At 71.9% G+C, this 57,671-nt stretch carries 49 protein-coding genes and 1 pseudogene (1 of these 50 running past the window's edge); 23 read left to right on the forward strand and 27 right to left on the reverse strand.

Translation table 11 applies throughout. The annotated features are described in order from the left end of the window. The first annotated feature begins 127 nt into the window (after window positions 1-127). Window positions 128-964, forward strand: coding sequence for an alpha/beta fold hydrolase (locus tag AB0O01_RS34505; protein ID WP_365319783.1), 837 nt, complete (start codon window positions 128-130; stop codon window positions 962-964). A 296-nt stretch (window positions 965-1,260) separates the two neighbouring features. Here the strand turns inward: AB0O01_RS34505 and AB0O01_RS34510 are convergent, their stop codons facing one another. Both AB0O01_RS34510 and AB0O01_RS34515 read right to left on the reverse strand, forming a co-directional pair. Then, window positions 1,261-2,019 carry an aldolase/citrate lyase family protein gene (locus AB0O01_RS34510; RefSeq protein WP_365319785.1) on the reverse strand — a complete coding sequence of 253 codons (759 nt, stop codon included), beginning with the start codon at window positions 2,017-2,019 and terminating at the stop codon, window positions 1,261-1,263. A 66-nt stretch (window positions 2,020-2,085) separates the two neighbouring features. Beyond that, complete coding sequence (locus AB0O01_RS34515) at window positions 2,086-2,718, reverse strand: GntR family transcriptional regulator (protein WP_365319787.1); 633 nt, start codon at window positions 2,716-2,718, stop codon at window positions 2,086-2,088. A gap of 104 nt (window positions 2,719-2,822) precedes the next feature. Here AB0O01_RS34515 and AB0O01_RS34520 point away from each other — a divergent pair, with 104 nt between their 5' ends. The 6 genes from AB0O01_RS34520 to AB0O01_RS34545 are packed head-to-tail and all read left to right on the forward strand — an operon-like array spanning window position 2,823 to window position 7,811. Continuing rightward, window positions 2,823-3,629, forward strand: coding sequence for a carbon-nitrogen hydrolase family protein (locus tag AB0O01_RS34520; RefSeq protein ID WP_365319789.1), 807 nt, complete (start codon window positions 2,823-2,825; stop codon window positions 3,627-3,629). 13 nt (window positions 3,630-3,642) lie between these two features. Continuing rightward, window positions 3,643-4,311 carry an RraA family protein gene (locus AB0O01_RS34525; protein WP_365319791.1) on the forward strand — a complete coding sequence of 223 codons (669 nt, stop codon included), beginning with the start codon at window positions 3,643-3,645 and terminating at the stop codon, window positions 4,309-4,311. Window positions 4,312-4,350: 39 nt separating this feature from the next. After that, on the forward strand, window positions 4,351-5,400 hold the full coding sequence (locus AB0O01_RS34530) for an ABC transporter substrate-binding protein (RefSeq protein WP_365319792.1): 1,050 nt from the start codon (window positions 4,351-4,353) through the stop codon (window positions 5,398-5,400). A gap of 16 nt (window positions 5,401-5,416) precedes the next feature. Then, window positions 5,417-6,190, forward strand: coding sequence for an ABC transporter permease subunit (locus AB0O01_RS34535; RefSeq protein ID WP_365319794.1), 774 nt, complete (start codon window positions 5,417-5,419; stop codon window positions 6,188-6,190). Beyond that, window positions 6,187-6,960, forward strand: a complete 774-nt coding sequence (locus tag AB0O01_RS34540) for an ABC transporter permease (protein ID WP_365319796.1) — start codon at window positions 6,187-6,189, stop codon at window positions 6,958-6,960. The genes AB0O01_RS34535 and AB0O01_RS34540 overlap by 4 nt, the downstream gene beginning before the upstream one ends. Window positions 6,961-6,995: 35 nt before the next feature. Beyond that, window positions 6,996-7,811 (forward strand): ABC transporter ATP-binding protein, encoded by an 816-nt coding sequence (locus tag AB0O01_RS34545; protein WP_365319798.1) that lies wholly within the window; start codon window positions 6,996-6,998, stop codon window positions 7,809-7,811. 1,767 nt (window positions 7,812-9,578) lie between these two features. Here the strand turns inward: AB0O01_RS34545 and AB0O01_RS34550 are convergent. Further along, window positions 9,579-10,538, reverse strand: coding sequence for a pirin family protein (locus AB0O01_RS34550; RefSeq protein WP_365319800.1), 960 nt, complete (start codon window positions 10,536-10,538; stop codon window positions 9,579-9,581). 118 nt (window positions 10,539-10,656) lie between these two features. Here AB0O01_RS34550 and AB0O01_RS34555 point away from each other — a divergent pair, with 118 nt between their 5' ends. Then, complete coding sequence (locus tag AB0O01_RS34555; RefSeq protein ID WP_365319802.1) at window positions 10,657-10,983, forward strand: hypothetical protein; 327 nt, start codon at window positions 10,657-10,659, stop codon at window positions 10,981-10,983. 266 nt (window positions 10,984-11,249) lie between these two features. On the opposite strand, the gene AB0O01_RS34560 is transcribed toward AB0O01_RS34555, so the two are convergent. The 5 genes from AB0O01_RS34560 to AB0O01_RS34580 all read right to left on the reverse strand — a co-directional run bounded on the left by AB0O01_RS34560 (window position 11,250) and on the right by AB0O01_RS34580 (window position 15,204). After that, window positions 11,250-11,885: a methyltransferase domain-containing protein gene (locus tag AB0O01_RS34560; RefSeq protein WP_365319804.1), complete on the reverse strand. Its 636-nt coding sequence runs from the start codon at window positions 11,883-11,885 to the stop codon at window positions 11,250-11,252. A gap of 375 nt (window positions 11,886-12,260) precedes the next feature. Next, window positions 12,261-12,671: a VOC family protein gene (locus AB0O01_RS34565; protein ID WP_365319805.1), complete on the reverse strand. Its 411-nt coding sequence runs from the start codon at window positions 12,669-12,671 to the stop codon at window positions 12,261-12,263. Between the two features lie 129 nt (window positions 12,672-12,800). Next, window positions 12,801-13,160, reverse strand: a complete 360-nt coding sequence (locus tag AB0O01_RS34570) for a helix-turn-helix transcriptional regulator (RefSeq protein WP_365319927.1) — start codon at window positions 13,158-13,160, stop codon at window positions 12,801-12,803. A 137-nt stretch (window positions 13,161-13,297) separates the two neighbouring features. Next, window positions 13,298-14,089, reverse strand: a complete 792-nt coding sequence (locus AB0O01_RS34575; protein WP_365319806.1) for a carbon-nitrogen hydrolase family protein — start codon at window positions 14,087-14,089, stop codon at window positions 13,298-13,300. A 281-nt stretch (window positions 14,090-14,370) separates the two neighbouring features. Beyond that, the gene (locus AB0O01_RS34580; RefSeq protein ID WP_365319807.1) at window positions 14,371-15,204 is read right to left on the reverse strand and encodes an aldo/keto reductase; all 834 of its coding nucleotides are present in this window, start codon (window positions 15,202-15,204) and stop codon (window positions 14,371-14,373) included. Window positions 15,205-15,534: 330 nt separating this feature from the next. On the opposite strand from AB0O01_RS34580, the gene AB0O01_RS34585 reads away from it, so the two are divergent. From AB0O01_RS34585 to AB0O01_RS34595, 3 genes are all read left to right on the forward strand, one after another. Further along, window positions 15,535-17,607, forward strand: coding sequence for a hypothetical protein (locus AB0O01_RS34585; RefSeq protein ID WP_365319809.1), 2,073 nt, complete (start codon window positions 15,535-15,537; stop codon window positions 17,605-17,607). A gap of 178 nt (window positions 17,608-17,785) precedes the next feature. Further along, window positions 17,786-18,829, forward strand: coding sequence for an L-glyceraldehyde 3-phosphate reductase (mgrA, locus tag AB0O01_RS34590; RefSeq protein WP_365319810.1), 1,044 nt, complete (start codon window positions 17,786-17,788; stop codon window positions 18,827-18,829). 244 nt (window positions 18,830-19,073) lie between these two features. Then, window positions 19,074-20,405 carry an alginate lyase family protein gene (locus AB0O01_RS34595; RefSeq protein WP_365319811.1) on the forward strand — a complete coding sequence of 444 codons (1,332 nt, stop codon included), beginning with the start codon at window positions 19,074-19,076 and terminating at the stop codon, window positions 20,403-20,405. 431 nt (window positions 20,406-20,836) lie between these two features. Here the strand turns inward: AB0O01_RS34595 and AB0O01_RS34600 are convergent, their stop codons facing one another. From AB0O01_RS34600 to AB0O01_RS34620, 5 genes and pseudogenes are all read right to left on the reverse strand, one after another. Further along, the gene (locus AB0O01_RS34600) at window positions 20,837-23,686 is read right to left on the reverse strand and encodes a hypothetical protein (protein WP_365319813.1); all 2,850 of its coding nucleotides are present in this window, start codon (window positions 23,684-23,686) and stop codon (window positions 20,837-20,839) included. Then, window positions 23,683-24,849, reverse strand: a complete 1,167-nt coding sequence (locus AB0O01_RS34605; RefSeq protein ID WP_365319814.1) for an AAA family ATPase — start codon at window positions 24,847-24,849, stop codon at window positions 23,683-23,685. Before AB0O01_RS34605 ends, AB0O01_RS34600 begins: the two co-directional genes overlap by 4 nt. Before the next feature lie 163 nt (window positions 24,850-25,012). Further along, a complete protein-coding gene (locus AB0O01_RS34610; RefSeq protein WP_365319816.1) occupies window positions 25,013-26,548 on the reverse strand; it encodes a VWA domain-containing protein in 1,536 nt (511 codons plus the stop codon). Next, entirely contained in the window at window positions 26,545-27,945 is a 1,401-nt protein-coding gene (locus tag AB0O01_RS34615) for a hypothetical protein (RefSeq protein ID WP_365319928.1), read from the reverse strand. Before AB0O01_RS34615 ends, AB0O01_RS34610 begins: the two co-directional genes overlap by 4 nt. A gap of 63 nt (window positions 27,946-28,008) precedes the next feature. Next, window positions 28,009-28,512: pseudogene (locus AB0O01_RS34620) on the reverse strand (hypothetical protein); the annotation flags it as partial. Window positions 28,513-28,757: 245 nt separating this feature from the next. Between AB0O01_RS34620 and AB0O01_RS34625 the strand changes: the two are divergent. Continuing rightward, the gene (locus AB0O01_RS34625; RefSeq protein WP_365319818.1) at window positions 28,758-29,435 is read left to right on the forward strand and encodes a hypothetical protein; all 678 of its coding nucleotides are present in this window, start codon (window positions 28,758-28,760) and stop codon (window positions 29,433-29,435) included. 143 nt (window positions 29,436-29,578) lie between these two features. Here AB0O01_RS34625 and AB0O01_RS34630 read toward each other — a convergent pair whose 3' ends face one another. From AB0O01_RS34630 to AB0O01_RS34650, 5 genes are all read right to left on the reverse strand, one after another. Further along, the gene (locus AB0O01_RS34630; RefSeq protein WP_365319819.1) at window positions 29,579-30,802 is read right to left on the reverse strand and encodes a serine hydrolase domain-containing protein; all 1,224 of its coding nucleotides are present in this window, start codon (window positions 30,800-30,802) and stop codon (window positions 29,579-29,581) included. A gap of 293 nt (window positions 30,803-31,095) precedes the next feature. Then, window positions 31,096-32,016 (reverse strand): DUF4232 domain-containing protein, encoded by a 921-nt coding sequence (locus AB0O01_RS34635; protein ID WP_365319821.1) that lies wholly within the window; start codon window positions 32,014-32,016, stop codon window positions 31,096-31,098. A gap of 407 nt (window positions 32,017-32,423) precedes the next feature. Next, entirely contained in the window at window positions 32,424-33,923 is a 1,500-nt protein-coding gene (locus AB0O01_RS34640; protein WP_365319823.1) for a tripartite tricarboxylate transporter permease, read from the reverse strand. A gap of 1 nt (window position 33,924) precedes the next feature. After that, on the reverse strand, window positions 33,925-34,527 hold the full coding sequence (locus AB0O01_RS34645; RefSeq protein WP_365319824.1) for a tripartite tricarboxylate transporter TctB family protein: 603 nt from the start codon (window positions 34,525-34,527) through the stop codon (window positions 33,925-33,927). After that, window positions 34,524-35,507 (reverse strand): tripartite tricarboxylate transporter substrate binding protein, encoded by a 984-nt coding sequence (locus AB0O01_RS34650; RefSeq protein ID WP_365319930.1) that lies wholly within the window; start codon window positions 35,505-35,507, stop codon window positions 34,524-34,526. Before AB0O01_RS34650 ends, AB0O01_RS34645 begins: the two co-directional genes overlap by 4 nt. A 472-nt stretch (window positions 35,508-35,979) precedes the next feature. Between AB0O01_RS34650 and AB0O01_RS34655 the strand changes: the two genes are divergently transcribed. Further along, entirely contained in the window at window positions 35,980-37,770 is a 1,791-nt protein-coding gene (locus AB0O01_RS34655) for an ATP-binding protein (RefSeq protein ID WP_365319826.1), read from the forward strand. Further along, a complete protein-coding gene (locus AB0O01_RS34660; RefSeq protein WP_365319828.1) occupies window positions 37,767-38,474 on the forward strand; it encodes a response regulator in 708 nt (235 codons plus the stop codon). The genes AB0O01_RS34655 and AB0O01_RS34660 overlap by 4 nt, the downstream gene beginning before the upstream one ends. A gap of 29 nt (window positions 38,475-38,503) precedes the next feature. On the opposite strand, the gene AB0O01_RS34665 is transcribed toward AB0O01_RS34660, so the two are convergent. After that, entirely contained in the window at window positions 38,504-38,959 is a 456-nt protein-coding gene (locus AB0O01_RS34665) for a flavodoxin family protein (RefSeq protein ID WP_365319830.1), read from the reverse strand. 188 nt (window positions 38,960-39,147) lie between these two features. Here AB0O01_RS34665 and AB0O01_RS34670 point away from each other — a divergent pair, with 188 nt between their 5' ends. Further along, a complete protein-coding gene (locus AB0O01_RS34670) occupies window positions 39,148-39,801 on the forward strand; it encodes a class I SAM-dependent methyltransferase (protein ID WP_365319832.1) in 654 nt (217 codons plus the stop codon). An 84-nt stretch (window positions 39,802-39,885) separates the two neighbouring features. On the opposite strand, the gene AB0O01_RS34675 is transcribed toward AB0O01_RS34670, so the two are convergent. Then, a complete protein-coding gene (locus AB0O01_RS34675; RefSeq protein WP_365319833.1) occupies window positions 39,886-40,410 on the reverse strand; it encodes a GNAT family protein in 525 nt (174 codons plus the stop codon). A 279-nt stretch (window positions 40,411-40,689) separates the two neighbouring features. Continuing rightward, window positions 40,690-41,349, reverse strand: coding sequence for a lipoprotein (locus AB0O01_RS34680; protein ID WP_365319834.1), 660 nt, complete (start codon window positions 41,347-41,349; stop codon window positions 40,690-40,692). 319 nt (window positions 41,350-41,668) lie between these two features. Here AB0O01_RS34680 and AB0O01_RS34685 point away from each other — a divergent pair, with 319 nt between their 5' ends. Both AB0O01_RS34685 and AB0O01_RS34690 read left to right on the forward strand, forming a co-directional pair. Further along, window positions 41,669-43,228, forward strand: coding sequence for an APC family permease (locus AB0O01_RS34685; RefSeq protein WP_365319836.1), 1,560 nt, complete (start codon window positions 41,669-41,671; stop codon window positions 43,226-43,228). Window positions 43,229-43,299: 71 nt separating this feature from the next. Next, a complete protein-coding gene (locus AB0O01_RS34690) occupies window positions 43,300-44,241 on the forward strand; it encodes a GNAT family N-acetyltransferase (RefSeq protein WP_365319837.1) in 942 nt (313 codons plus the stop codon). A gap of 364 nt (window positions 44,242-44,605) precedes the next feature. Here AB0O01_RS34690 and AB0O01_RS34695 read toward each other — a convergent pair whose 3' ends face one another. The 4 genes from AB0O01_RS34695 to AB0O01_RS34710 form a co-directional block, all read right to left on the reverse strand. Next, window positions 44,606-45,844, reverse strand: a complete 1,239-nt coding sequence (locus AB0O01_RS34695; protein WP_365319839.1) for an MFS transporter — start codon at window positions 45,842-45,844, stop codon at window positions 44,606-44,608. Between the two features lie 175 nt (window positions 45,845-46,019). Continuing rightward, window positions 46,020-46,781, reverse strand: coding sequence for a hypothetical protein (locus AB0O01_RS34700; RefSeq protein ID WP_365319841.1), 762 nt, complete (start codon window positions 46,779-46,781; stop codon window positions 46,020-46,022). Between the two features lie 49 nt (window positions 46,782-46,830). Next, window positions 46,831-47,382, reverse strand: coding sequence for a hypothetical protein (locus AB0O01_RS34705; RefSeq protein WP_365319843.1), 552 nt, complete (start codon window positions 47,380-47,382; stop codon window positions 46,831-46,833). A 327-nt stretch (window positions 47,383-47,709) separates the two neighbouring features. Then, window positions 47,710-49,839, reverse strand: coding sequence for a LamG domain-containing protein (locus AB0O01_RS34710; RefSeq protein ID WP_365319845.1), 2,130 nt, complete (start codon window positions 49,837-49,839; stop codon window positions 47,710-47,712). 290 nt (window positions 49,840-50,129) lie between these two features. On the opposite strand from AB0O01_RS34710, the gene AB0O01_RS34715 reads away from it, so the two are divergent. From AB0O01_RS34715 to AB0O01_RS34740, 6 genes are all read left to right on the forward strand, one after another. Continuing rightward, window positions 50,130-51,494, forward strand: a complete 1,365-nt coding sequence (locus AB0O01_RS34715; protein WP_365319846.1) for an FAD/NAD(P)-binding protein — start codon at window positions 50,130-50,132, stop codon at window positions 51,492-51,494. Window positions 51,495-51,978: 484 nt separating this feature from the next. After that, a complete protein-coding gene (locus AB0O01_RS34720; RefSeq protein ID WP_365319848.1) occupies window positions 51,979-53,130 on the forward strand; it encodes a hypothetical protein in 1,152 nt (383 codons plus the stop codon). Between the two features lie 257 nt (window positions 53,131-53,387). Continuing rightward, a complete protein-coding gene (locus tag AB0O01_RS34725) occupies window positions 53,388-53,678 on the forward strand; it encodes a YkvA family protein (protein ID WP_365319850.1) in 291 nt (96 codons plus the stop codon). A gap of 254 nt (window positions 53,679-53,932) precedes the next feature. Continuing rightward, complete coding sequence (gene tgmA, locus AB0O01_RS34730) at window positions 53,933-54,124, forward strand: putative ATP-grasp-modified RiPP (RefSeq protein ID WP_355738335.1); 192 nt, start codon at window positions 53,933-53,935, stop codon at window positions 54,122-54,124. Window positions 54,125-54,142: 18 nt separating this feature from the next. Next, a complete protein-coding gene (gene tgmB / locus AB0O01_RS34735) occupies window positions 54,143-55,123 on the forward strand; it encodes an ATP-grasp ribosomal peptide maturase (RefSeq protein WP_365319852.1) in 981 nt (326 codons plus the stop codon). Window positions 55,124-55,886: 763 nt separating this feature from the next. Continuing rightward, the gene (locus tag AB0O01_RS34740) at window positions 55,887-56,777 is read left to right on the forward strand and encodes a Gfo/Idh/MocA family oxidoreductase (protein WP_365319853.1); all 891 of its coding nucleotides are present in this window, start codon (window positions 55,887-55,889) and stop codon (window positions 56,775-56,777) included. Window positions 56,778-56,816: 39 nt separating this feature from the next. On the opposite strand, the gene AB0O01_RS34745 is transcribed toward AB0O01_RS34740, so the two are convergent. Together AB0O01_RS34745 and AB0O01_RS34750 are read right to left on the reverse strand one after the other, a co-directional pair. Beyond that, entirely contained in the window at window positions 56,817-57,149 is a 333-nt protein-coding gene (locus AB0O01_RS34745; RefSeq protein ID WP_365319932.1) for a hypothetical protein, read from the reverse strand. 95 nt (window positions 57,150-57,244) lie between these two features. After that, window positions 57,245-57,671, reverse strand: the final stretch of a protein-coding gene (locus tag AB0O01_RS34750) for a GNAT family N-acetyltransferase (protein WP_365319854.1). 485 nt of this gene lie beyond the right edge of the window; 427 of the gene's 912 nt are visible here — the last part of the coding sequence; the start codon falls outside the window, past its right edge; the stop codon is at window positions 57,245-57,247.

A 57,671-nucleotide genomic window follows, 5' to 3' on the forward strand; every position in this document is an offset into this window, starting at 1 on the left:
GGACCGTCGCCCACCAACTCGCCCGCCACGGCACCGGCACCGGCATCGCCACCCTCTGCATCGGCGTCGGCCAGGGCCTCGCCCTCGTCCTGGAATGTCCTTGACCGCCCGGCCCGCTGGAGCTGCCGTGTCACCGCCTGTCCTCCACCACCGCCTCGACGGCCCGGCCGGTGCGCCCGCGCTGATCCTCGGCCCGTCTCTGGGCACCTCGATGGCGCTCTGGGAGGCCCAGTTGCCCACTCTGGCCCGCTTCTTCCGGGTACTGCGTTTCGACCTCCCCGGGCACGGCGGATCCGGCGCCGGACTCCTCCGCGATCCGAATGCGGGCCGTACGACGGTCGAGGACCTCGCCTCGCTGGTCCTGAGCCTTGCCGACCGTCATGACTGGGACCGCTTCCACTACGCGGGCATCTCCCTGGGCGGGGCCATCGGGGCCTGTCTGGCCGCCCGACACCCACGTCGCGTCGTGTCACTGGCCCTGGTTTGTTCCTCCGCGAGTTTCGGAGCGCCTGGTTCCTGGCACGAGCGCGCCGAGCTGGTGCGGCTCAAGGGGACCGCTCCCTTGCTGGCGACCAGCCCTGGCCGCTGGTTCGCCGCGGCCTCTTTCGCCGAGAGCGCGCTGGGCAGCCGCCTTCTCCGCAACCTGGCCGAGGCTGATCCGGTCGGCTACGCGGCCTGCTGCGATGCTCTCGCCGCCCTTGACCTGGGACCGTGTCTGGCCGACATCATCGCCCCCACCCTCGTCGTGGGAGGCTCACGGGACAGGGCCACACCGCTGGAGCACACATACGAGCTCAGAGACGGGATTCCCTGCGCCGATCTGGACATCATCCCCTGCGGGCACCTCGCCGCCGAGCAGCCCGAGGCTCTCGGGACAGCGCTGATGAGACACCTGGTGGCCAGCCGTGCGGGACCCCACCGGATCACTCGCACACCGCCCGTGCAAGGCCGGGCTCTCCCTTGACCGTGGACGGCGGTCACTGTGCGGTGTCGGCCTCCGTAGCCGATCGCTGTTCACAAGGGATCCGACCGGCCTGGCCGAGGCGCGAGTGCCGTCGTCGGGCGCGGATGAGGCAGCGGGTCATCCGCCAGAAGCCCTCAGCCGGTCCTCAGCGCCCGCGATTCATGGCCGCGTTGCGTGGACTGCCGCAAACCGCACGACAACCGGACCGCCGGCCGGTCGTGCCCGGTCGGTCGTGTGGGTGCGCTCCCTCAGGAGAATGCCGTGCGGTGCACGGTCCCTGCTGCGGTGAACGGACCTCACTGAGCCGGCTCAGCGGCCCGTTTCGCCGTCTTGATTGCCGAGCTGGTCCGGCTCCGGACGAGGTCCGCCGCCTGTCGGAAGGCGGCGTACTGGGCGCTGACGATGATGTAGGGGGCGTTCCGGCTGAGGGCCCAGTTGAGTTCCGTCTCGGTCCAGGCGGGGTACATCCAGGGCTTCCCCCGCTGCTGCATCGCGTCGACGCACCGTTCGATGTCGGCCCAATCGGCGTCGGTCTGGCTGAATGCGCCACGACCGCTCAGGAGCGACAGGTCACCCGGTCCCATCTGGAATCCATCGACGTTCTCCAGGCCGGCGATCAGGTCGATGTCCCGGACGGCGAGCGGGTGCTCGACCAGCGGGAAGAACAGTGTCTCGGAGTCGAGTTCCGACATGCGCTCGTCGGTCCACGGGCCGTAGCGGAACGGGCGCCCGCCGGCCATGGAGCGTTCGCCACGGGGCGGGTACTTCGCGAAGCGTGCGAGTTCCTCGGCGTGCTGGACGGTCGTGACGTGTGGAACGATCACGCCGGTCGCTCCGAAGTCGAGCGGCTGCTGAATGGCGGCGGCAGAGGGTTCGCGCACCTTCGCGAACACCTTCAGGCCGAGGTTCCTGAGGAGCGGGATGAAGCGGTCCAGCGTCTCCAGGTCGAACATGCCGTGCTCAATGTCCAGGACTACGAAGTCGTAGCCCGTCTCGGCCACGATCTCAGCAGCGGGTGTGCTGCCATCGGTGAGCCAGAATCCCACTTGGGTCACGTCAAACTCCTCATGTGAACTGACATGTCGAACCGGATGAGGCCCCTGGGCCGCTCGGCCCCCTGCTCACTGGGCGAAGGGGCGCAGGTGCTGCCTCAGCGTGTGCAGCGCCGCCTTCTCGTCTCCGGCGTTCACGGCGTCCAGGATCGCCTTGTGCTGTGCGTGGATCTGCTCGGCGTGGGCCGCCGGGCTCGTCTGCACGGACATCCAGGTGTGCAGGGGCCAGAGACGGTCGTAGAAGTCGGTCAGCAGAGTGTTCCCGTAGGCGCTGACATAGGTGCGGTGGAAGGCCTGGTCCGCCGCGCTGTACGCGGCCCGAGCCGCAGGGGAGCCGTCGTGGATCGCCTCGCCCACCACGGCGGCCATCTCGGCGAGGTGCTGTTCCATGCGGCCCCCGAGGTCGGTTCCCTGCGAGATCACCGACTTCACCGCCGTGCTCTCGATCAGCCACCGAGCGTCGTATGCCTCCAGCACCTCGCGGGCGCTGATGCCGCGGACCTGAGCGCCCCTGCGGGGAACCAGTTGCAGGATGCGCTCGCCCGCGAGCCGGTGCATGGCTTCTCTCACAGGTGTCCGGGAGACACCGGCCGCGTCGCAGACCGTGGCCTCCTCGACGAACGACCCCACGGGCAGATCACCCATCACGATCCTGTTCCGCAGCCACTCATACGCCCTGTCCGTGGCCGAACCGCCACTCATTTCCCCTCCGGCTGGTCGAGAGTCTGTCGTGTAAAACCCGGCTCACACCTCTGGGCACAAGCCGTGTGGATATGGTACACACTCCATGTATACACGACGTATGCATGGGAGGGTTGCGAATCTCAGTCGGACAGATCGCCACGAGCCTCGACTTGATGGCGAACCTGGACAAGATGGCGAAGATGGCTGAGGATGCCAGCCGTGCCGGCTCCGCCCTGATCGTGTTTCCAGAGGCGTCCATGGCAGCGGGCACCGATCTGGCGGAGGTGATCACCGTCGCCGAGCCGATCGACGGTGACTTCGTCTCGGCGCTGCGAGGGATCGCGGCCCGGAACACGATTCAGCTCGTGGCCGGTGTGTGGGAGATCGAGAGCGGGCAGATCTACAACACCTGCGTGGCGATCGACTCCGACGGTGAAGTCGGTGCGAGTTATCGCAAGGTGCATCTCTACGACGCGTTCGGGTTCCGCGAGTCGGACCACATCACGCCATCGGACAACTACAACGGCGTCACGTTCGAGGCGGCGGAGACAACCGCTGGCCTCAATGTCTGCTACGACCTGCGCTTTCCCGAGAGCGCCAGGAAGGCGGTCGACGCGGGGGCGCGCATGCTGCTGCTGTCCGCCGCATGGCTCCCCGGACCGGAGAAAGTCGAACACTGGCTGGTGCTCGCCAGGGCGCGGGCCATCGAGAACACCTGCTTCGTGGTGGCGGCGAACCAGGCACGACCGCTCTGCACCGGTCACAGTGTCATCGTCGGCCCGAGCGGCGAAGTGCTGGCCGAACTGGGTGAGTCCGAGGAACTGGTGACCGCGGACCTCGATCTCGCACGCATCGACAGCCTGCGGGCCCTGAACCCGTCTCTCGCCAACCGCCGCTTCCGGGTCGTGCCGGACCTGCGGGACAACTGACATCAGGAGAGCCATGTTTCGGATCGGGACTGTTCCCCCCGCGCTCGACGACGCCGCCGATGAGGCGGCGTCGAAGATCGAACCGTCGACCCTCGGCCACTGGCAGGACACGGGCTTCGCACACGGCATCCATCCGCTCACCGCTAGCCAGCACTGTGTCGGGTCCGCCTTCACTGTCCGCCTCGCCGGAATGGACGCGACGGCCCTTCATGTCGCCGTCGACGAGATCGGTCCCGGCCACGTTCTCGTGGTCGACATGGGCGGGGACGGGCGGCGCGCGTGCGTGGGCGCGATCATCGGCTGGCTGGCCCAGGAACGCGGCGCCCGCGGCATCGTCATCGACGGCATGGCCACCGACCTGGAGGATCTCGAACGGCTCACGATCCCGGTGTTCGCCAGGGGGACCTCGGCGGTGACGACCCGGGCGCTGGGAATCGAAGGGGACATCAATGTCCCGGTGGTCATAGACCATTCGACGGTCAACCCCGGTGATGTCGTCATCGCCGATCCGAACGGGGTGCTCTTCATCGCCCCGGAGGACCTCGCCGCCCTTGCCGGGCGGGCCGTGGCCGCCCAGGAGGCGGAGGCCAGGATGCGCGCGGATCTCAGGGCCGGTGCACGCCTGTCGGACTTCTCGGATGCAAGTGAACGAATGAAGGACCGGGTCGTGACGGTCAGGTGACCGAGCCCGCTGCGGACCACAGAGGAAGGTAGAAAGTCCATGCACTCGAACATTCACAGAAGACCGGCGCTGGCTCTCGCGCTCGGAGCGGCACTGTTCGCCTCCGCGTGCGGCGGATCGAGCGGGGCGTCCGCCTCGGCGGAGACCGACTACGACTGTGCGCATCCGAACGCGGACACCACCACGTCGATATCGGTGGCGATGATGCCGATCCTCAGCACGGGCGCCCTGTATCTCGGAAACGAGCAGGGCTACTTCGCCAAGAACGGCATCAAGCTCGAAGTCGAGGAGGTCTCGGCGATCCCGGCGGGGATCGCAGCGGTCCAGGGCGGATCCGCGGACTTCGGCTTCACCGGCACGATCCCGCTGCTGCAGGCCCTGCAGGGCGGCATCCCCGTGAAGATCATCGCACCGTACGCCGGAATCGCACCGGACTACTACGACAAGATGAAGGCTGGCGAAGAGGGTTACACGACCGAGGTGACAGCCCTCCTCACGATGAAGGACAGCGGCCTCAGCAGCCCTGGCGACCTCAGCAACAAGACGGTCGCGGTCAACGACGTCCAGGGGCAGTCCGAGCTGACCGCCCGCTACGTGATCGATGACAACGGTGGCGACTCCAGCACCGTCAAGTTCGTCGTCATGCCCCCCGCCGACGCGTACAACGCCCTGCTCGCCGGCCAGGTCGATGCCGCCCAGTCCGGAGTCCCGATGATTCTGGACGCCGACCAGAAGGGTGCGCAGATCGTCTCCTGGAGCGGAGTGGAGACGTTGCACGAGGGCCCGACCTCCGTACTGATCGCGAGCGACAGCTACATCACATCGAACGCCGAGACGGTCGCCCGGTTCAACTGCGCCGTACGGGAGTCGACGAGCTACGCGTCCGGCCACCCCGACGAGGTGCGTGCCGCCTACGCGAGGGCCGCGGACATCGCCCCGGAGACAGTGGCGTCGAGTGTCGTGCCCTACTTCTACGACACGGTCGACATCGCCGGCATCAAGCGGTTCGAGGACCTGATGCTCGACTACGGATTTCTCCGCGGACCGATCGACCTGAACGGGGCGATCGACCCTGTTGCGACGAAGTAGCGGTCGGGAGAGGGTCATGCATCCGAAAGCCAGAGGCATCGTTCTCGGCGGCGTCGGCATCGGACTGTGGCTGGTGATCTGGGGTTGGGCAACCACAGCCGGACCGTTCGGGGACACGCCCGGCCTGTCGACCGTTCATGACACCTTCAGCACTGCGGTGGATCTGGCGACCCGGCCGAGTTTCTGGAGTGCGGTGGTGGTGACCGTGTGGATCTCCCTGCTGTCGCTCGCCATCGCCCTCCTCATCGGCACCGCGGTGGGCGCCTCGACCGGCTACTCGCAGAGCGTGTTCGCGGTGCTCGATCCGACGCTGCAGTTCTTGCGCCCGCTCCCCCCGGTCGTACTCATTCCGCTCCTGGTGCTCACTGTGGGCCCGTCGGCACAGCTCGCCGTCATTCTCGCCACGCTCGGAGCGACGTGGCCGATACTCATCCAGGTGCGCGCCGGTGTGCAGGCAACCGACCCGGTGGCTCTGGAGACCGCCAGGGCCCTGAAACTCTCGTGGTGGCGAACCCAGTTCAATGTCGTCCTTCCCAGCGCGTTCCCGTTCGCAGCGACGGGCGTCCGGATCGGCGCCGCGACGTCGCTGATGCTCACGATCGGCGCCGGCATCCTCGTCGGCACTCCCGGCATCGGCCGTCTGGTCGCCACAGCACAGGAAACGGGGCAAGTGTCCACGGTGTTCGCCGTCATCCTGTGGACCGGCTTCCTGGGGATGGCCTATGCGACCGCTCTCGGGGCCATCGAGCGGATCGCCACAGTGAATCACCGATCTGGAGGCCGAGCATGAGCAGACTCCGCAGGCTTCTGTTCGGAGCACCAGTCCCCATCATCACGGTCATCGGGTACCACCTGTTGACTCGCGACGCCGCCGATCCGTTCTATCCGGGCATCAGCCTCATCGTCGACAGCCTGAACGCCGTGTGGCTTTTCGAAGCCGCCGGTTCCGACGTGGTGCCCAGCCTGCGCAATCTGTTCACCGGCTACGGCATCGCCACCGTCGCCGGCGTCGGTCTCGGCCTCGGGGTCGGTCTGGTCCGATGGGCATCGGAACTGGTGATGCCGATGATGAACTTCGCCCGCTCGGTCCCGCCGCTGATGCTCATCCCGCCCATGGTCCTTGTGTTCGGGGTCGGAGACCTGTCAAAGGTGACGATCGTCGCCCTCGGCTCCTTCTTCCCCATTCTGCTCGCGACGATTGACGGGGTCCGCCAGACCGAGGCGGGTCACATCGACGCCGTCAAGGCGATGAGGCTGACACCGGTCCAGCGGCTGACGCGCCTCTGGCTCCCGTCGGCGACGCCCTCCATGTTCGCCGGCCTTCAGACCGGTCTGCAGTTCGCTCTTGTGCTCATGGTCGCCAGTGAGATGGTGGCGTCGACACGAGGCATCGGCTATCAGACGGTGCAGTCCCAGTTGACGTTCGACTCCCCCGGCGTCTGGTCCGGGATCATCGTCCTGGCAGTCCTCGGGTTTCTCCTGAATGCCGTCTTCACCGGCATTCGCAATCGAGTTCTCGCGTGGCACATCGGCATGCGTGCACGCGCCCACGACGCATGACAGTCACGACGGCCGACAGAACGGATCAGAAGACCATGCACAAGCTGAGCAGTCCGGTCCGCCTGAGTCTTGCCGAGGTGACGAAGTCATACGGACGAGGCACGGAATCGAAGACGGTCCTGGACCGGATCACCCTTGATGTGCGAACCGGGGAACTCGTCTGCGTCGTCGGCCCGTCGGGGGCCGGAAAGACCACCCTGCTGCGGTGTCTCACCGGCCTCATGCCGCCGACCTCGGGAACGGTGGCTCTGGACGGTGCTCCCCTGACCGGCACCAGTGACCGCATCTCCCTTGTCTTCCAGGAGTACAGCCGGTCGCTGTTCCCCTGGCTGACGATCGAGAAAAACGTTTCTCTGCCGCTGCGGGCACGCGGCGTCGCCAAAGCCCGGACTCGCCCACTGGTCGCTGAGACGCTCAAGAGCGTCGGCCTGCACGACGTCGGCGGCCTTCACCCGTGGCAGTTGTCGGGCGGCATGCAACAGCGAGTCGCCATCGCGCGGGCACTCGTCACCGAGCCGGAGGTCCTCGTCATGGACGAGCCCTTCGCCTCCATCGACGCCCAGACCCGAATGGACCTGGAGGACCTGACACTGCGAATCCAGCGGGAGAGGAATGTCTCGGTCATCCTCGTGACCCACGACATCGACGAGGCGGTCTACCTCGCGGACCGCGTCGTGGTCCTCTCCAAGAATCCGGCGACCGTCCAGGCCACACTCGACGTTCCACTCGGCGTCGATCGCGACCAGATCCACACCCGCCAGGACCAGAGATTCGTGGACATTCGCACCAACATCCTCGAACTCATCCGCGAGACACAACTGCGCGACCAAGCCGAAAAATCCACCTCATGAGGCCGTCCGCCCCACCGCCGTACGGGGCATGACCGCCCCGCCCTCGGCCCACGGCCCATGCCCTGCACGGCCCGTCCGCCTCCCGCTCACCTCTGCGGGCGCCCACGCATGAGACCCCGCAGAACGGACCGCCCGCCGCCCGGCCGTCCTGGGTCCCCCCGTATGGGGAGACCCGGGACTTCACCCAGCCGGCGGGTGCCTGTTCCTCTCCACACGGCCAATGGCGGCGCCACAGGGAGCCGAGGACTGTGACCGGGTGGCGGTACCTGACGCCACCGGGTAGAGGCTGCACAGGTGTGCTGGCACGCCGCAGGGAACAGGCGGAGACGGCACCACCTCAGACGGCTGGAACACAGCGACCTGCGGGACCGGCGCCAGCACCCACCTGTCCGGCCGCCGCCGTCTCCCGGGGCCACGGCCGGCGCTCGCGCAGCCGGTGTCCGTCCCCGGCCGGGACCGGAGAGGTGACGGCGCTCGGCTCTCCGGGCTCAACACGCTGAACTCCGCCCGCACGCCGAAATCACACCAGACACAACAAGATCGTCTCATCCCCGACCAGCAGTTACGGGACAACCCTTAGGCGGGGGAGCATGTCCGCAGATGGCCGGTTACTGAAACCGGGAACTGCACGGGATTGTTGACAGTCCACCCCAGGCTCCTTGCCTCGCAAATTTCGGGAACCAATCCCGGAAGGAACTGTCGACAAGAATGACCGGCCAGACCGAGCAAACACTTCACCATCAGTTCAACCCCGAGCGCATCCGGGCAACTTGGAGTGGTTCGGCAAGCATCACGGACGCCGCCAGAACGTTCGGCTCGTCGAGCTCGAAGAGCCACGACCTTGCTCGCCGACCGTATACCTACCCACAGATCCTTCCCGACCACCGCGCTCTTCTCGCCCGCCGCGAACCGTTCCCCGGCCCGGAGTCGGATCCCCTCACGAAACGTCCGACGCCGAGCAGTCAGGCTCCTACCCTCCGGATACCTCATCCCACCGGGCATACTGTAGGAATCATGAACCGTCACCACCCGACGGCAATCCGAAAATCTCAACAATCGGAGCCGTTGGCAGTGCCGCGAGAATTCTGTCCGAAAGCTGACACAGTGGCGTCGGAATGCATGCCGAACACGTTCCACCACGCCTGACGCCCCCTCCCCTCTCCAGCACTAAAACGAAGCCGCACATTCCCGGGCCTGAGAGCACGGCAGGTCCAACCACACTGAACACCCCCTGTTCCTCTGCCCGAACTGCCACGCCCTCTTCGGCGCCGGATCCTTCCTTCTGACCGATAACTTCATGGCCCTCAACACCGCGGCAGGCACTCTTCACGGTGAACTCAATCGGCACCCAAGGCACTCATCAACACCCAACGCACGATCCCCAACACTCCACGATCAGCGCCGAGCAAAGCCGAGGGGAGAGGCACCCGACCCAGGCCGCCTCCAGGAAGCCCCGCCGGGCACCGCCCTCGACGCAGACATCACCGCGGCAGGCCCCCGATCCCGAGGACAGCAACCGACCCGGCCCTCGCGGACGCATCGCATACCTGACGCGACATCACATGACCACCCATCAGTAAAGTCAGCAAAAGGTCAGCAAGTGTCTGAACATGCCTGGTCACAGGTGCTAACACTTGGACGTGCCGGTCAGGCCGAACCCGACGTCCAACCCCACGCAATCGTGCCCCCTCGCCGTACTGGCGAGGGGGCACGATGCTGATCCAGCGGGGCCACGCAGCGTTCCTGCATCGCCCCAGCTCAGCGCACCTACCCCCGCGGTTTCAGCGCCACCGACGGCAGTTCGGGTGCGGGCAGTCGGTCGCCGTCGTAGCCCGTCACCTCGCCGAAGCGCGTGCCCTGCATCCAGTCTTCGCGGGCCTTCGCGATGTCCTCGTGCGAACGGCCGATGAAGTTCCACCACATGACGATCTGCTCCCGGAACGGCGGGCCGCCCAGCAGTACCAGGCGGGCCTCGTCGGGGCCGTCGTTCGTCAGGGTGAGCGTGGGGTGACCGGGGGCCGCGTACCCCATCTCGGCGGGCTTGAGCGGGGCACCGTGGGCGCTGACACCGCCCCGGTCGACAAGGACCCCGTGCTCGAAGGCAGGATCGACGTCGAGGGTGACCTCGGCTCCCGGGCCGAGGACGACCTCGGCGCCGAGGAGCGGGGTGAACGTCCGCACGGGTGAGGTGTCGCCGGCGAGGGAGCCCAGGAAGACCCGCACCTCGGCGCCGTCCAGCCGTACCGGGGCGGGGACGTGGTGCTGGAAGTCACGCGGCGCGGCGCGGTGCTCGGCGGGGAGGGCGACCCAGAGCTGGACGCCGTGCAGGACCGTGGTGCGCGGCGTCGAGACCTCCGAGTGGCAGATGCCGTGGCCCCCGGTCATCAGGTTCAGCTCACCGGGGCGGACATAGGCGTGGCTGCCCAGGCTGTCACGGTGCTCGATCTCGCCGCTGAACAGCCAGCTCACCGTCTGGAGTCCGGTGTGCGGGTGCGGGGCGACATCCATGCCGCCGCTCACCGACACGTCGTCGGGGCCGTAGTGGTCGGCGAAGCACCATGCCCCGATGAGCGTCCGGGCCCGCTGCGGCAGCGTCCGCCGTACGGTCATGGCCCGCGGCCCGCCCAGCGGCACCTCACGCGGGGTGAGGATCTCCAGTTCGGGGCGTCCGCCGTCCGGGCCCGCCGTACAGTTCACCTCGGCCGGATGCGTCTCCGTGTTGCTCACTGCGCGGTCCCTTCCCTGGTCCGACGGCGTGTCGCCGCTCAGGGTCCCGATCGTAACTCGGGGTGCGGTGTCGCGGCCGGGACCCCGCCCCGGCCCCTCCCTGTGCCACACTCGCCCCATGACCACCCTCTCCCACCTGCGCAAAGCCGCCCTCGCTCTGCCCGAGGCCGAGGAAGGGGCCCGTTCCAGGACGGTCGTCGCCGCGTTCTCCGTGCGCGGGAAAGAGTTCGTCTCCGTGAGCGAGGGCGGCGAGGTGCGGCTCCGGCTGCCGCAGGACGAGGTCCGGCGCGCCTCGGCCGCGCACCCGAGCGGCGCGCCGCTCCTGCGCGGCGGCACGCCGACCGGCTTCCGCGTGCCGTCGCCGACATCAACGGCAAGGACCTCAACGCCCTGGTCCGCGCCTCCTGGTCCCACCGCGCCCCCAAGCGCCTCGCGGCGACGCTGACAGCGGCCGAGTCGGCGGCCGGCTCACCGGGGCACACGCTTCCCCGGGCCATCGGCAGACCGGCCACCCAGGCCCTGCTCGGCGCGGGCATCGACAGCCTGGAACGGGTCGCGGAGCACAGCGAGACCGCACTCCTCGCCCTGCACGGCGTCGGCCCCAAGGCGGTGCGCGTTCTCCGGGAGACGCTGGAGCAGCGAGGGCTGCGCCTTCACTGACCCGCCCCGTCGCTCCCCCGGAGCCCCTCGGCTCCCGAGCCCTGCTCGCCCTCAACCACTCCGCCGGATCCGCCACACATGGTCGTCCCGGTGTCCCGGCTCCCCCTCCGGCGACACACTCGCCCGGCGCACCCGCTCCCGGGTCAGGACCGTCCACTCCCCCACCGGGAGCGCCAGCGCGTCCAACACGCCGTCCAGCGTGGGGAATTCGGCGTCGAAGGGCGGCTCGGTCTGCCAGTTCGGCCAGGCCGCGTGCATCACGATGAGCAGGGTTCCGCCGGGTGCCACCGCGTCGGCTGCGCTGCTCAGCACCCCGTCCTGGTCCAGCGCCACCGGCGACTGGAGGTAGTGCGCGCTGACGAGGTCGAAGGTGCCTTCGGGGAACGTCACCCCCAGTTCATGCCGCTCCAGGGTGACCCGGTCGGCGACCCCCTCGTCCCGCGCGTGCGCCGCCGCGCGGGCCAGCGCCGTCCGGGAGATGTCCGCGCCGGTGACCCGCCAGCCGCGCGAGGCCAGCCAGATGGCGTCCCCGCCCTCGCCGCAGCCGAGGTCGAGCGCGGTTCCCGGACGCAGGGCCGAGACCTCGCGCACCAGAGTCTCATTGGGCTTCCCGCTCCACACCCGCCCGCTGTCGCGGTAACGGGACTCCCAGAACTCCGCGGGTTCGGTGACGGGTGTGTCGGTCATCGTGCCTCCTGTGCGGTGGGTGAGGGTGGTGGTGAAGGTGGATGAGGTGGGGGCGGGCGGGTACGAGTCGGCAGTTGCGAGGATCCACCTCCCTCGCCCACAGCGACAACCTTCCTTGCCGTTTCAGCAAGGCCCTCCCCCGTCTCAGCCGCCTCACTCACTCCGGGCAGCGTGTCCCTCCGGGATCAGCCGGGATCAGCCGGGGTCAGTCAGGGTCAGCCGGGTGCGTTCCGTCAGTCAGGTTTTCCCTCCCGTCCGGCCGATCCTCGTCCTCGTCCTCGTCCTCGGTCAGCAGGGCGGACATCCGCCGGGCCCTGCCGTAGAGCGCCGGGCCACCCCCAGCGCCCCAGGGTCCCCCTCCCCGTCCTGCCCGCCTCAGCCCTTGAGCTGGGTGAACCTGATGCTGTTGCCGAAGGGATCCCTCAGCGCCGCGTCGATCCCGTACGGCCGCTCCGTCGGCTCCTCCGTGAACTCGACCCCCCGCGAGCGCAGCGACTCGTAGGTGGCACGGCAGTCGTCCGTGCTGAAGATCAGGGAGCCGCCGGTCGCCCCCTTGGTGACCAGTTCGCGGACCTGGCGCGCGGTCTCCTCCGACATCGCGGGGCCGCCGGGTGCCTCCAGCAGGATCTGCCGGTCGGGGTGGCCGGGGACATTGACGGTCAGCCAGCGCATGGCGCCGAAGTCGACATCGCTGTGGACCTCCAGGCCGAGCTTTCCGACGTAGAAGGCGAGTGCCTCGTCCTGGTCGAGGACGTAGATCTGTGAGTGCGTGATTCCTGTGAACATGAGTGCACGCTAGCCGCCGGGGACCGGCGGGAACTTATCCAAAACTGCTCAGTCTCACCAGGCCGTGACCGTGGCCATGGCAGTAGCTATGTCAATGGCAATGTCAATGGCAATGGTCTTAGCCGGGGGTCAGTGGCGTGGGCGCGCCCATGCCATGGTGAAGCAGGTCGGGACGTTCCGGGCGGTCGCCCGGCCCCGGTACTCACGCGGGGAGAGGCCGACGATCGCGCGGAACGTGCGGCTGAAGGTGCCGGGGCTCAGGAAACCGACCCGGAAGGCGATGTCCGTCGCGCTCAGGTCGGTCTCCCGCAGCAGATACATCGCGCGCTCGATCCTCCGGCGCTGGAGATAGCGGTGCGGGGTCTCGCCGAACACGGCCCGGAAGGTGCGGGTGAAGTGCGCCGGTGACACATGGGCGATACGCGCCAGCGCGGGGACGTCCAGGGGCTCGGCATAGGCACGGTCCATGGTGTCCCGGGCCCGGAGCATCCGGCGGTTGGTGTCCTCGGTGGGGGTGCGCACGCCGTCATCACATCATGGGTGCGGGTCGCCCGGCCCACCGGGCGGGAGATCGGCGGGCTGACCGAACCGGGCGGACCCCTGGAGTGCTGAACCCTCTCACCCGGTCAGTGCCAGAGTTCCGGGCGGCGGTTCGTCAGGACCGAGATGCGCTGGCGGGTGCGCGGGACCTCCGTGATGTCCAGGTCCGTGACCAGCAGGTCCGGGGCCGCGTCCAGACGGGCGCGGACGGTGCCGTCGGGGCCCACCACCCGGCTGTGGCCGATGCCGGTCGGGGCCGTGCTCGGGCCCCGGTCGGGGTCGGCCTGGTCCACCGCGGCCACCCAGAGTGTGGCGTCCAGGGCGCGGGCCCGCACCAGCAGCTCCCACTGGTCCAGCTTGCCGGGGCCCGCCCCCCAGGACGCGGCCAGCAGGGTCGCCGTCGCCCCGGCGTCCGCGTGCGCGCGGAAGAGTTCCGGGAAGCGGACGTCGTAGCAGGTGGCCAGGCCCAGGCGGGCGCCGTCCACCGTCATCGTCACCACCCGGTCCCCGGCGGCGACGCTGTCCGACTCACGGAATCCGAAGGCGTCGTAGAGGTGGATCTTGTCGTACGACGTGTCCACGTCCGGTCCGGTCGCGAGGAGGGTGTTGGTGACGCGGCCCTCACCGGCCGGGGTGAACATGCCGGCGACGACCACGGTGCCGGTGTCGCGGGCGATGGCGCGGACGGCGTCGGCCCAGGGGCCGTCCAGGGGTTCGGCCAGGGGGGCGAGCGGGGTGCCGAAGCAGGCCATGGACGCCTCCGGGAAGACGACCACCCGGGCTCCGGCATCGGCGGCCCGGCGGGTCCATTCCTCGATCAGGAGGAGGTTCTTCGCCGGGTCGGGGCCGGTGGTGAGCTGACTCAGGGCGATACGCACGGCGGCGGCTCCTTTGAGGAAGGAGGGAGAGAGAGCGAGAGAGGGTTAGTGAGGAAGAGGGGAAGAGGGGAAGAGGGGATCAGGGTCTCAGAGGGTTGTGACGGCCGGTATGGCGTCCGGGCGGCGCACAGGGGTGACCCGGGTCCCACCCACCCGGTCGCCCCAGGTTCCCCCTCCCCACCCGGTCCGCCCTGATCCCACCCGGTCTCCCCACGCCCCCCAATCTTCCCCGGTCCCACCCGGTCCCACCCGGTCGCCTCGGGTCCCCTACCGATCCCGCCTCAGCCCTCCGGCCGCAACCAGTCCAGCCGATCGCGCTGGTCCGGGGTGAGCCGGAGGCCGGTCGACGCCGTGTTCTCCTCCAGGTGCCGCAGGCTCGCCGTGCCCGGGATCGGGCAGATCACCGGGGAGTGCCCGAGCAGCCAGGCCAGGGCGACCTGGGTGGGTGTGGCGTCCGCCTCCGCCGCTACGGCCGCGATCTCGTCCCGCGCACCCGTCGCGCCCCACGCCACCGGGCGCCACGGCAGAAACGCGATGCCCGCCTTCTCGCACGCCGCGAGCACCGGCTCGTACTCCCGGTCGAGCAGGTTGTACCGGTTCTGGACGCTCGCGATGTCCGTGACCGAGCGTGCCTCGGCGAGTTCCTCCACGCTGACCTCGGAGAGTCCGATGTGGCCGATCTTGCCCTCGGTGCGCAGATCCCGCAGGGCGCCGATCTGGTCGGCCAGCGGGACCTGGGGGTCGACCCGGTGGAGCTGGAGCAGCCCGATCCGTTCGGTGCGGAGCCTGCCCAGGGCAGCGTCGACCTGTGCGCGCAGGGCCTCGGGGCGTCCGTCCAGCCCCCAATCGCCCTTCGGCCGGGCCACGCCGACCTTGGTGGTCACCAGCAGACCGGCGGGGTAGGGGTGCAGGGCCTCGGCGAGGAGTGCCTCGTTGGCGCCCCAGCCGTACATGTACGCGGTGTCGATGAGGGTGACGCCCAGGTCGACGGCCCGCCGGGCCACCGCGAGGGCGTTCGCCCGGTCCGCCGCCGGTTCCGTGGGCAGATGCATCGCCCCGAAGCCGAGCCGCCCCACCCGCAGGTCCCCGCCGATGCGAAACGTGGTCGCCGTCATCGCTGCTCTTCCCCTCGTCCGCCCGCACGCTAGCAGGCGGGGTGCGGGCGGACGAGGGGCTGGGAGCGGTGTCCGGGTTCCGTTCAGTAGCGGTTCAACACCGGCGAAATCCAGCCCTCTTGACGGCGGGAGGCTCCCGTACGGGTGTGCGAGGAATCGTCACCTCGGGTGATCCGGTGCGGGCGTGCGCCACTCCGCGCGCCCCTTGCGCGTTGGCCAGCCGTGGCCTGGGTGCAGTGACGGTTCTGCAACCGCGGCGCCTGCCGGGCGGGCCGGGGCCATGGGCGTGACGGGGTAACCGGGGTGATCTGCGTGATCGGGGTGATCGGCATGGTGCGTGCGAGGGGACAGGGTGAGTCGGGAAGCGGCTGGTACGGGCCCGGTGAGCTGGTCGGGCGGGAGCGGGAGGTCGCCGAACTGCACCGGCTGCTGGCCCGGCACCGGCTCGTGACGGTGGCGGGCGCGGCCGGGATCGGCAAGAGTGCGCTGGCCGCGGTCGGTGCGGGGTCGATGCCCGAGGCGCCCTGGCGGCGGACGGTCCTCCTGGAATGGGGACGGAGCGGGACGGACCCGGACCTCCCGGACGGATCGTCCGGCCGGGACGACAGCGGTGACGCAAGCCCGAGCCGGGATGGTGGCAGCCCGGACGCGGTGCCCTCGTCCGGCGATCTGACCAGGGAGACGCTGCGGCGGCTGGGCATGGGGGAGAACGGGGACGGGGAATTGGACCGGGACGGGGACCTCACCCCTGACCGGCCCCAGCCCCTCACCCGCTCCGCCCCCGCCCACATCCGCCTCCCCATCCCCCTCCCCATCTCCTCCCCCACCCTCCTCATCCTCGACGGAGTCGACCCCGTCCACGGCGAGTGTGTCGGGCTGGTGCAGCGGCTGCTCATGACCGTCCCGTCGCTGCGCATACTCGTCACCTCGCGTCGGCCGCTCGGGCTCGGGGACGAGGCGGTGCTGCGCCCCGGCCCGCTCGCCGTCGACTCCCCCGACTCCCTACCCGGCGGCGGCCCGGCCGTCGCGCTCTTCGTCCGGCACGCCCGGACCCGTACCCCGCACGCCCTGGCCACGGACGCCGAACTGCGGACCGTCGCCGCGATCTGCGCGGTGCTGGACGGCAATCCGCTGGCCGTGGAACTCGCCGCCCATCAGCTCACCCGGCATCCGCTGGGCACGCTGGCGGAGTTGCTGGTCCGCGGGCAGTGCTGGCTGGACGGGCCCGATCCGGGGCGGCCGGGGAAGCGTTCGCTGCGCGCGTCGATCGGTGCCGGGTACGCGCTGTGCACGCCGGAAGAGCGGATGGTGTGGGCGCGGGCCAGTGTCTTCGCGGGCGCCTTCGCCGAGAACACCGCCGTGTTCCTGTGCGCGGGCAGCCGGGTGGAGCCGGTACGGGTGCCGGGGTGTCTGGCCCGGTTGTCGGCGCTCGGCGTGCTGGAGCCGGTGGAGCCGCCGGGCGGGGTGCGCGGTCCGCGCTACCGGATGAACCGGGCCGCCCGCGAGTTCGGCACGGAACGACTGCGCGCCGAGGGCGAGTTCGCGGTGGTCGCCGAACGCCGCACGGCCCACTGCCGCCGGGTCGCCGCCGTCGCCGAGAGCCTCTGGAACTCCGGTGACCAGACCGGCGCGGCACGGGTCGTCCTGGACGAGGAGGCCGATGTGCGGGCGGCGATCCGGCATGCCTTCAGCCGGTCCGCGCACGCGGAGGCGGCGCTGGAGACCGTCGTCCATCTGTGGTTCTGGTGGATGGTGTACGGCCGGGCCGGGGAGGGGCGGGCGTATGTGCTGCGGCTGCTGCCGCTGTGCGACGCGGCGGGGCCGCAGGTGCCGCGGGCGCAGGTGCTGGCCGCGTGGCTGTGCGCACCGGACGATCCGCGCACCGCGCGCATGCTGCTGGGGCGGGCCTGGCCGACGGCGGTCGAGAGCGGTGACGACGCCCTGATCGGGCGGATCTCGCATGTGCAGGGTGTGCTGGCGCTGCGCGCCGGGGACACCCGGGGTGCCGCCGAGCACTTCGGGGCCGCCGCCGATCTCGTGCCCCCGTACGCGCCGGGTGGTCCGTCGGGGGCGCTGAGCCGGGCCGCGGTCGCCTTCACGCTCGCCGATGCCGATCCGCGGGCCGCGCTGCGCGCCGCGCGCCGGGCCCTGGCCACGCCCGGTGTCCGCGACGATGCCTGGGCATCGCTGGTCGCCCGCTACGCGCGGGCACTGGTGGATCACCGGCTGGGCCGCACCGCCCGTGCCTGGCGGCGGGCGCACCGCGCCCTGGCGGGGCTGGACGCGGGGCTGCCCGAGCCGTACGGGAGTGTCGCGCTGCGGCGGCTGCTGGTACAGGTCGAGCGGGGGCGGCCGGGAGCGGCGTGGACGGCGGCGATCTCGGCGGGACGCCGGAAGGGGTGATGGGGTGGTCGGGTGGTGATGAGGTGATGGGGCGTGATTCAGGACGTGATTCAGAAACTGTGTCGCTCAATACGATGAGCAGGAACGGTTGGACTTCACGATCGCGCGGAGGCAATGTGGGTCAGTCCCCTCGATCCCGGCGGGACTCCCGCACGGCACCACCCCCGGAGACTGTCCGATGAACCATGTCGCCGACCCCGAGCGCTACGACGGCACCATGCGCTACCGCCGCACCGGCCGCTCCGGTCTCGATCTTCCGCTGCTCTCGCTGGGCTACTGGCACAACTTCGGCGACGACAAGCCCTTCGAGACCCAGCGCGAGATCGCGCTGCGCGCCTTCGACCTCGGGATCACCCACCACGACCTGGCCAACAACTACGGCCCGCCCTACGGCTCCGCCGAGATCAACTTCGGGCGGCTGATGCGGGAGGACCTCAAGCCGTACCGGGACGAACTGGTCGTCTCCACCAAGGCCGGCTGGGACATGTGGCCCGGCCCCTATGGACAGGGCGGCGGCTCGCGCAAGTATGTGCTCGCCTCACTGGACCAGTCGCTGACCCGGATGGGCCTGGACTATGTCGACATCTTCTACTCCCACCGGCTGGACGCGACCACGCCGCTGGAGGAGACGATGGGCGCGCTCGACACGGCCGTCCGCCAGGGCAAGGCGCTGTACGTCGGCATCTCCTCCTACGACGCCGAGCGCACCCGCGAGGCCGTGGCGATCCTGCGCGATCTGGGCACGCCCCTGCTGATCCACCAGCCCTCGTACAACATGCTGAACCGCTGGATCGAGACCGACGGTCTGCTCGATGTGGCGCAGGAGGAGGGCTTCGGGATCATCGGGTTCACCGCGCTGGCCCAGGGGCTGCTGACCGGCCGCTATCTGGACGGGGTGCCGGGGGACTCGCGGGCGGCTCAGGACAAGTCCTTCGACACGGGCTGGCTGACCGAGGACACGCTCGGGCGGCTGCGGGCGCTCAACGACATCGCCGCGCGGCGCGGCCAGACCCTGGCCCAGCTCGCGCTCGCCTGGGCGCTGCGCGACCCCCGGGTGACCTCGCTGGTCATCGGCGCGTCCCGGGTGGAGCAGGTGGAGCAGAACGTGGCCGCACTGGAGAACCTGGACTTCACCGCCGAGGAACTCGCCGAGATCGACAAGTACGCCACCGACGGCGGGGTCGACCTGTGGCAGGACGCCCGTCTGGGCAATCTGGGCTGAGCCCTTCCCCGACCCTCCCGGCAGCCGGGCCCCGTTCCTCGGGGTCCGGCTGTCCGCGTTCGCCGGGACCGCCCGCTTCCCGTGCGGTCCGGTCCATTGCCGCCGCCGCACCCCGCCTCTATGCTCCCAACGCATTCATCCATGAATACAGTTCACATACATAGTCATCCGTATGCGGACTCTCGCATTCCGAAGAACCTCCATCGCCGTTCCCTCTCTGTCCCCACCCATCCGGAGCTGACCGATGAAGGCAACCGCACCCGCGCCCCGCCGTCTGCTCGTCGTCCTCCTCACCGTCCTCACCGTCCTCACCGTCCTCGCGTCCGTGGCCCTCACGACCGCCCCCACTCCCGCCTCCGCCGCCTCTCCCGCTTCCGCTCCCGCTCCCACTTCCGCTCCCGCCGTGCCCGACACCGCCGTCATGGACGGGAGCCGTCTGCGCGACACCAGACTCCGCCTCGACCGCGGCGACCCTCAGCTCCGCCGCGCCCTCGACAGCCTCCGCACCCGCGCCGACTCCTGGCTCGGCAAGGGCCCCTGGACAGTCGTCGACAAACCCCGGCCCGCCCCGAGCGGCGATCCGCACGACTACCTCAGTCAGGCCCCCTACTGGTGGCCCACCGCCCCGCCCACCACAGCCAACCCCTGGGGCTGCCCCTACGTACAGCGCGACGGACAGCGCAACCCCGAGGTCGACACCGGCACCGACCGGCAGGACGTCGAGCGGGTCTTCGACTCGACCTACGATCTCTCGCTGGCCTGGTACTACACCGGAGAGCGCCGCTACGCCGAGAAGGCCGGGCAGATCCTGCGCACCTGGTTCCTCGCCCCGGCGACCCGGATGAACCCGAACCTCAACCACGCCCAGTTCATCCCCTGCCGCTACGACGGCCGCGCGATCGGCATCATCGACTTCTCCCAGTCCTACACCGCCGTCCTCGACGCCCTCGCCCTTCTCGCCACCGGCGCCCCCGGCTGGACCGGCGCCGACCGCGCCGGGATGCGGCGCTGGAACTCCGCGTTCCTCACCTGGCTGCGCACCAGCGACTTCGGCAAGCAGGAGGCCGCCGCCGACAACAACCACGGCACCTTCTACGACATGCAGCTCGCCGCCCTGGCCCACGCCACCGGCGACAAGGCGCTGGCCCGCCGGACGGTGCTGGACGCCCGAGCCAAGCGCATCGACCGGCAGATCGCCCCCGACGGCACCCAGCCCCTGGAACTCGCCCGCACCCGGAGCTGGCACTACTCGACCTTCTCCCTGGTCGCCCACACCCGGCTGGCCGCGATCGGCCGGAACGTCGGCGTCGATCTGTGGCGGCACCGGGGGCCCGAGGGACAGAGCCTGGCCGCCGCGGTGCGCCATCTCCTGCCGGCCGCGACCGGGGGCGAGCCCTGGCCCCACCCCGAACTCGACTTCCGCCGCTACGCGGCCACGGATGTGGTGCATGCCGCCGCCGACGCGGGCGACCGTGCCGCCAGGTCCGCGCTGGCCCGGCTGGAGGCCCCGCCCGGGGGCGACCTGTGGGCGTTGCGCCCGGCGCCGGAACAGCTCGATTCCATCGCGGGGCAGTAGCAGGCGGGGGCGGTCCGGCGCCGGGGACGAGCGGCCCGAATTTCCCGGGCGCCGGGGGCCGAGCGGCCCGGGTTTCGCTGGCGCCGGGGGGGACGAGCGGCCCGAGTTTCGCTGGCGCCGGAGGCGAACGGCACACCTTTCCCTCGGCGCCGGGGCCACGAGGTACCCGCTCTCCCGGCGCCGGGAGCCAGCGGCACGCGTTTCCCGTTCCCTGACCTCGGGAGCCAGCAGCACCCGATTCCCTGACGCCGGGGCCGGCGGATCCCACTCCCCCAGCGCCGGGAACCACCGGCACCCACGATGAGCGCCGGGCCACCGCCGCCCCCTACACCGATGCGGACGCACCCCCGCCCCGCCCAACCGGTGCGGACGCACCCCGGCACCCCACCCCGTCACCCGGTGCCGACGCACCCACCCACCCCTCCACGGACTCACACACCCCCCAGCAACGCCCCCACCGCCTCCGTCGTCCGAGGGTGACGGGTGAGCAGGGCCGCCCCTGTGGCGGGGGCCTCCGGGGTCACGGCGACCCAGGGGTCGTCGATGCCCAGCAGGGCCGCCAGGGCGTCGCTGGTCGCCGGGTGCGCGGCGAGCAGGGCGGCTCCGCCGGGCGGGGCCGGCGCCTGGCGGATGGCCGCGCGGGCGCGGTCCGCGTGCCAGGGCGGGACCCAGGTGTCCAGGGCCGCCAGCCGTCCGGGGAAGACCCGCCCGGCCTCCTTGATGAGGAGTGGGGCGAACTCGGCCCCGTCCGAGCGCAGGGTGCTGATCAGGCTGGGCAGCCAGGGCAGCAGCACCGGGTCGGGCAGCCGGGCGAACGCGTTGGACACCGCCTCCACCACGAAGTCGGTCAGCGCCGGGACCGGCTCCAGGGCGTGCAGGAACCCGCTGAGATAGCGCGGGTAGGACGGCACGACCAGCGGGTTGGCGAGCAGGGCGTCGACCCGGGACCGCAGTTCCTCGCGGGTGAGGGTGCCGAGCTGGGTCCGCGCCGACCAGAGCAGGGCCGTCTTCGGCGGGTCCTCGGGGTGGGACTGGGCGACGGCCAGCTCCAGTTGGGTCCGGTCGCAGCCCAGCGACAGCGCGAGGCTCTCCATGCTGAACAGGAACCCGAGCATCGCCGCGACCTGCCGGACGCCCGCCTCCTCGTCGGTGAACGCGGTCGGCAGCAGGGTGCAGTAGTGCGCGTACCCGGTCCTGACGAACGACTCGATCCAGGCCGGGAGGGCGGGTTCGCCGGTGCGGTAGTACGCCAGCAGGCGCCGGACCCGGCGCAGTACCTCCGGTGCCCCGTCGACCGTGCGTTCGGTGGCCAGGACCGCGAGGGCGCGGGTGCCGAGTTCGTCGGCGAGGCGGCGGCTGCGCAGGAGGCGGGTGGCGTCCTCGACGGTCGCGAGGACGGTCGCCGCCGTGGCCCGGGGGTCGTAGGCGCGGCGGCGCAGCCGCTGCTCCAGGACCTGTTCGATGCTGACGCCCTCGTAGCCGATTTCGATGAGGGCGCGCTGGTGGGTGCCGAGGGCCAGGTCCCAGGACTCCTGGATGGGTTCGTCGCCGAGGCCCCGCGAGCCCATGATGGGGCGGGCCGCGCCCTGCGGCAGCAGTTCGCGCAGCATCCACAGGACGTCCGAGCAGGCGCGCAGCTCGGGTTGGCCGGCGATGTCCAGCAGGGCCCGCTTCACACCGCGCTGCTGGAGCGGCAGCCCGAGGGGGGCGAGCCGGTCGTGGACGTCCCGGGCGAGCGGGGGCAGGGCGTCGTAGCCGACCTGTCCGATCCGGTCGCCGCCCATCATGATCTCCACGAGCCGCCGTACATCGCGGCGGCCGGGCACGCTGTCCTTCTCGATACAGGTGACCGCGGCGTCCTGGAAGTCGTACGGGGTCGGCTTGGCGCGGTCGCGCATCCCGGCCAGCAGGATCGACGTCTCGAAGACGGCGATGGCGTCGGCGGTGGAGGCGAGGTACCCGGCGCGGCGGGCGGCGCGGACGATGTCCACCGACCAGCCGAGGAGTTCGGCCTCGTCGAGCCGGTCGAGGACGGGCGGGCGCCGGAGGAAGCCGGTGAGCCGGTCGGCGGCCGGGAGGTCCGGTGCCGGGGCGGAGGCCGGTGCCGGGGCGGGGACGGAGGCCGCCGCCCTCTTGGCCTTCGTCGGCTTCCCGGTGCCTGCCTGGCCCTCCAGGCGGAAGGGTTTCACCCGGGTCCGTTTGAGATTCTTCGCCCAGACCGTCGCGGCGATGGACACCGAGCCGCCCGCGAGGCCGAACTGTGCCTCGATGGCCGCGTGGCTGGACGGGATCAGTCCGTGCTGCCAGGTGGTGGCGGTGCGCGGGCTGATCTCGAAGCCGTCCGCTCCGTCGACGCCGAACTCCTCGACCCGGCTGGCCGCGTGGAAGGCGCCGCAGACATAGAGGCAGTCGGCGGGGTCGGTGCCGGACGCGGCGAGGTGTTCGCGCATCCTGGTCCACATGTAGCGCTCGCGGTCCTCGTCCACCCGGACGCGGTGCGGGTCGCCGGGCGCCAGCCGCCGGAAGAGGCTGCCGATGAGCAGCATGACCTGGCGGTAGGTGTCGTGGTCGCTGTCGCCGAGGGGCAGTTCGACGTACTGGTGCCACCACTCCGACCAGTGCCGGACCCGGCCGTGGCGCAGCAGGTGCTCCTCCAGTTCGGCGAAGCGGGGGCGCAGGTCGCCGATCTCCACGCCGACCGCGTCGCCGTGCAGGGCGGCGTCCTCGTCGGGCTCGGGGGCGTCCGGGTCGGCCGGTGTCCCGGCGCTCTCCTCGCGGCGGTCCCACTGGAAGACGTGGTCGGAGGACCGGTCGACCAGGACGAGTTCCACTCCGGGGGTGTCCAGGGCGTAGGCGATGGCCTGGTACTCGGCGGACGCCTCGGTGATCGGGGCGACCACCGACAGCGGCGACCAGTCGGCGGGGAAGCCGTCGACCTCGCTGGCGAACGCCTGGACGGCCACCGGGAGCTTGCAGTTGCGCAGTTCGGTCAGGAGCGGGGCCATGTCCTCGCACAGCTCCAGGTAGACCACCTTGGGCTGCTTCTCGCGCAGCCGGCGGGCCATGGCGACGGCGGAGGCGGGTGAGTGGTGGCAGACCGGGAAGATCTCCAGGGGTTCGCGGACCGCGCGGTCGACGTCGTCGACGATGCCGAGCAGGATCCCCTCCAGGGCGCCGGGCCCGTCCGCGAAGGTGGTGGCGGCGTCCTGGAGCTGACCGCGCAGGGCGGTGAAGGGGCCCTCGCTCGCGGTGGCGGGCACCGCGGTGGCGGGGGCGCTCACGACAGGGTCGCGATGGCGTCGCGCCCGCCTTCGAGGAACTCCGGCCAGGAGCCGCCCGCTTCCTTGCTGCGCGGCTCGACCACGCCGTGCAGATACTTGTTGAGGATGGCGAGGTCCTCCGGTTCGCGCCGGGCCAGCGAGCCGACGAGGGAGGAGGCCAGGGTGTGCGCGGTCAGGGCGCGCTCGCCGAAGAAGTTGCTGTGCAGGATGGCGTCCTCCAGGACACCGATCTGCTCGGCGGTAGACAGCGCGGACTCCAGTTTCTCGTCGTCGCTGCCCGCCGCGGCGGCGGAGGCCCGCAGATCGGCGAAGCTCTGGAGCAGGACGTCCAGCAGAGTGGGCGGCACGTCCAGCTCTATGTGATGGCGGCGCAGCAGTTCCTCGGTGCGGAAGCGGACGATCTCCGCCTCGGCCTTCTTGTTGGTGACGACGGGGATCCGGACGAAGTTGAAGCGGCGCTTCAGCGCGGAGGACAGGTCGTTGACGCCCCGGTCGCGGCTGTTGGCGGTGGCGATGATCGAGAAGCCGGGCTTGGCGAAGACGATGCTGTCCCCGGAGCCGCCGGAGCCACCGGAGCCCCCGGTCTCGCCGGTGGCGGGTGCGCTGCCGCCCAGTTCCGGCACCGAGATGTACTTCTCGGAGAGGATCGAGATCAGCGCGTCCTGGACATCGCTGGTGGAGCGGGTCAGTTCCTCGAAGCGGCCGATGGCGCCCGTCTCCATCGCGGTCATGATGGGCGAGGGGATCATCGACGCCCGGGACTGGCCCTTGGCGATCACCATCGACACGTTCCAGGAGTACTTGATGTGGTCCTCGGTGGTGCCCGCCGTGCCCTGCACCACCAGGGTGGAGTTGCGGGAGATCGCGGCGGAGAGCAGTTCGGCCAGCCAGCTCTTGCCGGTGCCGGGGTCGCCGATCAGCAGCAGTCCCCGGTCCGAGGCGAGGGTGACGATGGAGCGCTCGACGAAACTGCGGTCGCCGAACCACTTCTGGGGGATCTCCCGGTCGAGTCCGTCGGCGCGCTCGGAGCCGAGGATGAACAGCCGGACCATCTTGGGCGACAGCCGCCAGGAGAACGGCTTGGGGCTGTCGTCGATGGACTCCAGCCAGTCCAGTTCCTCCGCGTACTTGATCTCGGCGGGGGCGCGCAGCAGGTCGGACATGGCATGCCTTTCTAGTGAACATGTGCAGGACGTGTAAGGGCGGAGCAAGAGGACGGAGCGATGGCTCGTAGCCATGGGGCGGAGCAAGGGGACGGAGCGATGGGGCGGAAGCGATGGGGCGGAGCAACGAGGCAGAGCTGTCGGGCGGAGCGATGGGCTCCGGTCAGGTCAGGAAGTTCTTCAGCTCATGGACGAGCTTGCGGATGTGGCCGGATATCACCGGCGTCCCGAGGTCCTTGAACCGTTCGCGGAACCAGGGATTCACACTCCCCCGCCCGGAACTGGTCACCGAACCGACCGGGATGAACTTCGCCCCGGAGCGATGGACCGCCGCCATGGACTGGAACAGCTCCTCGGTGCGCCACTCGTAGAAGTCGGAGATCCACACCACGACCGTGTTGCGGGGCTCGGCGATCTTCGGCTGGGCCAGGGCCATCGCGACCGTGCCGTCGGTGCCGCCGCCCAGGTTGGTGCGCAGCAGCGTCTCGAAGGGGTCCCGCACCCAGGGGGTGAGGTCGAGTGCCTGGGTGTCGTAGGCGATGAGGTGGACGTCGACCTTGGGCAGTCCGGCGAAGATGGACGCCAGGATGGTGCAGTTGACCATGGAGTCGACCATCGAGCCCGACTGGTCGACCACCACGATCAGGCGCTGGGGTGTGGTCTTGCGGGTGGTGTGCCGGTAGTAGAGGCGGTCGACGTAGAGCCGCTCCTCCTCCGGGTCCCAGTTGGTGAGGTTCTTCCAGATGGTGCGGTCGAGGTCCAGGTTGCGGTAGACGCGCTTGGGCGGGATCGACCGGTCGAGGGTGCCGACCGTGGCCTTCTCCACCTGGGTGCGCAGGACCTCGGCGACCTCGTCCACGAAGCGCCGGATCAGTGCCTTGGCGTTGGCGAGGGCGACTCCGGACAGGTTGTTCTTGTCGCGCAGCAACTGCTCGATGAGGGACATGCTCGGGGTGAGCCGCGCGGCCAACCGCGGGTCGGCCAGGACCTCGCGGAGCTGCATCCGCTTGACCAGATCGGCTTCCAGGCCGCCCAGTTCGGGTCCGATGGCGGGCAGCAGATTGCTCAGGTCGGGGGTCGTCCCGCGGCCTCCGGTGCCCGTGGGGCTCACCCCGCTGTCCGCGGCGCCCGCTCCGGAGCGGCCGTTGCCGCCGCGCAGTCCGCCGACCTCGCAGCCGAGGGCGCGCTCCAGCCAGCCCGCGTCGGACTGCCAGCGGGAGAGCTGCTCCGCGGTGACCGTGCCACTGCCGGTGGCGAAGACGTTGAGCAGCACCTTGGAGACCAGCGCGGCCCGCCGCACCTCGGCGGCCCGGTCCCGCCCGTCGCCCGACCCCCGGGCCCCATCCGCCTCATCCGCCTCATCCGCCTGACCCGTCTGACCCGTCTGATCCGCCTCCGGCACCATCAGGCCGTCGAACTCCTCGGCCAGGCCGGGATGGCGCTGCACGATCGAGTCGACGGATGTCTGCGGGTCCAGCAGCGCGGGCGGCAGCCCGATGTCCTCGACGACGGCGAGGCTCGCGGACTCCAGGGTGAGCTGTTCGTCATGGTCGAAGAGCCGGGCCAGCAGCCGCCAGTACAGCACCTGGCGCCGGTTGTCGTGGGCCCGCCGGGCGTCCTCCGCGGCCCCGGTCCCCTCGGTCCCCCCGGTCGGCTCCGCCAGTTCCATCGGTTCCGTCGGCTCCGTCAGATCCGTCATTTCCGCAACAGCCTTCCCGCCCGCTCGCGCAGGGCCGCCACGGCATCGATCGCCGCCTTCTCCGCCTTCGCACCGGCCTTGTCCGCCGTCCCTCCGGCCCACCCCCCGGCGTGCAGGGCGACGCTCTTCCTCCGTACCGTCGCCTCCACCGCGAGGGGCTGGAGCCGGAACCGCCCGGCGTCCCACCGCAGCAGGCCGATGCAGGCGCCGGAGGCGGCGACCGTCTCCGGGGTGAGGGGACCGGCGACCGGGATCCGGTCGGTGTCCACGGCGAGGGGCCGCCCGGCGACGGTGAAGGTCAGCTCCTCGTCCCCGCCGCCCCGGACGGTGTAGCCCTCCAGGAAGACCGGGACGGCGATCCGGGCCGGGTGCCGGTCCAGGGGTGCCGTGTCCGCGAGGGCGGCGGTGGGCAGCGCGACCCGGGCGGTGGCGAAGGCGTCGGCGGGTGCCCCGGCGCGCGCGTGCGCGTCGCTCCACACCAGGTCACCCTCGGCGGTGACCGGCATGCCGGCCAGGTCCATCGAGCGGCCCTCGCCCACCGCGGTGAGCAGGGACATGTGGGGGCGCATGAGCTGCCAGACGCCCGCGCCGAGGACCGTGTCCGGCTTGGGTACGGAGACCGCGGCCCGGACCAGGCGGGGCGGTGAGCCGTCGGCGGGTTCGAGGACCGCGTGCACCTGGGCCTGGGCGACGCTCGCGTGCTCGTGGAGGTCGACGCCCAGCGGCAGCAGTCTGCCGGTGACGGTGTCCGCGGCCGGCGGGTTGGCGGTGCCGGGGACGGTGAGCAGCATCGCGCGCGACCAGAGGTCGGCCCAGCGGCGGAGCGGGACGCGCTCCAGGGTGGCGCCGGGGCAGCAGGCGGCGAGTTCGGCGGCGAAGCCGTCGAGCAGGGTGGCTGGCCTGCGCAGGGCGGGGTCGGGCAGCATCGCGGCGATGACGGGGGCCGCCCCGGAGATCAGCTCGTGGTCGATGCCGTGCCATCCGGCGCGCGCCAGGTCGCCGAGCCAGGCGCGGGCGGCGGTCAGCACGTTGGCCGTGTCGCCCGGCGCCGGGTCGGGGAGGGCGGCGGTGTCGGCGGGGGCGGGGCGGCCCGCGATCTCGTGGGCGCGGAGCAGCAGCGCGTCATGGACGGAGCCGAGCAGTGCGGTGCGGGCGGCGGCCAGGGTGAGGAAGTGGTCCTCGCTCGCCGCACCGGCCACCACCTTCTCGGCCGCCTCGCCGGTCCGGGCGGCCAGCGGTGTCCCGGTGAGGGACCGGGCGAACTCCGCGAGGGCGTCGGCCTCCTCGGCGCGGGGCCGCAGCAGCCCGGCGGAGAGGGCGCGGTCGAAGGCGTCGACGGCGACGAGCGCCTCGTCGAGCCCCGCCACGGGATCCCCATCGGCGGCACCCCCCTCCACGGAATACCCCTCCACGGAGCCCCCCTCCACGGAATACCCCACGGCGGCGCCGACCCCCGTCCCCCTCGTCGGCGGGAACCAGTGCAGTTCCGGTGACGGCCGGTGCGCCGGGGCGAGTTCGAGAGAGGCGAGCTGGCGCAGGAAGCGGCTGAAGACGGCCGCCGCCGCACTGGCGTCCGCGTTGACCGGGCGGGTGCGGAACATCAGAGCGCCGAGGTGGCTCGCGTCCAGCGCGCTCGGTTCCAGGTCCTTCGCGGGCTCGACCCGCAGATAGCGGGCGACCCGGTCGTATCCGTACTGGAGGACGGACTCGGCGATCAGGGCGTCCAGGTGCTTGCAGAAGTAGCCCCGGGCGCCGCCGCACGGCCGGTTGTTGTTGGTACTGCACGCGAAGGAGTACGTGCCCGCCGCTATGGACGAGACATAGACCCGCCCGATGTCGGAGCCGCTGGACACCACCCCCTGGAGCCGTCCGTCGGCCAGCTCGACGAACGGGACCTTCGCGAGCTTGCGGGGTCGCGCGGGTGGGACCACCCTCGCGGTGCTCGACTTCTCCCAGGCCGACAACGCACCATCTCCTTTGCGCACAGGGGGACTTCCCCGGACCGTTCGGCGGGGACATCAAAAAACGTACCGGGCCCCACTGACAACGCCCCTGACCTGCACCTTCCCGAGCCCTCCAGCGCTTCCCAGCACTCTCCAGCGCTTTCCGGCGTCCCCCCCCCCCCCCGGACACACTTTCGTCACGACGTGTGCACATTTCCCCCGCAGTGCGGGATCATGGCCCGTCACGCACCATCCCTGGGGGGACCATGAGTTACGACGCCACACCACCGCGGCCGCAGCCGCCCATGCCGGGCTTTCCGCCGCAGCAGCCGCCTCACCCGCCGAAGCAGCCCGGGCGGGGCCGCACCAACACCGTGATCATCTGCTCGGCCCTCGCCGTGATCGCCACCGTGGTGATCACCGGTGTGGCCGTGAGCCGGGGCGGCGGCGAGGCGGAGGCCAGACCGACGGTCACCGTGACCGAGACCGTCGGTGCCGAGGACGCGCCCGCGCCGGACGAGGAGCCCGCGGCGGACGAGGCCGCACCCGAGGACGGGGTCCACGCCCTCACCGACACCGTGGCCTACGAGAACGACATCGAGGTCAGCCTCGCCGCGTTCGAGCGCCAGGTGTCCAGCGACTACGCGGCGCCCGAGAACACGCCCTACGCGAAGTTCACCATCAAGATCGTGAACAACTCGGACACCAGGCTGGACGCGTCGATGATGACCGTGAGCTGCGCCTACGGCGACGAGGGCAAGGAGGGCGAGTCGATCTACGACGACGGGCTCGACGGACTCCCCGACACCAGTGTCCTCGCGGGCCGCTCACTGTCCGTGCCATGGGGCTGCGAGCTGCCGAAGGGCGAGACCTTCCTCCAGGTGGAGGTGGCGCCCGACTGGGAGTCGGACGTCGCCATCTTCACCGGGACGGTCAAGAAGTAGACCGGACGCTCCAGCCGGCCCCCTCCTCCGACCGCCTCCTCCGACCACCCCTCGAACAGCCGCGCCAGGCGGGCCGGCGTCCTCCGTGTACCGGTCTCGTTGTCAGCGACGGCCCACGGCGTCGGCCGGTCCCCACCGGCCACTCACCCCCTCCCGTCGGAGAGCAGCGCGCAGACGAAGTCCTCCTGGACCGCGCGCAGCTCGCGCAGCCGGTCCGAGTCCAGGGTCCGGTTGATCTGGGAGGTGACGGTGAAGGTCAGTGAGCGGTCGCCGTCCGGGGTGGCGGCGATGAGCTGGGTGTAGCCGGGGAAGTTCCCGGTGTGGCCGAGCACCTCGCCGCACCGGGTCGCGTACCGGAAGATCGCCAGCCCGGCCGTGTTCGCCCCCGGCCCGGCCGGTTCGGAGGCGCCCTCGATCCAGTCGCGCTGCTGGCGCAGCAGCCGCTTGCCGTAGAGCGCGCCGGACGCGTAGCCCCGGATGAAGCGGTTCATGTCGGCCGGGGTGGAGACGATCCCGCCGGACGCCCACACCCCGGACGCGCTCAGGATCTCGCTGATGTCCTCGGGCGGCGCGGACGGGGCGGTGTCGTAGCCGTGCAGATAGGGCTCCGGCATCCGGAACCCGGAGGGCAGGGAGGTGTCCCGCAGGCCGAGCGGCCGGTAGACCAGCTCCCGCAGCAGGGTCTCGTACGGTGTCCCGGTCGCGGCCTCGGCCATCAGGGCGACGGCGATGTTGTCGGAGTTGGAGTACTGGTAGCGGGTGCCGGGCGGGAAGCGCAGGGAGTCGTCGGCGACGAAGTCGAGCAGGCGGCGGGGGTCGAAGCGGTGGTGCGGGTCGGCCGTGACGATCTCCTGGAAGCGGGGGTCCTCGGTGTAGTCGGGCAGTCCGCTGGTGTGGTGGAGGAGCTGGCGCAGGGTCACCGCGCCCCAGGCGCGCGGCAGCCGGGGCAGCCGCTCGCGCAGGGTGTCGTCCAGGCCCAGGGCGTGCCGGTCGGCCAGGGCGAGCGCGACGGCCCCGCTGAACGCCTTCGCCGTGCTCGCGATCCGCATGTGGTCGTCGGGCTCCGGGGGGCGGCCGGTCGTCAGATCGGCGACCCCGGCGCGGACGACTCGGGTGTGCGGTCCCCGCTGGAGCACGGCGATGGCGCCGGGCGGTCCGCCGGGGGCCCGGACGAGTGCCTCCAGGCGCCGCTGGAGGGCGCTGTCGTCGCCGTGCGCGGCGGACGTGGTCGTGGCGGCGGCGGTGGCGGGCGCGGCCGGTACCAGCACGGTCAGGCACACCGCGAACAGCCGGACCGCCCGCAACCGGGGCCGGAACGCGCTGCGGCGACGGGAGGCGGGACGGGACGGCCGGGGGCGAGGGGGCATCGGGGCTCCTGGGACGGGCGATGCGAACGGGACGGGAACGGACGGACGGGACAAGGCCGGACCGGGCCGGACGAGGCCGGACGAGGCCGAGGGGTGCGCGTCGGCACACCGGCACATCGGTTCGCCGGTTCGCCGGTTCGCCGGTTCGCCGGTTCGCCAGCACATCGCCCCGTCGGTTCGTCGGTTCATCGGTTCGTCCCAGCCTGTCCGGCGCCGGGCGCGGGGGCCGCCGGGGCTGCTGCATCCGGACCAATGGGGCGCCCTTGCCCGGGGGGGGTGGCGCCCGCGCCGGTTCAGCCCTGCCCGTCGTCCTTCGCCCACGCCCCGACGCCCAGCCGGCCGGTCGTACCGAGGTCGAGTTCCGGCGTCACGGTCACCGGGTCGGCGCCGGGCTTGGCCCAGACCCGGACGTACGGGGCGTCGACCGCCTCGCCGAGTTCCGTGGTGTTGCGCCAGACCAGGGTCGTACGCGCCCGTTCGCCGCGCCGGAGGGTGAACGGGGCGGGCTCGGTGTCGGCGCCCGTGCCGGTGGCGATCTCGCTGCCGCCCTCCAGGATCTCGATGCCGTCGACCGGCTCGTGAGCGGCGTCGAGGAGTTCCAGCCGGGGGTAGCCGTCGAGGGCGTAGGAGTCGGCGCCGCAGTTCTCCACGAACAGGCCGACCACCCGCAGCCCCATCGCCGCGTCGCCCTGGTCGGCGTACATCCGTACGCCCGAGGGCGGGCAGGTGGAGTCGTCGTCGGCCGGGGCCTCGTCGGCGGGAACCGAGCGGACGGTGGTGATCACGGCCTGGGTGGAGTCGCCGAGCGAGCCCGCCGCACTGAAGGTACGGCGGACCGTGTCACCCGGCGCGACCGCCCGCACGGTGTCCTCGGCGTAGTGCATGGCGCCGCCCGCGGCGTCCGCGAAGGTGAAGCCGACCGTGTAGGTCCGGGCCTCGGTGGCGGAGTTGGTGACCTGGTACTCGACGCAGTCGAGGGTGCCGGCGCTGTAGCCGAGGATCCGCACCCCGTCCTTCTCCGGGGCGGCCGGGGTGGCGGAGGGCGGGGCAGTCGGGGTGGCGGAGGCCGGGGCGGGGCAGCCGGTGGGGCGGAGTGCGTCGGGCGCGGCGGCGGGCGAGTCATCGCCGGGCCGCGCGGTCCCGCAGGCGGTGAGCAACAGGGCCCCGGTGGCGAGGGCCAGAGGGAGCGAGAGGGGGAGGGGGATGCGCCGCATGCGCCGAGTCGATCAGCCCGAGGGCTCGGAGCCTGTGGCGGAGGCCACAGTTCCGGTCACAGGGCTGTCACAAGCGTCAACACGCCCGCGACGCACGGCAACACCGGCGTCATCGGCATCAACACACCGGCCATGAGCGGCAATACGGCCGGCACAGGGCGTCCACACATCCCCTGAACGGGTCAACGCGGCCCGCGCAGGGAGTCCCCACACCCCCGAACCGCGCGGCAACACAGCCCGCACAAGGCATCCCCACACCCCCGGACCCGGCGGCAACACACCCCCGAACCACCCCACACCCACCACCGCCGACCACTCCCCCGCGTGAGCGGGATCGTGACCGGCGGTGGGGTGGGGGGTCGTGGGGGGTCATGGGGGGCTATGGGGGTTGTGGGGGGAGCGAGGGTTCAGGAGCGTGCCGTGGACCTCCCCGGTCGGGGGATCCGCTTCAGCAGCGGCCAGGCCAGCAGCACCACGATCACCGCGTACACGGTCACCGAGAACCAGGTGTTCACCAGCCCGGAGACGCTCCCGTCGCTGATCTGGAGGGCGCGGCGGAGCTGCTGCTCGGCGTTGGGGCCGAGGATGACGCCGATGACGGCCGGGAGCACCGGGAGTCCGTAGCGCCGCATGCCGAAGCCGATCAGGCCGATGATCAGCAGGATCACCAGGTCGATCACCTCGCCGCCGACCGCGTACGCGCCGACCGCCGCGAAGAACAGGATGCCCGCGTAGAGGTAGGGCCGCGGGATGCGCAGCAGCTTCGCCCAGACCGGTGCGAGCGGCAGGTTGAGGGCGAGGAGCAGCACCATGCCGACGAAGAGGGAGGCGATCAGGCCCCACACCAGGTCGGGTTCGCGTTCGAAGAGCAGCGGTCCGGGCTGGATGCCGTACTGCTGGAAGGCGGCCAGCATGACGGCGGCGACGGCCGTGGTGGGCAGGCCCAGGGTGAGCATGGAGACGAGGGTGCCGGCCGCCGAGGCGGACGCGGCGGACTCGGGTCCGGCGACGCCCTCGATGGCGCCCTTGCCCCACTCGTCCTTGTGCTTGGAGAGGCGCTTCTCGGTGACGTAGGAGAGGAAGGTGGGGATCTCGGCGCCGCCCGCGGGGATGGCGCCGAAGGGGAAGCCGATGAACGGGCCGCGGGCCCAGGACTTCCAGGTGCGCCGGACGTCCTTCTTGCCGAGCCAGGGGCGGCCGACCGGGATCGGCTCGGGCGGCCTGCGCCGCAGATGCGCGGCGACCCACAGCGCCTCGCCGATGGCGAACAGTCCGACGGCGACGATGACGACGTCGATGCCGTCGGCGAGTTGCAGCGAGCCGAAGGTGAGCCGCTGCTGGCCGGTCATCTGGTCGAGCCCGACGAGGCCGATGGTGAGACCGATGAGGAGGGAGGCGAGGCCGCGGATGCGGGAGGAGCCGAGGACCGAGGTCACCGCGATGAAGGCGAGGACCATGATGGCGAAGTAGTCCGGCGCGCCGATGTCGACGGCGAGTTCGGCGACCGCCGGGGCGAGCGCGACGAGCAGGATGGTGCCGACGATGCCGCCGGTGAAGTGGCCGATGGCGGCGGCGGCCAGGGCCTGGGCGCCACGCCCCGACTTGGCCATCGGGTTGCCCTCCATCGCGGCGACCACGGCCGCGCTCTCCCCGGGGGTGTTGAGGAGGATGGAGGTGGTGGAGCCGCCGAACATGGCGCCGTAGTAGATCCCGGCGAACATGATGAACGCGCCGATGGGGTCGAGTCCGTAGGTGACCGGGAGGAGCAGGGCGACGGCCATGGCGGGGCCGATGCCGGGCAGGACGCCGATGGCGGTGCCGAGGAGCACGCCGAGGGCGGCCCACATCAGGTTCATCGGCGTCAGGGCGGTCCCGAAGCCGTCGAGCAGGGAGTTGAGGGCGTTCATCTCACAGCACTCCCATCAGCGGGCCGCCGGGGAGCGGTACTCCGAGCAGGTCGTTGAACAGCACATAGGTGACGAGGGACAGTCCGGCGGCGATCAGCGGATCGCGGTCGGCGCGGCGGCTGCCCAGGGCGAAGGCCGCGCCCCAGAAGAGCAGGGCCCCGGCGATGGGGAAGCCGAGCGGCTCGATGAGCACGGCGGTGGCCAGGAAGACCCCGCCGAGCAGCAGGACGGTGCGCCAGTCGGCCGGTTCGGACAGGTCGACGTCCTCGCCGGTCTCGGCCTGGCCCCGGCCGCCGCGCAGCACGTCGACGGCGAGCAGCGCCGCGATGACGAGCAGGCCGATGCCGACGGCGATGGGGACGGTCCTGGGGCCGACGGGGCCGCGCTGGGCGATGTCGACGTCCATGGTGAGGGCGTCGGTCAGCACCAGCACGCCGAGGATCAGCAACAGCACGCAGACGCCGAGTTCGGAGTACTCGCGCCACCAGGAGCGGGGCTCTCCCGCAGGGGCTGCGGCGGAGGTTGCGGCGGAGGTTCCGGCAGAGGTCCCGGAGGGTCTCCCCTCGGGTGCCGGGGTGGTGTCGCCGGTGGTCGGTGTCGTCACAGTCCCAGCTCCTTCAGCACCGAGACCACGCGCTTGTCCTGGGCCTCCAGGAACGCGCCGAATTCGTCACCGGTCAGGAAGGCGTCGTCCCAGCCGTTCTGCTGCATGGACTTCTGCCACTGCGGTGAGTCGTGCAACTCCTCCACCAGCCGGACGAGTTTGTCGCGTTCGGCGTCGGAGAGGCCGGGCGGGGCGACGATGCCGCGCCAGTTGGTGAAGTTCACGTCGTACCCGGCCTCCATCAGGGTGGGTGCGTCCAGGCCGTCGACCCGCTCGGGGCCGGTGACGGCCAGCAGCCGCAGCTCCCCCGCCTTGATCTGGTCGAGGTACTCGCCGACGCCGGAGACACCGAAGGCGACCTTGTTGCCGAGGATGGAGGCGAGGAGTTCGCCGCCGCCGTCGAAGGGGATGTAGTTGACGTCCTTCGGGGCGATGCCAGACGCCTGCGCCATCAGCATGGGGGCGAGGTGGTCGGGGCCGCCGGGCGAGGAGCCGCCGCCGACCGGCAGCTTGCCGGGGTCGGCCTTCCAGGCCGTGATGAGGTCGTCGATGGTCCGGTACGGGGAGTCCTTGGCGACCACGACGACATCCTGCTCCTCGGTGAGCCGGGCGATCGGGGTGGTGTCGGCGAGCGTCTTGGGGGCGTCGTTGGAGCGCACCGCGCCGACCACGCCGAGTCCCATGGACATCGCGAGCTTGCCGTTGCCGTGCTCGCTGACCAGCCGGGTCAGTCCGACGGTGCCGCCGGCGCCGGGCAGGTTGAACACCTCGATACCGGAGGTGAGTCCGGCGTCCTCGGCGTTCTTCGCGGCGGTGCGGGCCGTGATGTCGTAGCCGCCTCCGGGCGTGTTGGGGACCATGAAGCGCAGGCCCGGGATCTGTGTGCCGGTCTCGGCGCCGCTGCCGGTGGTCAGCAGCGGCGGCCCGAGAAGGACCAGCACGGCGGCCCCGAGCAGGGCGAGGGGAGTGCGCAGGCGCACGAATGCCACCACCTGTCGGTTTGCGTGTTGTGCGTGAACGGGTCGTACGGGTCGTACGGGTTATGCGGGTCCTACTGGTCGTACTTGCCGTACGGAGGGGGGTGCGGAAGCGCGGGGGGAGAAGCCCTGTGGGGGAGGGTGATGTGGGCCACATGTTGCACGGGCGTAAACACGGTGTCTCGCTTCCGGAACCAACGGAGGTTTTGGTCTTTGTGGCCAGGGGGTGGAGAGGAGGCCGCCCTCTCGCAGGGCCCAGGGGTGGAGAGGAGGCCGCTCCCTCACAGGGCCCAGGGGTGGAGAGGAGGCCGCCCCCTCACAGCGCCCCTCCCCGAGCGCCACTCCCCCGAGCGCCTCCCCCCGGGCACCCCTCCCCCTGGCCCGTCACGCCCCGTTACCAACCGGTGCCTTTCCCCCGGCCCGGTTCGCGGCCATCATGAGGCGACCCCGCATATGACGATGAGGTTGACCCGCCATGGCCGCCACGTTCCGCCGACACACCCTCGCGGGCGAGATGCTGGTGTTGCAGCTCGCCATCGTGGTGATGGTGCTGGTCGCGGTCGCGGCGGTGTCGCTGGCGCAGTCGGAGGCCACCTTCGACCGGGTCGAGGGGCGCCGGGTGACCGCGCTGGCGGAGCAGTTGGCGGCGACGCCGCTGGTACGCGGCCAGCTCGCCCAGCCGCTGCTGCCGCGCGAGGCGCTGGCGCCGCTGGTGAACTCCACCCAGACCCAGTCCGGGGTCACCTCCGTGACCATCGCCGACGCGGGCGGTCTGATCGTCAGCTCCACCGACCCGACGGTGATCGGTGAGCCGCTGCCGCGCGGGTCCGGCGCCGCGGCCGAGCCGGACCGGGGCTGGTCGGGCGAGCTGTCCCTCGGCGACGGCCGGGAGCGGGTCGCGCAGGTGCCGGTCCTCGGGGAGCAGGAGGGCAGCGTCGGGCAGGTGCTGGGCACGGTGATGATCGGTGAGGAGTCCCCCACGGTCTGGGAGCGGCTGAGCAACGCCTCCTCCTCTCTGATCGCCTATCTCGGTATCGCCAGCGGGCTGGGGCTGGCCGGTTCCTGGCTGCTGGCCCGGCGGATCAAGCGGCAGACGCTGGGCCTGGAGCCCCGCGAGATCGCCGGGCTGGCCGAGCACCGGGAGGCCATGCTGTACGGCATCGCCGAGGGCGTGGTCGCGCTCGATCCGCAGCACCGGCTGACCCTGGTCAACGAGGTGGGCCGACGGCTGCTGGAGCTGCCCGAGGACTGCGAGGGACGCGGACTGGACGCCTTGGGCATCGACGGCAGACTCCGCGATGTGCTCACGGGAGGCCGGGACGGGGGGTCGTCGTCCGACCGGGGAGGTACCGGGGTGACGGCCCCCACCGGCCACGGCCACGCCCCCGGCCAGCACGGCCCCGGCCACACCCCCGTGCGACGGGACAACACCCCCGACCGACGGGACAACGCCCCTGACCGACGCGACGAGGTCGTCATCCGGGGCGGCCGGATCCTGGTCATGAACCGGATGACGGTCACCAAGGACGGCCGCCCTCTCGGCTCGGTCACCACCCTGCGCGACCGCACCGAACTGGCCCGCCTGGAACGGGAGATCGGCTCCTTCCGCAGCTCCTCGGAGCTGCTGCGCGCCCAGGCGCACGAGTTCGCCAACCAACTGCACACCATCTCCGGGCTGATCCAGATCGACGAGCAGGACGAGGTGGTGCGCTACATCCGGGCGCTGAGCCTGCGCCGCCAGTCGCTGGACGTCACCCTGAGCCGCCGGGTGCGGGACACGACGGTGGCGGCGCTGCTCACCGCCAAGTCGTCGCTGGCCGCCGAGCGACGGGTGAGCCTGCGGATCTCCGACGCCACCGCGCTGGGCCGGCTGGCCCCGGAGGACGCCGCCGATGTGGCGACCGTGGTGGGCAATCTGGTCGACAACGCGGTCGACGCGGCGGCCCCGGCGGGCTCCGAGGAGGACCGGGACGCCTGGGTCGAGGTCGACATCCGCCAGGACGCCTCCGGCGTGGAGATCGTCGTACGGGACTCGGGGCCCGGGGTGGCGCCGGAGCTGGCGCGTGAGGTGTTCGAGCACGGCTTCACCACCAAGGCCGCCCGGGAGGGCGAGCGCGGTGTCGGGCTGGCCCTGACCCGGCTGGTCTGTGAACGGCACGGCGGGGAGATCGCGGTGACCAACACCCCCGAGGGCGCCCAGTTCACCGCGCGGATGACGGTCGGTCGCCTCACCGGCGGGGCGACGGAAGGAGCGTTGAGGAGATGACCGCGGCGAACGGCCCGGCGCAGCCCGGGAAGACCCTGGACGTCCTCGTCGTGGACGACGACTTCATGGTGGCTCGGGTCCATCGCGCCTTCGTGGAGCGGGTACGGCCCTTCCGGGTCGTCGGGGTCGCCAGTACCGGCGAGCAGGCGGTGGTGGCGGCCGACGAACTGCGCCCCGATCTGGTGCTGCTCGATCTGTATCTGCCGGATCTGTTCGGCCTCGATGTGATCCCCCGGCTGCGGGCGGCCGGGCACGACTGCGATGTGATGGTGATCAGCGCGGCCCGGGAGGCGGACACCGTGCGGGGCGCGGTACGGCACGGGGTGGTCGACTATCTCCTCAAGCCGTTCGAGTTCGAGGACCTCCAGTCCCGGCTGGAGCGGTACGCGGCCCAGCGCGGGCGGCTGCTGACGACGGTGGTGCGCAGCCAGGCGGATGTGGACCGGGTGCTGTCGGGCGGCTCGGGTCCGGCGGGCGGCGGGCTGCCCAAGGGGATGAGTGTGGAGACGGCGGATCTGGTCGAGCGGACCCTGCGCGACACCGACGGCACGCTCTCGGCCACCGAGTGCGCGACCCTCACCGGGGTGTCCCGGGTCAGCGCCCGCCGCTATCTGGAGTACTTCCACACCGTCGGGACGGCGGAGGTGGCGCTGCGCTACGGGGTGGCGGGGCGGCCGGAGCGGCGGTACCGCTGGCGCGGGTGAGCCCTCCGGGCCGGTGTCGGGCCGCCGGCTCAGCTCTCCATCAGACCGGCGGCGAGCGTGGCGCCCAGCTCCCAGCAGGCTTCCAGGTCGCCCTTGCCGGGCTCGCCGATGACGGTGACCGGCTCGGCGGCCCGCCGCCAGCCCAGGCCGGTGGTGATGGTGTCGAGGGCGCGGGCCGCGCCGGTGGTGTCGTTGCCGCCGTGGATCCAGGAGCCGAAGGGGCGGCCCCGGGTGGCGTCCAGACAGGGGTAGTAGATCTGGTCGAAGAAGTGCTTGAGGGCCCCACTGAGATAGCCGAGGTTGGCGGGGGTGCCGAGCAGCAGTCCGTCGGCGGCCAGCACATCGGGGACGGTCGCCCCGAGTGCGGGCCGCCGCACCACGTCGACCCCCTCGATGTCGGGGTCGGTCGCGCCGGAGACGACGGCTTCGAAGAGCGCCTGGCAGTGGGGCGAGGGCGTGTGATGCACGATCAGCAGGGTGGCCACGCAGGCACCCTGCCTGCCCCGGCACCGACACGCAACCGCGAACCGGTCGCACCGGCCCGCCCGCGCTGGGACGATGGCAGCCGGGATCACCCCTCCCCGACGATCCCCTCCCACCCCTCCCTCCCCTCCCACTCCGCCCACTCCGCCCTCTGTACGCCCTCCACTCCCCGGACGAAGGGAACCGCACCGTGACCGAGGCCCCGCCCAGACCCCCCGCCGCCGTCACCTTCGACGCGATCGGAGCCGCCTACGAGGACGCCTTCGCCGCCTCCGAGCCGCACCGCCGCTCGCTGGACCGACTGCTGGAACGGCTGGCCCCGGGCAGCCGGGTGCTGGATGTCGGCAGCGGCACCGGACGGCCGACCGCCGAGACGCTCACCGCCGCGGGCCATGACGTGCGGGGCATCGACATCTCGCCGGTGATGGTGGAGATCGCCGCCCGGCAGGTGCCCGGGGCGTCGTTCGAGTGCGCGGACATCAGGGCCCTGCCGCTGCCGCGGGCCCGGTTCGACGCGGTCTGCGTCTACTTCTCGCTGCTCCAGATGACCCGCGCCGAGCAGTCCGGTCTGATCGGGCGGCTGGCCGAGGCGCTGCGGCCGGGCGGTCATCTGGTGCTGGCCACGATCCCGCTGGAGGTCGAGGACGTCGAGGTGGTGTTCCTGGGGCAGCCGGTCCGGGCGACGAGTTTCTCCGCCGGGCAGGTCGCCGCGCTGGTGGCGGAGGCCGGGCTGACCGTGCTGGAGCGGGAGGAGGCGCTGTTCACCCCGGCGCTCCCGGAGGCAGGCCCGGAGCCGCACTTGTTCCTGCTCTGCCGCCGCGAGGACTCGACCGGGCGGACCTGACCGGACCTGACCGGGGCGGATCTGACCGGGGCGGGCCGGACCCGACCGGACCTGATCTCCACCTGATCTCCACCCGACCTGACGCTACCCGGCGCCCTCGTCGACCAGTTCGGCGGCGAGCAGATCCATCAGCAGCCCGTCGTGCCAGGTCCCGTCGGCGCCGCGCTCGTACTGCCGCATCACACCGACCGGCCGGAAACCGACCTTGGTGTAGCAGCGGATGGCGGGGGCGTTGTCGGCGGCCGGGTCGATGACGAGGCGGTGGAAGCCGAGGTCGCGCACGAGGTGCCGGGCCAGGGTGCGAACGGCGTCGGTGCCGAGTCCGGCGCCGTGGGTGGCGGGGTCGAGGAAGATGTCGATCCCGGCGTGCCGGTAGTCGGGCTCGCTCTCCTCGTACCACTGGATCATTCCGGCGATCCGGTCCCGGTACCGGACCGTCAGGCAGTGGGTGCCGGGGTCGGCCAGGTCCTCCGCGATGTCGGCGGCCAGGTCGGGGCCGCCGCGCCAGTGCTCGGCGACCTCGGGGGTGGCGCGGAGGGCGGCGAGGGCCGGGATGTCGCCGGGTTCGCTGGTGCGCAGGACGACCCGGGTGCCATGGATTTCGGTCACCCGGCTCACGGTAGCCCGGCACCCGCCCGGGCCACCGGTCATTTTTGTCCCGCCGAGTCCGGCCGCTCGCTCCCGCCGAGTCCAGCCGGGGCACCCCGCTGAGTCCGGCCTGGGCATCACGATCTCGGTCCCGGCGAGGCATCTCGCCCTCGGTCCCGGCGGGCCGTCTCGATCTCGGTCCCGGCGGGGCACCTCGCCCTCGATTCCGGCGGGGCGTCCCACCCTCGGTCCCGGCAGGGCGTCCCGAAGAGCACGAGACGGACGACCCCGCCCCGCCGGTCAGTCCGCGAGGCGCAGCGTGCGCTTGGCCAGTTCGTAGGCGGGCAGGACGGCCCGGTGCTCGTCCGCGTCGGGGGCGTCGAGGCTGATGACGACGGGGCCGTCCGGGGTCGGCAGCGCGAAGGCCCGGTCCGGCCGCTCACCGAGGTCGTCGGTGGTGGTGTAGGTGACTTCGACGGCTGTGACCCCGTCGATCTCGAACGGGCGGTACCGCATCCCGCTCTTCGTCGAACCCGTCTCCTCGGCGAGATGGGCCGCGAGGACCGCCTCGGGGTCGTCGTCGCCCGGCGCCCCGGTCCAGACCCGGACGAAACCGAGGTGCCCGGCCGGTTTGGCGTCGATCTCGCAGGCGACGGAGACGGGTCCCACCTCCCACAGGAACTCGACGGGGTCGGCCTTCCACTCCTGCGCGAAGTCGAAGGTGACCGGCAGCTCGCACGCCGACCCGGCCCCGCCCAGCGTCCCCCCGCTCTTCACCCCGGTGGCGGGCGCGGCACTCACCGCGTCCGCCGAAGCACCGGCCGAGGCAGCGCCGGAAGCCTCCCGGTCATCACCACCGCCATCCCCACCACCCCCGCCCGAGCACCCGGTCACCGCCACCACCACCGCCGCCACGACCGCCACCGCGACCGCCGTTCTCGCCCCCTGCGCCACCCGCACTGTTCACTCCCCGCACCTTGATCCACTGAGCACGGACACTGTATGCGCGCGCACGCGTGGACCGTGATATCGAGATGATCACGAAATGTGACGCAGCCCACACGGGAAAATCCGACGCCCCGAATTTCCTCCCGAACTTCGATAACCGCATATCGGACACCCCTCGTCAACCTTGAGAAGCAACAACAGAAACCCCCAACAACCCTTGCAATCAGAGGCACAGGAAGCAAACAGCACCCGAATACCAGCCCCTCACCCTTCACACCCCCCACCCCCCACAACCGGAACCACGGAAACCGCACCGCTTAACGTCCTGTTCATGACTGAGCTGGACGTACGGCCCCAGGCCACCGACCACGGCGACGGGGCCCCCGCCGACGGCATGCGCACCAAGGGCCTCAGCGGGAACTCCGTCGGCCTGCTGGGCAGCGCGGTCATCGGTGTCTCCACCGTGGCCCCCGTCTACTGCCTCACCTCCACCCTCGGCTCCACGGCCGGGGAGGTCGGGGTGCAGATGCCGGCGGTGTTCCTGGCCGGGTTCCTGCCGATGCTGCTGGTGGCCTTCGCCTACCGCGAGCTGAACCGGGCGATGCCGGACTGCGGCACCTCCTTCACCTGGACGGTCAAGGCATTCGGCCCGAAGGTCGGCTGGATGTGCGGCTGGGGCCTGGTCATCGCCACGATCATCGTGCTGTCGAACCTGGCGGGCGTGGCGACCTCGTACTTCTGGCTGCTGGCCGGGGAGATCACCGGCAGTGCGTCGGTGGCCGCGCTGGACGACAGCAAGGCGGTGCACATCCTGACCTGTCTCGCGCTGATCGCCATCGCCACGGTGATCAGCTACCGGGGCATGACGGCGACCAAGGGCGTGCAGTACGCGCTGGTCGCGCTCCAGCTCGTGGTGCTGGCGGTCTTCGTGGCGATGGCGTTCTCGAAGGCGGGCAGCGCCGAGTTCGCCACCTCCCTGGACTTCTCCTGGTCCTGGCTGAACCCGTTCGCCGTCCAGTCCTTCGCCGCGTTCACGGCGGGCCTGTCCCTGTCGATCTTCATGTACTGGGGCTGGGACGCCTGTCTCACCGCCAATGAGGAGACCAGCGGCAGCGACCGCACCCCGGGCCGCGCGGCGCTCGTCGCCATGGTCGTCCTGGTCGGCTCCTACCTGGCCACCGGGGTGGCCGCGCAGATGGTGGTCGGTTCCGGGGAGAGCGGCCTCGGGCTCGCCAACCCGGAGACCTCCGACAATGTCTTCGCCGCGCTGGCGGGACCGATCATGGGCCCCGGCCTCGGCGTGCTGCTGTTCGTCGCGGTCCTGGCGTCGGCGGCGGCCAGCCTCCAGACCACCTTCATCCCGGTCGCCCGCACGGTCCTCGCCATGTCGACCTACGAGGCCCTGCCCGCGTCCTACGCGCGCGTCCACGAGCGGTTCCGCACCCCCGGCCGGGCCACCGTCACCGCGGGTGTGGCGACCGGCGTGTTCTACACCCTGATGACGCTGGTCAGCGAGCACGTCCTGGTGGACACGATCTACGCCCTCGGCCTGATGATCTGCTTCTACTACGCGCTGACCGCCTTCGCCTGCGCCTGGTACTTCCGCGCCGACCTGCTGAAGTCCGGCCGCGACCTGGTCTTCAAGGGGCTGTTCCCGGTGGTCGGCGGGCTGCTGCTGGCGGCGGTCTTCGGCAAGACCCTGGCGGACATGTGGGACCCGGCGTACGGCAGCGGCTCCTCGGTGTTCGGGGTGGGCTCGGTGTTCGTGATCGGGGTGGGGCTGCTCGCCCTCGGCCTGGTGATCATGTTCGTGATGCGCTGGAAGAGCCCGGCCTTCTTCCGCGGCGAGGTCCTGACCAAGTCGACACCGGCCCTGGTGGCGGAGAGCTGAGAACGGTCACCGGCGGTCCGCCGCCGGTAATTCCGTTGCGTTCCGTCCCGTTCGTCACAGAACCTGACGGCATGCCCACCCCCATAGCCACGCCGTCCCTCCGCCCCGCCGCGCTCTCCGACGCCCCGGCCATCACCGAGCTGCTCAACGCGATCGACCGCGCCGAGATCGGCACCCCCGAGACCGATCTGCACACGATCGAGTCGGACCTCCGGCACCCGGAGACGGACCTGGCGTCCGACTCCTGGCTCGGCTTCGAGGGGGACCGGCTGGTGTCGTATGGGCTGCTGTGGGACGAGTCGGGCGGCGAGCGCATCGACATCGAGCACTGCGTGCTGCCCGGCCACCAGGAGACCGGGCAGCGGGTGCTGCGGGCGATGGAGGCACGCGCCCTGGCCAAGGCGCGGTCCAACGGCGCCGGGCGGGCCGTGATCCACCTCGGCCTGAACACCCGCACCACCACCGACACCGCCCTGCTCACCCCCCGCGGCTGGCATCCGGTACGCCGCTATCACACCCTCACCCGGCCCCTGGACCCGGCGCGGGACCTGGCGCCCGAGGCGCCCCGGGGAGTGCGGGTGCGGGCCTGCCTGACCGAGGAGGACCGGGTCCGCGCCCACGCCCTGGACCAGCTCACCTTCGTCGACCACTACGACTTCCAGGCCCGCACCTACCCGCAGTGGCTGGCCGACCTCGACCCGGAGCTGACCGACTGGTCCCTGGTCTGGATCGTCTCGGTGGACGGGCTCGGCGACGCCGGGTTCCTGCTGGGCCGCGGCGACCTCAGCAGCACGGCCTGGATCAGCGGCCTCGGGGTGGTGCGCGAGGCCCGGGGCCGCGGCCTCGGCGGCTTCCTGCTGCGCCACGCCTTCGCCGAGTTCGCCGCCCGGGGCCGCGCCAGGATCGGCCTGGGCGTCGACACGGACAACGACACGGGCGCACCCGAGCTGTACGGCCGCAACGGCATGTCGGTCCACTACGCGGTCGACACGTGGGAGACGGTCGTCGGCTGAGCGCGAACCGTCGGCGCGGGGCGGCCACGGGAGTGATACACCTCCCGGGCGATCTGCTGCCGGGCGGGGTGGAGACGGTCGTACCGGCGAGCAGCTCGCCGGTGGGGGAGGTTGGAGCCGGTGGAGCCGGTGGAGCCAGCCAGTGGAGCCGGTCGAGCCAGCCGGTGGAGCCGGTGCTGCGGGTGTCAGGGCCTGCGGCGGCCCCCGGGCGTTCGCCGGGACCGGGTCGGCGGCGACCTCCAGGTCACCCGGGACCGGCGACAAGCGTGGCGGGCAGCCGGAGACCGGTGGCGCAACCCCCGGGTCACCCGGGACGGGATCACGCGGGACCGGGTCAGCCGGGAAGGGATCACCCGGGAACGGGTCACCCGGGGACCGGCTCCCGCTCCCGCTCCCTCTCTCCCTCCCCCTCCCGCCGCGGCAGCAGCAGGGGAGTCGCCAGGAGCAGCACCCCGGCGAGGGCGAGGGCGGGGCGGATGCCGACGGCGGCGGCCAGTAGGCCCCACAGCGCCGTGACGGCGGCGGTGACCGTCTTCCCGGTGACCGACCAGGCGGCCAGCACGCGGGCGGTCCGGCCGGGCTCGGTCAGTTCCAGCCGGCGGGTGGCGAGGACCGGGGCGTAGACGGCCGAGCAGGTGATCAGGGCCAGCTCGACGACCATGACCAGGGCCAGTCCGGCGGCCCCGGGCCCGACGAAGGCCAGGGGGACCGACCAGCAGACGCGCAGCGTCCCGGCGACCCGCAGCACCCGGTGCGGCCCGTAGCGGGCCACCAGCGGGCGGGCGAGCCGGGAGCCCAGCAGACCGCCCAGGCAGGGCGCCGCGAAGGCCAGCGCGTAGGCCCAGGGGGCGAAGCCGAGCGGGCCGAGCATCAGGACGGCCAGGAGCGGCACCCCGGCCATGATCAGACCGTTGACGAGGGCGCTGTTGAGGAGGAGGGGACGCAGGACGGGGTGGCCGAGAAGGTGGCGCCAGCCGTCCAGCAGATCACCGGGGCCCCTTCCGGCGGCGGGGGCCGGGCGGGGTGCGGGTTCCCGGCCGGGGACGGTCCGGATGCCCAGCGCGGAGAGCAGACAGCTCACGGCGTCGGCGAGCACCGTCGCCATCGGCCCGAGCAGCCCGACCGCCGCACCGCCCAGCGGCGGCCCGATCATGGTGGCCGTCCAGGAGGTGGACTCGAAGCGGGCGTTGGCGGTCAGTAGATCCTCGGGCGGCACCAGCGCCCTGAGGAACGCACCGGCCGCGGCGCCGAACGCGATGTCGGCCACCGCCACCACCACCGCCACGACCAGGAGGTGGCCGAAGGTCAGCAGACCGCACGCGAAGGCGAGCGGCACGGTCAGCAGGGCCGCCGCCCGGACCAGATCCATGCCGACCATCACCGGCCGCTTGTACCGGAACTCCACCCAGGGCCCCACCGGCACCGCCAGCACCGCTCCGACCGCCGTACCGGCCGCCGCGAGCAGCGCGACCCGGGTCGGCCCGGCGTGCAGCACCAGCACCGCGATCATCGCGAACGCGTCGAGGGCCAGCCGCGTACCGAAGGCGCTGACGGCGTACGCCGCCCACAACCGGCCGAACGCCGGACCCAGCGAGCGGCCCATCGCGCTCCCCCTCCCGTCGCCCGCGTCTGCCCTCCGACCAGCCATCCAAGCGACCGGGGCGGCCGGACACAAACAACCCCCGGGCCCGTGCCACAACGGGGGGTTGTGGCACGGGCCCGGGGGCAGTGAGGGACGCGTTCCGTGCCCGGGGTCGCGGGATCGGCGTCGGATCGGCTCAGATACGCGTCGAGATGAGGTCCCGCAGCGGCTGGGCCGAATCCGTGCCCGAGTGGCCGAAGGGCGCGTCGAAGCTCCAGACCATGAAGAGCAGGAAGACGACCAGCGCGCTGAACGCGCTGGCGAGCATCAACTCCCGGGTGGAGCGCCGGATCTGGAGGGCGAAGAGCAGCCCCAGCGTCACCACTCCCCCACCCAGCAGCCCGAACCACACCACGCCGGGCAGGGTGGTCCCGGCGCTGTCCAGCCGTTCGTGCCGGGCCACGTCGGCGGCGGCCACCTCGTCCAGCAGCGGCTGATACGCCTGGGCCTGGAGTTCGTCGGCGGGCGTGCGATGGGCGAGGTCGGCGCGGATCCGGCTCAGCAACTCGCCGCCGGTCGGGCCGGGTTCCTCGTCGCGCTCCATGGCGGCCCACTCGGCGGTGACGGCGTGCCGGGCGTACGCGTCGATCCGCTCGCGCACCTGGCCGCGGAAGTCGGCCGGATAGACGTCCAGCCGCTGATCGATCTCGTAGAGCGCCTGCGCCTCGCGGCGCACGGTGTCCTCGGCCGCGCCCCGCGCCTCCCACACCCCGGCGATGGCCAGCCCCAGCACGATCGCGTACACCACGCCGACCATCATGACCATGTACTCCAGCACGTCCGGCGTCTCGGACGTGTCCTCGTCGGCGGCCACCCGCCGATGCCGCATCACGGTGGCCGCGACGACGAACGCGCAGACCACGGCGGCGGCCAGGGTGTAGATCAGCCATTCGGACACAGGGGGCTCCAGAAGGGTCGTACGGGGTGGGACACGGGGGGGTGGGGGTTCAGCCGCGGCGGCGGCGCGCGCCGGGGCGCAGGGCGACGGCGGCGAGGATGGCGGGGGTGGTGACGACGGTCGTGGTGGTCACCACGGACAGCCCACCGGGGACGTCCCGTTCGGCGGCCGGGGGGCGGTGGCGGTTGCGGGGGACCCAGCGGAAGGGGTCGGCGGGTTCCGGACCGGCCGCGGGGGGTGGCGGGGCAGCGGGCGGGTCGCCGGGGTCGGGGGCCGCGCCGGGCGCGGGCGGGGTGGGGGTGGTGGGCCCGGCCGCCTCCGCTGCCGGGAGCCGCGGCACGGGCGGCGCGGGGGACGCGAGGTGGCCCGGCCGGTCGGGCTCGCGCCGGGTGGGCGGTTCGTGGGGTTCCGCCGGGGGTTCGGCGGGCGCGTCCGGTCCGACGGTGCCCGGCACCCCGATCTCCACCCACGCGTCCGGCACGCACACCACCACATGCGCCTCCCCCGCCGGGGGATCGACGGCGACGGCGGCCCCGCTGTCCGGCGACAGCGGGCACAGCGCGGCGACCGCCCCGAGTCCGACGGTGATCCAACCACCCACCGGCGTACCTCCGTTCCGGGTCCAGCGCCCTGCTCGGCGCTGTCGACCGGGGCCGCGGATCGGGCCCCGCCCGGAATGAACGATCTTTCAGATCGGGGGTCACGCGCCGGTTCGCGCGCGGATGCCCCTCCGCGCGTGAACCGGGGTGTCGCCCGGGGCGGCTCAACGCGCCCCGGACGGTTCGACGACCCGGTGCGGGCGTTCCGTCAGATGCCCGCCGGACGGCCCGCCGGACGCCCGCCAGAGGTCCGCCTGAGGTCCGCGAGATGCCCGCCGGACGTGCGCCACAGGCCCGTCACAAGCCCTCAGAGGTCGGTCAGAGGTCCGTCAGAGGTCCGTGCCTCCGCCCAGCCACAGGATCTGCGTGCTGTCCAGTGCGCCGGCGAACGCCTGGACCTCGTCCACGGCACCGCGCAGATACTCACCCCAGCCGCCCCCGACCGCGGCCCGTCCGATCTGGAGGGGTCCGGTGCTGGTCAGGCCCTCGGCGAGGGGTGCCGAGCCGCCCGACGCGGGGCTTCCGTTCACATAGAGCGAGATCCGGTCGGTGGCGTCGTCGTAGACCACGGCCAGCCGGTGACCGGGCCCCTGTCCGCCGCTCGGCAGGGCCCACTGCGAGACCACCCTCTCCGGCGCCCCGGCCTCGTCCCGCACCGGCATGACGAGCTGCCAGGCGTGATCGGCGGGGCTGTAGCGGACCTTGAAGACATCCGTGTGCGTACCGGCCTGCGAGAGCACGGTCATCGGACGGTCCGGCGCGGTGTCGGCGAGGCGGACGACCACCCCGAGGGTGAAGCTGTCCCGGGTGTCGACGACCGGGCCGGCGGCCACCGCGTGGCCGGTCACGCCGTCCAGCGCGAGGTGCCCGCCGCCGACGAGGGCGGTGGGGAGCGGCACGCACTCGGGGTCGGTCTCGGGGGAGCAGGAGCCGTCGGCGCCCCGGTAGATCGTGGCGCCGGGGCCGAGGGTGAGCGGCGCGCCGCCGCCCTGCTCGGGGCTGGCTCCGCCGGGGGCGGTCTCCAGGGCCCAGCGCCCGAGCGTGGTGTACGCGCGCCGGGCCAGTTCGGCGGCCTCGGCGGGGACCACGACCCGGTCGTGCACCCGTACGCCGCCCAGTTCGCCCTGCCAGGGGTCCCCGTAGGCGGGGCCGGGCCCGGCGGCGCGGCCGAGCTGGAAGTCGCCGGGGGCCGCGAGCGCGGTCGCGCCGGACACCGTGCCAGCCTCGGCCCCGTTGACGTAGAGGCGGGCCTGGCCGGTGCGGGCGTCGTACTGGCCGAGCAGGTGCGCCCACTCGCCGGTCTCCGGCGCGCCGCCCGAGACGCGGGTGCCGCCGATCGCGAAGGACCAGGCGGGGCCGGTGGCGCCCGGGGTGAGGCCGAGGGTGAATCCGGCGGTGCCGCCGGTGTCCTGGCTGGCGGCGGTCATCGCGCGGTCGGTGCGCGCCGGGCGTACCCAGGCGCTCACGGCGAAGGTCTGTCCGGCGGGCACCACGGAGGCGTCCGGGGTGAGGAAGGCGTGCCCGGTGCCGTCGAGGGAGGCGGTCGAGGCGGGCTGCACGCCGCGCGGCCCCGGGGCGCCGAAGGTCACGCCGCTGCCCGCGCGGGCGGCGGGGCCGGTCTCGGCGGCGGCGCCGGTGGCCCCGGCGGGGTCGGCGAGGTTCCAGTGGGCGACGGGGGCGCGGCCCCTGTTCACCGCGAAGCCGTGGTGGGTGTCTTGGCTGGAGCGTCCGGCCCGGTCGATCGCGCTGACCGTGAGGCGGTCCAGGCGGGACACGGTCGGCAGATGGGTGAGGGTGACGGGGCCGCCGGGTGTGGCGGGTTCGACGGTCCGCTGCGCTCCGCCGAGGAAGCTGTAGACGTAGCTCACGACGTCGTCGGAGGGCGAGTCCACGGTGAAGTCGCCGTAGACGCCCACGCCGTCGCGCCAGACGCCGTCCGCCGGGTACTGGGTGGAGGTGACGGCCGGGGCGGTGGGGCTGGTGTCGTCGTAGACGAAGGTGCAGAAGGCGCCGTCACCCGACGAGCTCCAGGGGGAGGCGTCGGTGGCGCCGAGGGCACGGACGTGCCAGGAGACGACGGTGTTCGCCGGGACGGTGTCGGGGACGGTCAGCCGGAAGGTGCTGCCGGTGTACTTGGCATCCACCTGGCCGCTCCAGCTCTGCGCGGCGCCGGAGGCGTCCGTCCAGCGGGCCTCGAACTCGCCGCCGACCTCGCTGTTCGGCCCGGTGTCGTGCAGGACGGCGGACAAGGTGGGGCGGGTCCCGGTGTAGGTCGGTTCCGCGCCCGTGGCGCACGCCTGGCTGCCCGTCCTCAGATCGGCGACGGCCGGGCGCGGCGGTGGCTCGTTCGTCGCGGCCTGTGCCGCACCGGGCGCGGCGACGGCGAGGGCCGCGGTCAGCGAGCCGGCCAGCAGAGCGCGGTGTCCGGCCCAACTCCTGCCTCTCTCATGTCTGTTCACTCAGTGTCCTCCCCTGGGAAAACCCGTGGTCACCACGAGTCGCCGGAGGCTAACAGTGAGCACTGACAGAGGCCGAGTGATTTCCCGGGCGGCCGGGCCTCGGTATGGCCGAAAATGGTCACCGGGCCCACCCCGGCGTCACCCGCCGCCGACGTCGTATAACCCGATGGAAGGCAACCCATAAGATCGCCTTATGAGCCCATAGACCGGACCCGCGTACCAACTTAGGCTTGCCTTAGTTTAGGCTTCCTGATCGAGTCGAAACTTCACCGCTCGAAGGGAACCTGATCATGCCGCGCCCCCTGCGGGTAGCCATCGTCGGAGCCGGTCCGGCCGGCATCTACGCCGCCGACGCCCTGCTCAAGTCCGACGTGGCCGCCGAGCCCGGTGTGTCCATCGACCTCTTCGAGCGGATGCCGGCCCCCTTCGGGCTGATCCGCTACGGCGTGGCCCCCGACCACCCCCGCATCAAGGGCATCATCACCGCCCTCCACCAGGTGCTGGACAAGCCGCAGATCCGCCTCTTCGGCAATGTGGACTACCCCACCGACATCAGCCTGGACGATCTGCGCTCCTTCTACGACGGCGTGATCTTCTCCACCGGCGCCATGGCCGACCGCGCCCTTGACCTGCCCGGCATCGACCTGGACGGCTCCTACGGCGCCGCCGACTTCGTGTCCTGGTACGACGGCCACCCGGACGTGCCGCGCACCTGGCCGCTCCAGGCCGAGAAGGTCGCCGTGCTGGGCGTCGGCAATGTGGCCCTGGACATCGCCCGGGTCCTCGCCAAGACCGCCGACGAACTGCTGCCCACCGAGATCCCGGCCAACGTCTACGAGGGCCTCCAGGCCAACAAGGCGCTGGAGGTGCACGTCTTCGGGCGGCGCGGGCCCGCGCAGGCCAAGTTCAGCCCGATGGAGCTGCGGGAGCTGGACCACTCCCCGAACATCGAGGTCATCGTCGACCCCGAGGACATCGACTACGACGCCGGTTCGATCGAGACCCGGCGCGGCAACAAGCAGGCCGACATGGTCGCCAAGACCCTGGAGAACTGGGCGATCCGGGATGCCGGCGACCGCCCGCACAAGCTCTTCCTGCACTTCTTCGAGTCCCCCGCGGAGATTCTCGGCGAGGACGGCAGGGTCGTCGGCCTGCGCACCGAGCGCACCGCTCTCGACGGCACCGGCAATGTGAAGGGCACCGGCGAGTTCAAGGACTGGGACGTCAGCGCGGTCTACCGGGCGGTCGGCTACCTCTCCGACAAGCTGCCCAAGCTGCCCTGGGACCTCGGCTCGGGCACCGTCCCCGACGAGGGCGGCCGGGTCATCGAGGAGAGCGGCGCGCACCTCACCTCGGTGTACGTCACCGGCTGGATCCGGCGCGGCCCGGTCGGCCTGATCGGCCACACCAAGGGCGACGCCAACGAGACCGTCGCCAACCTCCTGGACGACTTCGCCCACGACCGGCTCCAGACCCCGTCCGCCCCGGACCCGGCGGCCGTGGACGGCTTCCTGGCCGAGCGCGGGGTCCGCTTCACCACCTGGGAGGGCTGGCACCGGCTGGACGCCGCCGAGAAGGCGCTCGGCGAGCCCCAGGGGCGCGAGCGGGTGAAGATCGTGGAGCGCGAGGACATGCTCCGCGAGAGCGGCGCCTGATCGGGCCCCTCTCCCACGGCACAGACCTGATCCGGCACCTCCCCCACGGCACACACCTGATCCGGACCCTCCCCTCAGGGCACACACCTGATCCGGACCCCTCTCACGGCACAGAAAACGAGCGGAACCGCCCCAATGCGGATGGTGGGCGGTTCCGCTCGTCCCGTGATTGTGGGGAACCGGCATCCGTGTGACCACGGGTGCGCGAGGGTCGCTTGGTGCGGATGACGTGCGCCCCGTACGCGCCGCGCACTCCCCGTGTGCGGCGCGCGGTGTGTTCTTGATCACTTCAAGGGACCGTTCCCGCATGCCGGGCCGCTCGCCGGTCGATGCTTCACAAGGACTGCGGCGATACTGGTGGATCACACCCCGATCAACCCCGATCGCCCGCCGATGGCACCTCCATCGCACCCCGGTGGCACCCCCGTGCGGGGACCACCGCACCGCAGTGCCGCTCGTGACGCCCCTTCTGCCCCATGGATCCATGTCCAGCTCTCTGACGACTCCCCCGACCGTGTGGCTGGCCCGCGGCCGGTACTCCGGCTCCGACGCGGCGGACGCCCTCCGGCGCACCCTGCGGTCGCGGAAGGAGTCCGGCACCCTGGACGACTTCCACGAACTTCCCGGCCCCGACACCGGCACCGGCTCCGACACCGGCGGCGATCCCGGCCATCCCGGCCATCCCGTCTTCGAGGCCCGCTGGCGGGTCGAGGGACCCGTCACCGTACGGGCCCGGCTCACGCTGACCGGCGGCGACCGGTGGGCGCTGGCCGCCGAGTCCGAGGGCACCGCCTGGGACCTGCGCTGGCCGTCCCCGGCGACCCGGTTCTGGCCGGAGGACGGCGCCGGCTGGGCCGTCGAACCGGCCACCGGGCTGCGGCTGCCGGAGATCAATCCGCTGCCGGAGGACGAGCGGGACCTGCGCCGGGTGCTCAAGGCCGCCCTGCACGACTCCTGGGCGGTCCATGTGGTGGTCCACGAGGCGATGACCGTGGACGAACGGGGCCTGGTGCCGCTGGCCGCCATGGTGCCGCCGGGGCTGCGGCACCGGGTGGTGGAGCACCGGGCCGCGCCGCAGCAGCTCAGGGCCGTGAACTGGGCGCTGCGCGACACAGGGGTGGAGGTGCCGCGCGGGGGCGCCGCCGTCCTGCCCGGCGATCCGGCGCCGACCGGCTTCGCCGCCGGGGACTTCGCGGTGCGCTCGGTGTTCCTGGACGGCACGGAACCGGCGGAGCTGATCACCGCCGTGACCCGGTACGCCGCCCTGCCGCGTCCACTGCCGGAGCGGGCCGGGCCGCTGCTGACCGCCCTGCGCGACGACTGGCGTCTGCTCACCCTGGCGGAGGAGCTGGAGCGGGAGCGGGGCGTCGTGCGGATGTACGCGGACGCCCTGGAGGCGATGACCACCTCCCGCGATCTGTACCGCGAGGCGGCGGAGTCCGCGCACGAGGCGCTGGCGGTGTACCGCGAGACATACGGCGAGCTGTCCGAGCCGGAGCGGCCCGCCGTGCCGGTGGAGTCGTCCCCCCTCACCCGGCTCACCCAGACGTTCGGGCGGCTGAGAATCCCCGGTCGCCGTGCGGACACGGACAGTACCGATCAGCGGACCGGCGGTGCCGGTGGTGCGTCCCGCTGAGGGAGCCCCCTAGGCGAAACGGCGTAGTGGACGCTACGGCGAACCGCCCCGGACCATGCGCCTACGCAACCCACAGGACCTTCCCATGAGTGGCAACAAGACAATCTCTTGACCCGGAACGTACGCTTCCACCGGCGGCTTCCCGAGTGACTTGTGACGGGAAGCAGCAATACGACCCGCGTTTGCGGGAATTCATGGAGTGCGAACGCATTTCGGCGTGGGACCGGCCGGCACCGGGCGGAGACGAGGAGGGCCCTGTGGAGACGACCACCGTGGTGCTCATCGCGGTCGCCCTGGTGCTCGCCGCCGCCGTGCTGGCCGCCGCCGCGGCGCTGCTGGTACGGCTGGTACGGACCCGGCGCGGCCTGCGCCGGGCCGGGCTTCCGACCGGCCCACGCTGGGTTTTCTGGGGCGCGGTGCTGTACTTCGTCCTCCCGACCGACCTGTTGCCCGATCCGGTGTACCTCGATGACATCGGCGTCCTGCTGCTCGCCCTGCGCACCCTGCGGGGACGGGCCGAAGTGGCCCGGCCGGGCGACCCCGCCTGAGATCCGGACCACACAGCCACTACACAAGTCGTCCACGGATCAACCGATTGGCCTTCCCGACCGTCTCAGGTTCAGAGCGGCTCAACTCGCCTGTGACTACGGAGTGTAAGGAAACCATTCACCCGTTCGATTCGTATAAGTGCATGGGGCCCAGAAGATCACTGGCAGACGATGACCGCCGAAAGATCACTGGGCGAAGCAATGACGCGGCCTGCCGACTGCTTGCCCGGAGCGGCACCGACGAGGGAGAGACGATGCAACCGTTCACGCTCAACTACGCACGGCCGGCTGCGGAGTTGGACGTCACCACTCCGTACGCCTACGACTCCGGACTGCAGTTGAACGTACTGATGGATGGCCGGATCGCCGCCTGTGACCTGGCGCTGCTCAGAGAACTGGGGACGACGACCTCCACCGCGGGCTCCAAGACACACTTCGACGACTGACCCACGGACCCTGGACACATGACCGTGCTGATCCTGACCTCCGAGCAGGATGTGACGGCCGACATGGTGGTCGTCCACCTGAACGCCTCGGGGGTGCCCGTGGTGCGCCTCGACCCCGCCGACCTGACCGGCGGGGTGGCCCTCTCGGGCGAATATGTGCACGGCGCGTTCCGCGGACACCTGTGGTCCGCGGGACGGCTGGTGAGCATGGACGGACTCAGATCCGTCTGGATCCGCAGACCGGGCACCCCGGCCACCCGGGTCCCCGAGCCGTCCGACTGGCTGACCGAGGAATCCTCGCAGGCCCTGTACGGCATGCTGCGCTCGCTCGACGTGCACTGGATGAACCATCCGGACGCCTCCCGCCGGGCCCGGCACAAACCCTGGCAGTTGCGCCTCGCCCAGCGCAGCGGACTGCCCGTGCCGGCCACCCTGATCACCACGTTTCCGCAGGCCGCCCGTGATTTCGCGGACCGCTTCCCGGATCTGGTGGTCAAACCGGTCTCCGGCGCCCATCCCCAGGAGCCGCCGCGCGCGGTGCCGACCAGCCGGGTGGCGCCCGGTACGGACTTCGCCGCCGTGGCGTTCGGGCCGACGCTGCTCCAGCGGCGGGTCACCAAACAGGCCGACATCCGGCTGACGGTGGTCGGCGAACGGATGCTGGCGGCCCGCAAACCGGTGCCGCCGGACGCCGACCCGGACGAGGTCGACGTACGGTTCGCCGCGTCCAACGGGCCCTGGCAGCAGACCGCGGTCCCGCCGCGGATCGCGGACGGCGTCCGGACCTACCTCCGGGAGGCGGAACTGTCGTACGGCGCCTTCGACTTCGCGGAGGACGGCGACGGCACCTGGTGGTTCCTGGAGTGCAATCAGTCGGGACAGTTCGGCTTCGTGGAGGTGGACACGGGACAGCCCATCGCGCGCACGATCGCCGAGTGGCTGGCACGTCCGGCGCGGTTCCCGCAGCCGGTGCGGGACGCGGAGACCAGGGTGCGCTGACCACCGCCGCGCCCCCTCCGCGGCCTGGGCCGCGCGGCGCTCCGTCATGCCGTCGCACGGCGACCGCTGCGGGGCCGGACGCCACTAGCGCCGGTCGCCACGCCGGGCAGTCGGAGGCCGGGCCCCAATTCCCGGCGGGCGACGGGACGTTCCTGCACCGCCCGAGCGATCGGCGAAGCGGCGCACAGGAGATCGGCGACTCTCTGCCGACGCCCTGAAGACTCAGAACAAGGACGAGGAAGAGGAAGAGGAAGAGAACGAGGAGACAGACAAGGAGACGGACAAGGACACGAACACGAACACGGCACGCGACGCACCCGCACTCTCCGTCCGTCTCCTTCTCGCACGTCTCCTGCGCTCCTTGCTTCCCTGTGGCCCTGCGCCGGGGTACGGCGGGTGTGAGGTCCCGGTGATGTGGCGCATATGGGATGTGGTGTGCATATGCCCGGATGCGGTCGGGGCATTCGTCCCGCCGGGTGGGTGGCGTCTCATTGGCCGAATCCCGTCCCACGGTTCCCGGACCGGACGCGGCACTTCGGAGCGGGGGCGCGGGGCTTTCCCGGCCGTGCGCCCCGTCACCCTCGGGGTGTGCGCGGTCACCTCTGGCACGTGCGCCGGTGCCGTGCGGCGCGTGCCCCGGCCGGCCCCCGCTTCTCCCCCGGTGCGCATCGCGATCGGACTTCGCGATGAGCCGTTCATATGACACGCTCCCCCTGGCCGACGGACCCGGCCCTTCACGGCTCGGCACAGGAGAGGCGGCAGTATGCGCATCGGACTGCTCGGAACCGGCCCTTGGGCCCAGATGGCCCACGCCCCCGCGCTCGCCGAGCACGGGAAGCTGGACTTCGTCGGCGTCTGGGGCCGACGCCCGGACGCCGCCAAGGAACTCGCCGGCCAGCACGGGGTGCGGGCCTACGACGACGTGGACGCGCTGCTCGCCGACGTGGACGCCGTCGCCGTGGCGCTGCCGCCGCGGGTGCAGGCGGAGCTGGCGGTGCGGGCCGCGCGGGCGGGGCGGCATCTGCTGCTGGACAAGCCCCTCGCGGCGACGGTGGCGGAGGCGCGGGCGGTGGCGGAGGCGGCCCGGGAGGCGCGGGTGGCGTCGGTGGTGTTCTTCACCGCCCGGTTCCAGACCGAGACCGCGGCCTGGATCGCCGGGCAGGCGGCCACGGAGGGGTGGTTCACGGCGCGGGCGCAGTGGCTGGGCTCCGTGTTCACCACCGGGGACAGCCCGTTCGCCGCGTCGGCCTGGCGGCGGGAGAAGGGTGCGCTGTGGGACGTCGGCCCGCATGCCCTCTCGGTGCTGCTGCCGGTACTGGGGGACGCGCTGCGGGTGTCGGCCGCCGTGCACGGCCCCGGGGACACCGTGCATCTCGTCCTCGACCACGCCGGTGGCGCGTCCAGCACGGTGACGCTGAGCCTCACCGCGCCGCCGGCCGCCGCGGGCACCGGGGTGGAGCTGCGCGGGGCAGCCGGGGTGACGCAACTGCCGCAGAGCGCCGAGGGCGCGGTACCGCCGCTGCTGCGGGCGGCCGACGCGCTGGTGCGGTCCGCCGGGACGGGCCGCCCGCATCCCTGCGACGCGTCGTTCGGGTTGCGGGTGACGGAGATCCTGGCGGAGGCGGAACGGCTGCTGGCGGAGCCGATCGGTTAGCGGCGCCCCCTCCCTGCTCTTCTCGCCCTCCCCTCCCCCTCACCCCTCCGCATCGAACGGCTCGTCGCTCCACCGGAACCACGCCGACTCCCCGTCGATGTGCAGCAAGAACTCCGGGACCGGGCCGTCCGGCGAGGACAAGGTCACCCGGCGGGAGATGGCGTCATACGTCTGCTCCCAGGCCGCCCACTGGGTGTCGGAGTCGAGGCGGCTCAGCGACAGTTCCCGCGCGAACAGCTCGCGTACCCCCTCGTAGGCGGGACCAGGGGTGAATCTGCCCGACAGCCAGGGAAAATCGGCGTCCTGGATGAGGATCTCGCCCACCTCGCCCTCGTCGCTGTGCACCCGCCAGATGTCGCCCTGGAACCCCACTCCGGTCTCCTCCCCCACGCTCTGAGTCGTTCTCTGCTCTGCCCCAGCATGGCACCCGGCACTGACATCGCTGCCGACGCCGGGTGCCCGGGGCATCACTCGGCGGAGCCGGATCGGGGCGGGGCGAAGTGCACGCGTTCCCTGGTGATCGGGTAACCGGCCCGGCGGAAGGCGGCGGCCATGGGGAAGTTCCCCCGGTCCGTCGCGGCGGCGATGAACTCGGCGCCGCGCTCGGCGAGGAAGTGGGTGCAGTCGGCCAGCAGGTCGTAGGCGTAGCCGTGGCCGCGCCGCTGGGGCAGGACGCCGATGAATCCGACGCACGGGCCACTGGGGTTGTGCGCGGGGATGTGGATGCCGACCGGGTCCCCGTCGGGGGTGTGTGCCACCTGCCACCAGGCGCGCGGTGAGGGCAGCCAGTGGAAGAACTCCAGTTCCTCGCGGGCGGCCCGGTCGGTGTCGCCGCTGTCCTCCGCCATGGTCCGCAGGGCGTGGGCGTCCAGTGTGCCCGCGTGGATGCGGCGC

It is taken from the genome of Streptomyces sp. NPDC093252, from assembly GCF_040683675.1.
Classification (GTDB): Bacteria; Actinomycetota; Actinomycetes; order Streptomycetales; family Streptomycetaceae; genus Streptomyces.

Coding starts and splice junctions, on each gene's coding strand:
- AB0O01_RS34515 (WP_365319787.1), bottom strand. CDS start 2,718: ATGAGTGGCGGTTCGGCCACGGACAGGGCGTATGAGTGGCTGCGGAAC.
- AB0O01_RS34520 (WP_365319789.1), top strand. CDS start 2,823: ATGGGAGGGTTGCGAATCTCAGTCGGACAGATCGCCACGAGCCTCGAC.
- AB0O01_RS34525 (WP_365319791.1), top strand. CDS start 3,643: ATGTTTCGGATCGGGACTGTTCCCCCCGCGCTCGACGACGCCGCCGAT.
- AB0O01_RS34530 (WP_365319792.1), top strand. CDS start 4,351: ATGCACTCGAACATTCACAGAAGACCGGCGCTGGCTCTCGCGCTCGGA.
- AB0O01_RS34535 (WP_365319794.1), top strand. CDS start 5,417: ATGCATCCGAAAGCCAGAGGCATCGTTCTCGGCGGCGTCGGCATCGGA.
- AB0O01_RS34540 (WP_365319796.1), top strand. CDS start 6,187: ATGAGCAGACTCCGCAGGCTTCTGTTCGGAGCACCAGTCCCCATCATC.
- AB0O01_RS34545 (WP_365319798.1), top strand. CDS start 6,996: ATGCACAAGCTGAGCAGTCCGGTCCGCCTGAGTCTTGCCGAGGTGACG.
- AB0O01_RS34555 (WP_365319802.1), top strand. CDS start 10,657: ATGACCACCCTCTCCCACCTGCGCAAAGCCGCCCTCGCTCTGCCCGAG.
- AB0O01_RS34560 (WP_365319804.1), bottom strand. CDS start 11,885: ATGACCGACACACCCGTCACCGAACCCGCGGAGTTCTGGGAGTCCCGT.
- AB0O01_RS34565 (WP_365319805.1), bottom strand. CDS start 12,671: ATGTTCACAGGAATCACGCACTCACAGATCTACGTCCTCGACCAGGAC.
- AB0O01_RS34570 (WP_365319927.1), bottom strand. CDS start 13,160: ATGCTCCGGGCCCGGGACACCATGGACCGTGCCTATGCCGAGCCCCTG.
- AB0O01_RS34580 (WP_365319807.1), bottom strand. CDS start 15,204: ATGACGGCGACCACGTTTCGCATCGGCGGGGACCTGCGGGTGGGGCGG.
- AB0O01_RS34585 (WP_365319809.1), top strand. CDS start 15,535: ATGGTGCGTGCGAGGGGACAGGGTGAGTCGGGAAGCGGCTGGTACGGG.
- mgrA (WP_365319810.1), top strand. CDS start 17,786: ATGAACCATGTCGCCGACCCCGAGCGCTACGACGGCACCATGCGCTAC.
- AB0O01_RS34595 (WP_365319811.1), top strand. CDS start 19,074: ATGAAGGCAACCGCACCCGCGCCCCGCCGTCTGCTCGTCGTCCTCCTC.
- AB0O01_RS34605 (WP_365319814.1), bottom strand. CDS start 24,849: ATGTCCGACCTGCTGCGCGCCCCCGCCGAGATCAAGTACGCGGAGGAA.
- AB0O01_RS34610 (WP_365319816.1), bottom strand. CDS start 26,548: ATGACGGATCTGACGGAGCCGACGGAACCGATGGAACTGGCGGAGCCG.
- AB0O01_RS34625 (WP_365319818.1), top strand. CDS start 28,758: ATGAGTTACGACGCCACACCACCGCGGCCGCAGCCGCCCATGCCGGGC.
- AB0O01_RS34630 (WP_365319819.1), bottom strand. CDS start 30,802: ATGCCCCCTCGCCCCCGGCCGTCCCGTCCCGCCTCCCGTCGCCGCAGC.
- AB0O01_RS34635 (WP_365319821.1), bottom strand. CDS start 32,016: ATGCGGCGCATCCCCCTCCCCCTCTCGCTCCCTCTGGCCCTCGCCACC.
- AB0O01_RS34640 (WP_365319823.1), bottom strand. CDS start 33,923: ATGAACGCCCTCAACTCCCTGCTCGACGGCTTCGGGACCGCCCTGACG.
- AB0O01_RS34655 (WP_365319826.1), top strand. CDS start 35,980: ATGGCCGCCACGTTCCGCCGACACACCCTCGCGGGCGAGATGCTGGTG.
- AB0O01_RS34660 (WP_365319828.1), top strand. CDS start 37,767: ATGACCGCGGCGAACGGCCCGGCGCAGCCCGGGAAGACCCTGGACGTC.
- AB0O01_RS34685 (WP_365319836.1), top strand. CDS start 41,669: ATGACTGAGCTGGACGTACGGCCCCAGGCCACCGACCACGGCGACGGG.
- AB0O01_RS34690 (WP_365319837.1), top strand. CDS start 43,300: ATGCCCACCCCCATAGCCACGCCGTCCCTCCGCCCCGCCGCGCTCTCC.
- AB0O01_RS34695 (WP_365319839.1), bottom strand. CDS start 45,844: ATGGGCCGCTCGCTGGGTCCGGCGTTCGGCCGGTTGTGGGCGGCGTAC.
- AB0O01_RS34715 (WP_365319846.1), top strand. CDS start 50,130: ATGCCGCGCCCCCTGCGGGTAGCCATCGTCGGAGCCGGTCCGGCCGGC.
- AB0O01_RS34720 (WP_365319848.1), top strand. CDS start 51,979: ATGTCCAGCTCTCTGACGACTCCCCCGACCGTGTGGCTGGCCCGCGGC.
- tgmA (WP_355738335.1), top strand. CDS start 53,933: ATGCAACCGTTCACGCTCAACTACGCACGGCCGGCTGCGGAGTTGGAC.
- tgmB (WP_365319852.1), top strand. CDS start 54,143: ATGACCGTGCTGATCCTGACCTCCGAGCAGGATGTGACGGCCGACATG.
- AB0O01_RS34740 (WP_365319853.1), top strand. CDS start 55,887: ATGCGCATCGGACTGCTCGGAACCGGCCCTTGGGCCCAGATGGCCCAC.